The organism is Sphingobacterium sp. MYb388, from assembly GCF_037479535.1.
Classification (GTDB): domain Bacteria; phylum Bacteroidota; class Bacteroidia; order Sphingobacteriales; family Sphingobacteriaceae; genus Sphingobacterium; species Sphingobacterium anhuiense.
The window spans coordinates 346,027-403,697 of the sequence record NZ_JBBGYV010000001.1 but is presented as its reverse complement, the minus strand read 5'-3'; the positions used below and the strand labels follow the sequence as shown (position 1 = coordinate 403,697).

General features: G+C 35.0%; 49 protein-coding genes and 2 tRNA genes (2 of these 51 only partly in view). 17 read left to right on the top strand and 34 right to left on the bottom strand.

All coding sequences use genetic code 11. The annotated features are described in order from the left end of the window. The 16 genes from WH188_RS01815 to WH188_RS01745 form a co-directional block, all read right to left on the bottom strand. Window positions 1–1,555 carry the 5' portion of a HAMP domain-containing sensor histidine kinase gene (locus WH188_RS01815; RefSeq protein ID WP_339423177.1) on the bottom strand. 182 nt of this gene lie to the left of the window's left edge, so only the first 1,555 of its 1,737 coding nucleotides appear in the window; its start codon is at window positions 1,553–1,555; its stop codon lies off the left edge, out of view. Further along, window positions 1,555–2,676: a sensor protein KdpD gene (locus tag WH188_RS01810; RefSeq protein ID WP_339423176.1), complete on the bottom strand. Its 1,122-nt coding sequence runs from the start codon at window positions 2,674–2,676 to the stop codon at window positions 1,555–1,557. Before WH188_RS01810 ends, WH188_RS01815 begins: the two co-directional genes overlap by 1 nt. Window positions 2,677–2,753: 77 nt before the next feature. After that, the gene (locus tag WH188_RS01805; RefSeq protein ID WP_339423175.1) at window positions 2,754–3,842 is read right to left on the bottom strand and encodes a porin; all 1,089 of its coding nucleotides are present in this window, start codon (window positions 3,840–3,842) and stop codon (window positions 2,754–2,756) included. Window positions 3,843–4,038: 196 nt separating this feature from the next. After that, window positions 4,039–4,605 carry a K(+)-transporting ATPase subunit C gene (locus tag WH188_RS01800; protein WP_339423174.1) on the bottom strand — a complete coding sequence of 189 codons (567 nt, stop codon included), beginning with the start codon at window positions 4,603–4,605 and terminating at the stop codon, window positions 4,039–4,041. A gap of 12 nt (window positions 4,606–4,617) precedes the next feature. Continuing rightward, window positions 4,618–6,627, bottom strand: a complete 2,010-nt coding sequence (gene kdpB / locus WH188_RS01795; RefSeq protein WP_339423173.1) for a potassium-transporting ATPase subunit KdpB — start codon at window positions 6,625–6,627, stop codon at window positions 4,618–4,620. Window positions 6,628–6,704: 77 nt separating this feature from the next. Next, window positions 6,705–8,393 carry a potassium-transporting ATPase subunit KdpA gene (kdpA, locus tag WH188_RS01790; RefSeq protein ID WP_339423172.1) on the bottom strand — a complete coding sequence of 563 codons (1,689 nt, stop codon included), beginning with the start codon at window positions 8,391–8,393 and terminating at the stop codon, window positions 6,705–6,707. A gap of 39 nt (window positions 8,394–8,432) precedes the next feature. Beyond that, a complete protein-coding gene (gene kdpF / locus WH188_RS26240) occupies window positions 8,433–8,510 on the bottom strand; it encodes a K(+)-transporting ATPase subunit F (protein WP_084825336.1) in 78 nt (25 codons plus the stop codon). 14 nt (window positions 8,511–8,524) lie between these two features. Beyond that, a complete protein-coding gene (locus WH188_RS01785) occupies window positions 8,525–8,884 on the bottom strand; it encodes a DUF7674 family protein (RefSeq protein ID WP_132771819.1) in 360 nt (119 codons plus the stop codon). Window positions 8,885–9,752: 868 nt separating this feature from the next. Continuing rightward, window positions 9,753–11,093 carry a sigma-54-dependent transcriptional regulator gene (locus WH188_RS01780; RefSeq protein ID WP_132771820.1) on the bottom strand — a complete coding sequence of 447 codons (1,341 nt, stop codon included), beginning with the start codon at window positions 11,091–11,093 and terminating at the stop codon, window positions 9,753–9,755. Window positions 11,094–11,167: 74 nt separating this feature from the next. After that, on the bottom strand, window positions 11,168–12,088 hold the full coding sequence (locus WH188_RS01775) for a YARHG domain-containing protein (RefSeq protein WP_339423171.1): 921 nt from the start codon (window positions 12,086–12,088) through the stop codon (window positions 11,168–11,170). Between the two features lies 1 nt (window position 12,089). Then, window positions 12,090–12,650, bottom strand: coding sequence for a DUF2306 domain-containing protein (locus WH188_RS01770; protein WP_339423170.1), 561 nt, complete (start codon window positions 12,648–12,650; stop codon window positions 12,090–12,092). Between the two features lie 133 nt (window positions 12,651–12,783). Further along, window positions 12,784–14,055, bottom strand: a complete 1,272-nt coding sequence (locus WH188_RS01765) for a glucose-1-phosphate adenylyltransferase (protein ID WP_021188128.1) — start codon at window positions 14,053–14,055, stop codon at window positions 12,784–12,786. Window position 14,056: 1 nt separating this feature from the next. Then, entirely contained in the window at window positions 14,057–15,475 is a 1,419-nt protein-coding gene (locus WH188_RS01760; RefSeq protein WP_339423169.1) for a glycogen synthase, read from the bottom strand. Then, a complete protein-coding gene (gene glgB / locus WH188_RS01755; RefSeq protein WP_339423168.1) occupies window positions 15,475–17,385 on the bottom strand; it encodes a 1,4-alpha-glucan branching protein GlgB in 1,911 nt (636 codons plus the stop codon). Before glgB ends, WH188_RS01760 begins: the two co-directional genes overlap by 1 nt. 34 nt (window positions 17,386–17,419) lie before the next feature. Then, window positions 17,420–19,876, bottom strand: coding sequence for a glycoside hydrolase family 31 protein (locus tag WH188_RS01750; protein ID WP_168128191.1), 2,457 nt, complete (start codon window positions 19,874–19,876; stop codon window positions 17,420–17,422). Window positions 19,877–19,989: 113 nt separating this feature from the next. Beyond that, window positions 19,990–21,234, bottom strand: a complete 1,245-nt coding sequence (locus WH188_RS01745) for an ABC transporter permease (protein WP_132771824.1) — start codon at window positions 21,232–21,234, stop codon at window positions 19,990–19,992. Window positions 21,235–21,427: 193 nt separating this feature from the next. On the opposite strand from WH188_RS01745, the gene queA reads away from it, so the two are divergent. Continuing rightward, the gene (queA, locus tag WH188_RS01740; RefSeq protein WP_045752934.1) at window positions 21,428–22,477 is read left to right on the top strand and encodes a tRNA preQ1(34) S-adenosylmethionine ribosyltransferase-isomerase QueA; all 1,050 of its coding nucleotides are present in this window, start codon (window positions 21,428–21,430) and stop codon (window positions 22,475–22,477) included. 85 nt (window positions 22,478–22,562) lie between these two features. After that, a complete protein-coding gene (locus tag WH188_RS01735; protein ID WP_168128190.1) occupies window positions 22,563–23,252 on the top strand; it encodes a 2-C-methyl-D-erythritol 4-phosphate cytidylyltransferase in 690 nt (229 codons plus the stop codon). 10 nt (window positions 23,253–23,262) lie between these two features. On the opposite strand, the gene WH188_RS01730 is transcribed toward WH188_RS01735, so the two are convergent. The 8 genes from WH188_RS01730 to WH188_RS01695 form a co-directional block, all read right to left on the bottom strand. After that, a complete protein-coding gene (locus WH188_RS01730; RefSeq protein ID WP_168128189.1) occupies window positions 23,263–24,027 on the bottom strand; it encodes an MBL fold metallo-hydrolase in 765 nt (254 codons plus the stop codon). Further along, window positions 24,024–24,296, bottom strand: coding sequence for a hypothetical protein (locus WH188_RS01725; protein WP_021188135.1), 273 nt, complete (start codon window positions 24,294–24,296; stop codon window positions 24,024–24,026). Before WH188_RS01725 ends, WH188_RS01730 begins: the two co-directional genes overlap by 4 nt. A gap of 228 nt (window positions 24,297–24,524) precedes the next feature. Beyond that, window positions 24,525–25,652, bottom strand: coding sequence for a glycosyltransferase (locus WH188_RS01720; protein ID WP_168128188.1), 1,128 nt, complete (start codon window positions 25,650–25,652; stop codon window positions 24,525–24,527). A gap of 9 nt (window positions 25,653–25,661) precedes the next feature. Next, a complete protein-coding gene (locus tag WH188_RS01715; protein WP_168128203.1) occupies window positions 25,662–26,612 on the bottom strand; it encodes a glycosyltransferase family 2 protein in 951 nt (316 codons plus the stop codon). A gap of 102 nt (window positions 26,613–26,714) precedes the next feature. Continuing rightward, window positions 26,715–27,311 (bottom strand): DUF4199 domain-containing protein, encoded by a 597-nt coding sequence (locus tag WH188_RS01710; RefSeq protein ID WP_339423167.1) that lies wholly within the window; start codon window positions 27,309–27,311, stop codon window positions 26,715–26,717. After that, the gene (locus WH188_RS01705; protein WP_339423166.1) at window positions 27,311–27,985 is read right to left on the bottom strand and encodes a hypothetical protein; all 675 of its coding nucleotides are present in this window, start codon (window positions 27,983–27,985) and stop codon (window positions 27,311–27,313) included. Before WH188_RS01705 ends, WH188_RS01710 begins: the two co-directional genes overlap by 1 nt. Window positions 27,986–27,987: 2 nt before the next feature. Beyond that, window positions 27,988–29,256, bottom strand: coding sequence for a dihydroorotase (locus tag WH188_RS01700; protein WP_339423165.1), 1,269 nt, complete (start codon window positions 29,254–29,256; stop codon window positions 27,988–27,990). A 234-nt stretch (window positions 29,257–29,490) separates the two neighbouring features. After that, window positions 29,491–30,054 carry a UbiX family flavin prenyltransferase gene (locus tag WH188_RS01695; protein ID WP_132771829.1) on the bottom strand — a complete coding sequence of 188 codons (564 nt, stop codon included), beginning with the start codon at window positions 30,052–30,054 and terminating at the stop codon, window positions 29,491–29,493. Between the two features lie 358 nt (window positions 30,055–30,412). On the opposite strand from WH188_RS01695, the gene WH188_RS01690 reads away from it, so the two are divergent. Continuing rightward, the gene (locus WH188_RS01690; protein WP_021188140.1) at window positions 30,413–31,066 is read left to right on the top strand and encodes an ankyrin repeat domain-containing protein; all 654 of its coding nucleotides are present in this window, start codon (window positions 30,413–30,415) and stop codon (window positions 31,064–31,066) included. Window position 31,067: 1 nt separating this feature from the next. Here WH188_RS01690 and WH188_RS01685 read toward each other — a convergent pair whose 3' ends face one another. Next, window positions 31,068–32,348, bottom strand: a complete 1,281-nt coding sequence (locus WH188_RS01685) for a DUF2851 family protein (RefSeq protein WP_208699332.1) — start codon at window positions 32,346–32,348, stop codon at window positions 31,068–31,070. Window positions 32,349–32,377: 29 nt separating this feature from the next. Then, window positions 32,378–33,424, bottom strand: coding sequence for a bifunctional diaminohydroxyphosphoribosylaminopyrimidine deaminase/5-amino-6-(5-phosphoribosylamino)uracil reductase RibD (gene ribD, locus WH188_RS01680; RefSeq protein ID WP_339423164.1), 1,047 nt, complete (start codon window positions 33,422–33,424; stop codon window positions 32,378–32,380). 203 nt (window positions 33,425–33,627) lie between these two features. Here ribD and prmC point away from each other — a divergent pair, with 203 nt between their 5' ends. Next, window positions 33,628–34,482 carry a peptide chain release factor N(5)-glutamine methyltransferase gene (prmC, locus tag WH188_RS01675; protein WP_339423163.1) on the top strand — a complete coding sequence of 285 codons (855 nt, stop codon included), beginning with the start codon at window positions 33,628–33,630 and terminating at the stop codon, window positions 34,480–34,482. A 139-nt stretch (window positions 34,483–34,621) separates the two neighbouring features. Then, a tRNA-Lys gene (locus tag WH188_RS01670) sits at window positions 34,622–34,697 on the top strand. A gap of 210 nt (window positions 34,698–34,907) precedes the next feature. On the opposite strand, the gene WH188_RS01665 is transcribed toward WH188_RS01670, so the two are convergent. Beyond that, entirely contained in the window at window positions 34,908–35,267 is a 360-nt protein-coding gene (locus WH188_RS01665; RefSeq protein WP_183915363.1) for a winged helix-turn-helix transcriptional regulator, read from the bottom strand. 99 nt (window positions 35,268–35,366) lie between these two features. On the opposite strand from WH188_RS01665, the gene WH188_RS01660 reads away from it, so the two are divergent. Beyond that, window positions 35,367–35,897: an NAD(P)H-dependent oxidoreductase gene (locus WH188_RS01660; protein WP_183915365.1), complete on the top strand. Its 531-nt coding sequence runs from the start codon at window positions 35,367–35,369 to the stop codon at window positions 35,895–35,897. 227 nt (window positions 35,898–36,124) lie between these two features. On the opposite strand, the gene WH188_RS01655 is transcribed toward WH188_RS01660, so the two are convergent. Then, on the bottom strand, window positions 36,125–36,640 hold the full coding sequence (locus WH188_RS01655) for an immunity 22 family protein (RefSeq protein ID WP_339423162.1): 516 nt from the start codon (window positions 36,638–36,640) through the stop codon (window positions 36,125–36,127). Between the two features lie 68 nt (window positions 36,641–36,708). Here WH188_RS01655 and WH188_RS01650 point away from each other — a divergent pair, with 68 nt between their 5' ends. The 5 genes from WH188_RS01650 to WH188_RS01630 all read left to right on the top strand — a co-directional run bounded on the left by WH188_RS01650 (window position 36,709) and on the right by WH188_RS01630 (window position 42,270). Beyond that, window positions 36,709–37,785 carry an agmatinase family protein gene (locus WH188_RS01650; protein ID WP_168128181.1) on the top strand — a complete coding sequence of 359 codons (1,077 nt, stop codon included), beginning with the start codon at window positions 36,709–36,711 and terminating at the stop codon, window positions 37,783–37,785. A 228-nt stretch (window positions 37,786–38,013) separates the two neighbouring features. Then, window positions 38,014–38,709, top strand: coding sequence for an SMUG2 DNA glycosylase family protein (locus WH188_RS01645; RefSeq protein ID WP_132843173.1), 696 nt, complete (start codon window positions 38,014–38,016; stop codon window positions 38,707–38,709). 90 nt (window positions 38,710–38,799) lie between these two features. Next, window positions 38,800–38,872: transfer RNA gene (locus tag WH188_RS01640), tRNA-Lys, on the top strand. Between the two features lie 264 nt (window positions 38,873–39,136). Next, entirely contained in the window at window positions 39,137–41,464 is a 2,328-nt protein-coding gene (locus WH188_RS01635; RefSeq protein ID WP_339423161.1) for a TonB-dependent receptor, read from the top strand. Between the two features lie 17 nt (window positions 41,465–41,481). Next, a complete protein-coding gene (locus WH188_RS01630) occupies window positions 41,482–42,270 on the top strand; it encodes a DUF4249 domain-containing protein (RefSeq protein ID WP_339423160.1) in 789 nt (262 codons plus the stop codon). Between the two features lie 86 nt (window positions 42,271–42,356). Here WH188_RS01630 and WH188_RS01625 read toward each other — a convergent pair whose 3' ends face one another. Both WH188_RS01625 and WH188_RS01620 read right to left on the bottom strand, forming a co-directional pair. Continuing rightward, window positions 42,357–43,085 (bottom strand): LytR/AlgR family response regulator transcription factor, encoded by a 729-nt coding sequence (locus tag WH188_RS01625; RefSeq protein ID WP_339423159.1) that lies wholly within the window; start codon window positions 43,083–43,085, stop codon window positions 42,357–42,359. Continuing rightward, a complete protein-coding gene (locus WH188_RS01620) occupies window positions 43,060–44,172 on the bottom strand; it encodes a sensor histidine kinase (RefSeq protein WP_339423158.1) in 1,113 nt (370 codons plus the stop codon). The genes WH188_RS01625 and WH188_RS01620 overlap by 26 nt, the downstream gene beginning before the upstream one ends. 396 nt (window positions 44,173–44,568) lie before the next feature. Here WH188_RS01620 and WH188_RS01615 point away from each other — a divergent pair, with 396 nt between their 5' ends. Continuing rightward, on the top strand, window positions 44,569–45,039 hold the full coding sequence (locus WH188_RS01615) for a response regulator (protein ID WP_021189665.1): 471 nt from the start codon (window positions 44,569–44,571) through the stop codon (window positions 45,037–45,039). 19 nt (window positions 45,040–45,058) lie between these two features. On the opposite strand, the gene WH188_RS01610 is transcribed toward WH188_RS01615, so the two are convergent. From WH188_RS01610 to WH188_RS01595, 4 genes are all read right to left on the bottom strand, one after another. Further along, the gene (locus tag WH188_RS01610; protein ID WP_339423157.1) at window positions 45,059–46,153 is read right to left on the bottom strand and encodes a sensor histidine kinase; all 1,095 of its coding nucleotides are present in this window, start codon (window positions 46,151–46,153) and stop codon (window positions 45,059–45,061) included. Window positions 46,154–46,227: 74 nt separating this feature from the next. Beyond that, window positions 46,228–48,378, bottom strand: coding sequence for a sensor histidine kinase (locus WH188_RS01605; RefSeq protein ID WP_339423156.1), 2,151 nt, complete (start codon window positions 48,376–48,378; stop codon window positions 46,228–46,230). 1 nt (window position 48,379) lies between these two features. Continuing rightward, a complete protein-coding gene (locus WH188_RS01600) occupies window positions 48,380–49,150 on the bottom strand; it encodes a methyltransferase domain-containing protein (protein ID WP_339423155.1) in 771 nt (256 codons plus the stop codon). 9 nt (window positions 49,151–49,159) lie between these two features. Then, the gene (locus WH188_RS01595; RefSeq protein WP_168128172.1) at window positions 49,160–49,972 is read right to left on the bottom strand and encodes a hypothetical protein; all 813 of its coding nucleotides are present in this window, start codon (window positions 49,970–49,972) and stop codon (window positions 49,160–49,162) included. Window positions 49,973–50,645: 673 nt separating this feature from the next. Between WH188_RS01595 and WH188_RS01590 the strand changes: the two genes are divergently transcribed. The 5 genes from WH188_RS01590 to WH188_RS01570 form a co-directional block, all read left to right on the top strand. Further along, the gene (locus tag WH188_RS01590) at window positions 50,646–51,329 is read left to right on the top strand and encodes a response regulator transcription factor (protein WP_021189661.1); all 684 of its coding nucleotides are present in this window, start codon (window positions 50,646–50,648) and stop codon (window positions 51,327–51,329) included. Beyond that, entirely contained in the window at window positions 51,326–52,693 is a 1,368-nt protein-coding gene (locus WH188_RS01585) for a sensor histidine kinase (protein WP_339423154.1), read from the top strand. The genes WH188_RS01590 and WH188_RS01585 overlap by 4 nt, the downstream gene beginning before the upstream one ends. Window positions 52,694–53,047: 354 nt before the next feature. Further along, entirely contained in the window at window positions 53,048–54,181 is a 1,134-nt protein-coding gene (locus tag WH188_RS01580) for an efflux RND transporter periplasmic adaptor subunit (protein WP_339423153.1), read from the top strand. Between the two features lie 208 nt (window positions 54,182–54,389). After that, complete coding sequence (locus WH188_RS01575) at window positions 54,390–57,476, top strand: efflux RND transporter permease subunit (protein ID WP_339423152.1); 3,087 nt, start codon at window positions 54,390–54,392, stop codon at window positions 57,474–57,476. 24 nt (window positions 57,477–57,500) lie between these two features. Beyond that, window positions 57,501–57,671: the beginning of a TolC family protein gene (locus WH188_RS01570; RefSeq protein ID WP_339423151.1), read on the top strand. 1,128 nt of this gene lie beyond the right edge of the window; 171 of the gene's 1,299 nt are visible here — the first part of the coding sequence; its start codon is at window positions 57,501–57,503; its stop codon lies beyond the right edge, outside the window.

Here is a 57,671-nt window from a genome sequence, read left to right as displayed (position 1 = left end):
TATACTGATCTTCTATACCTTGTCCAGCATCTTTAATTGCAAATTTCACTTTATCCTCACTAGATCCAATAGCGATCCCAATGACAGCATTTTCATAGGAATAACGTACTGCATTTGAAAGTAAGTTGGTCAATACCCAGGCTGTTTTTTCATTATCAGCAAGCACATCTGGTAGGTTATTTTCTATTTGCAATTGCAATTCTATATGTTTTTGTTCTGCCATCGCTTTTGTTGCGCGTATAGCATATTCGATAAGTTCGCTCACATTGGTAGGTGCTACATTTAACTGAATGGTCCCACTTTCAACCTGCGTCATATTCAAAAGCTCACCTGTAATTTTCAACAACCTCCCGGTATCCTCGCGGATACTTTGAACAAGATTATTTTGATCTTCATTGAGTACGCCAATTTGTTTATTTTCTAAAAGTTGTAACCCCATCTTTATAGAGGCAATCGGTGTTTTAAGTTCATGCGATATGGTTGCAATAAAATTCGTTTTAGCGAAATCCATTTCTTTAAACTGGGTAATATTACGTAACATGATGACCTGTCCTATAAATTGAGAATCTAATTCCCCCGTCGGTACAATATTGATATCGACAATCTCCTTCTCAAAATAACTTTCTTTACCATTTGCATAAATCTTAAGAAGAGTAGCTTCTCGTTGTTTCTGATCCTGAAAAATATCTTTGATAAAATCACGTATCAGATCATTTGTCACCGCTACATCCTGTATTTGCTTTCCAATTAGATGTTCATTTTGTAAACCAGAAATTTTCAAAGCTTCTTCATTCGCGAATAATACCACCTTCTGTTCATCAATTCCAATTACAGGATCATGCATGTTATTAATAAGAGTATCTATTCGTTTTTTCCCCTTTAATATTTTATCCAATTTACTTTCGGCATATTCTTCTAGTTTTTCAGCCATTGTATTAAAAGAATTTGCAAGCTCTCCAAATTCATTACGTTTATCATAATGTATTCGTTTTTTATAGTTTTCATTTGCAATCTGCTTAATGCTTTCTGTCAATTCTTTAATAGGATTCGCAATATTTGATGGCAAGTTAACGATCAGAACAAAAGCAATCAGAAAACACAATGTTCCAGTAATGGAAATGACAGCAATGGCTTTTTCTGCAGTTACAGAAGCAATATCACTTTTACGTTCTATGGCTTCCATATTGAGACGCATCAATTCAGTAATGTCTTTTCTTATTTTGGAAAGCAACGTGACATCTGCTTTATTTGCGGTAAACTGATAGAAATGTTTTTCGACCATCTTTGTAGCCTGCACCTCTCCGATTTCAGTAACATTATGCTTTTGTTTCTCTAGATTTTCCTTAAAATCATGTAACGCTACTGGATCAACATCATATTCTTCCAATGCCAACAGCATATTGCGGGCATATTGCAAAGTATTATAATTGGCAACGAGAATATTATTGGTATCCCTTTTCAACTGATTGACATACCAGCCACTTACCACAACCAATAGTACAATCATCAGAAATAGTGACCCAACACCAAAAGTTAATTTTGTCTTTATACGCATTATGAAAGAATTATAAGATCAATTTTTTCGTTTGAAAGCTTCGTCAGAAGTTTATTAAAAGTATTTGTTGCCCAAATGATTTTGATTAATCCCAAATGTGGCTTACCTATACAAACTGTCGTTATCTGTTTTGCTTCACATTGCTCAATAATAGCTGTAGCGATCTTGCTATGATTAACCTTTATAATCTCGGCGCCCAATTCTGTTGCTAATTTAAAATTATTAATCAAATGTCGCTGTTTATCCAGCGCTATTTTAGAGACACTTTCTTTAGGCGTTTGTACATAGAGAACAAACCATTTACTATTATAATAGTTTGCTAACCTTGCAGTCTTGCGAATTACGATCGTAGCAGTCTTCTCATTTGAACTTACACAAGCTAGAAATTGCTCCTTCTTCATATATTTATGATGAATAATCTCCGTCTCAACCTTCCTTTGCACCTGTGAAGCAACTTCTTTTAAAGCCAGTTCACGTAATTGCAAAATATGATCACTATTAAAAAAATTTGCTAATGCCATTTCTATCTTAGCAGCATCATAAATTTTACCATCTTTCAATCTATTTATCAACTCTTCAGCTGTTAAATCAATATTAACGACCTCATCGGCCAATCCAAGCACACTATCGGGTACCCTTTCCTGTACATCTATACCTGTTATGTCCTTAATCTCATCATGTAAACTTTCAATATGCTGAATATTTACCGCGCTGATCACACTGATACCTGCATCCAATATATCGACAACATCCTGCCAACGCTTAGCATTGACACTTCCTTCAATGTTACTATGAGCAAGTTCATCAATTATAACAATTTCAGGATGTATGTTAATAACCGCCTGAACATCCAATTCTTCAAGCTCTTTTCCCTTATAAAAAAGTTTACGTCTGGTTATCAACGGAATACCACCCAACAATGCATGTGTTTCTTTTCTATTATGAGTTTCAATATAACCTATTTTAATATCTACCCCACTATGTAGAAGCATATGTGCCTCTTGTAGCATACGGTAAGTTTTCCCCACACCAGCGCTCATACCGATATAAAGTTTAAATTTTCCTTTCCTAGATTTTTTTATCAGCCCTAAGAAATGTTCCGCATCTTTTCTTTCTTCCATATAAGTGTAGATCATGTTATTAGTTCTCTTGTTATTTTATAAACAAGTATAAAACAACAAGAGAAATAATAATTCGATTAAAAACGTAATGCCAAAGAAGTAATTCCAATCATATTATCTTTTTCCAAAGAATCATTTCGATCAGCAAAAATAGCATCTTTACTCTGTAGTCTCTTTAACTCTGTTCGCCATACTAAATTTGAAAAAACCACATAATCTACTGAAAAGGAATAACCAAATGTTTGAAAACCATTTGTAATTCCGGTATTAATAATTATCCCTTTCTTATCTTGATAATATTCACCTCGTAAAGCTATAGCAAAATCATCATGAGGTTTATAGGAAGCGATCAAAACTGGAGTAAACCATGTGTTGTAATGACTGCTTCCTTTTTCTTTTTGTTCAGCACCAATATCAAACCCTGTTATAACCGTAAATTTATCATGCAGTTGGAACTGTCCATAAAAATTATGAAAATACCGCATCTGACGAACAGAATCGGCTTTATCATTACCAATAAACGAACTGCTGTTTAAAGTTATTTTATCCGTAGGCCTATACGTTAACTGATGCCCAAAAGCGGGGGTACTGTTTCCGTCAATCCGCTGAATTCTTTGCCAGCCATTTAAAACTAATCCACTCATCATCCATTTACCGTCATCGGTCGTATACGATATCTTAGCTCCTGTTTCAAAATAAGGAGAGTTATCCGCTCCTATACTACGTGTCAGGGTATAGCAATCCTTACTAATGGCGCTTTCAAATCCAATATGAGATGGCAAAACACCAGCATCAATCCATAAATTATGCTTTTCTGAAATCTTGATACCGACATTTGCTTCGTAGATATTTTTCAACGTTACTGGTTCAGCAGCATAATTTGCATTCATATAAGTACCAGCCGCCAATGCCAGGTTAGTCCTGATTCTATCAGATTCATAATTTAATTTAATCAATCCAAGATTTAAATTAACCTCATTATTACGATGATAACTGTATACATATCCTGGTCGGGAATTATTTTTAGGGTTAGAAAAATCGTACTGACTGTATACTTCAACATAGCCACTAATCGTTAACGGATTTTTGATCTCAACGTTTTCTTGTGCTTGCAAAATATGGATAGTTCCTAATAACAATAGGGAACTGATGATATATTTTTTCATCTTAATTTTATCATTTTGTTGATAGAGCATTCGTGTAAATCATGCTTTACATCCATAGCAGATGATTTCACAGCTTGATTTCACATTTGTTAATTGATTGTATAAGGATGATATGAAATATCCAGACTGCGTACACATCACTCTTCACATAATTACATTTATTCGAATGTGTATGACATGGATATTTGATATTAAATTATTTTGCAGATAATTGGTCTAATGCAATATTCAACTTTAATACATTTATTTTAGCAGGACCAAATAGTCCGATTAATGGTTTTTCGGTATGCTCATGAATTAATGTCAATAAGTCTGCTTCTGCAATATTTCGGATCTTAGCAATACGTTTCACCTGAACCTGAGCTGCCTGTACTGAAAAGTGAGGATCTAAGCCACTCGCACTTGCAGTAATAAGATCAGCAGGTATTTGTGCTTTTGTAATAGCGGGATTATGCACCAAAAATGTATCTATCCTACCTTTTACCTCTGCCAGATATGAAGGGTTTGAAGGGCCTTTGTTACTTCCCGCAGATCCTGCTGCATTATAGCCAGCCGCAGAAGGACGGGACCAGAAATAGTGATCATTTGTAAAGGCCTGACCAATGTTGCTGTAATAAGTCCTACCTTTAAAAGTGATGATTTCACCTTTACCTTCATTTGGAGCTACTTGAGCAATGGCCCATACAGCAAAAGGATAGATGACTGCAAAAAAAACAATTAGGATAAAAGTCAGCTTTATAGCTGGTAAAATATGCTTTTTCATGATTTCGTTTTTTTAAATAAATAAGGATACAATAAGATCAATCAATTTGATGCCTACAAATGGCACCAAAATACCCCCTACTCCAAAAATGAGCAGATTACGACGTAACAGTGCACTTGCACCTATCGGTTTATAGGCCACCCCTTTCAAAGCCAATGGAATTAAAAATGGAATAATTAGGGCATTGAATATCACGGCAGATAAGATGGCGCTCTCTGGACTATGTAATTGCATAATATTTAATCCTTGCAACGCTGGAATAGCCGTAATGAATAGAGCAGGAATAATCGCAAAATATTTCGCCACATCGTTTGCAATACTAAAAGTAGTAAGTGTGCCACGAGTCATCAATAATTGTTTACCGATCTCCACAACTTCGATCAATTTCGTCGGATCATTATCCAAATCAACCATGTTGCCTGCTTCCTTAGCAGCTTGCGTCCCACTATTCATTGCAACACCAACATCTGCCTGAGCCAGTGCTGGAGCATCATTTGTACCATCTCCCATCATGGCAACCAGACGGCCATTAGCTTGTTCCATTTTGATGTAGTTCATCTTATCCTCTGGCTTAGCCTCAGCAATAAAATCATCGACTCCGGCCTTTTCGGCAATATATTTTGCCGTCAATGGATTATCGCCGGTTACCATAACTGTTTTGATACCCATTTTCCGTAAACGTTCGAACCGCTCTTGAATCCCTGGTTTAATAACGTCCTGCAATTCAATGACGCCTAAAGCAATTTCGTTTTCACAAACAACTAAGGGTGTACCTCCATTTTGAGAAATTTTAGTAACCTGATCGGTTATATCTACTGGAAATACATTTCCGGCCTGCGTAACGATATTACGGATCGCATCAGTCGCACCTTTACGAATACGAGTCTGATCAAAATCGATCCCCGAACTTCTTGTCTCTGCCGTGAATTTGATAAAAACGGGTGCATTGATTGGATATGCCAACGGATTAACACCAGCCAACTCAATGATTGATTTTCCTTCAGGAGTTTCATCACTCATTGAACTTAATACAGCGGCTTTAATCAACCGCTCTTCGGCTATGCCTTTCGTTGGGTAAAAATGTGTTGCTTTACGGTTACCAATGGTAATGGTACCAGTTTTATCCAATAATAGGACATCAATATCTCCAGCCGTCTCTACTGCTTTTCCGCTTTTAGTAATGACATTTGCCCGCAACGCTCTATCCATTCCTGCGATACCAATTGCGGATAATAATCCGCCAATCGTAGTGGGTATTAAGCAGATAAATAGTGAAATAAAAGCTGCAATTGTGATGGGCGCATTGGCATAATCTGCAAAAGGTTTTAAAGTCACAGTAACAATAATGAATACCAAGGTAAAACCTGCTAAAAGAATGGTCAATGCAATTTCATTTGGTGTTTTTTGACGACTTGCTCCTTCTACCAAAGCGATCATTTTATCTAAAAAACTTTCACCTGGTTCGGTCGTTACTTTTACCTGTATCTTATCGGACAATACTTTTGTTCCTCCTGTTACACTACTTTTATCCCCTCCTGCTTCACGTATAACAGGAGCCGACTCTCCAGTGATCGCGCTTTCGTCTATCGTTGCCAAGCCTGCAACAATCTCTCCATCAGAAGGAATGATATCACCTGCTTCACATATAAAGATATCACCTTTCACAAGTTGTGAAGAAGAAATCATACTTCCATTTGCTAATTTTGCAGGGGTTTCCTCTCTTGTTTTACGTAAACTGTCTGCTTGTGCTTTTCCTCTAGCTTCAGCAATCGCTTCCGCAAAATTGGCAAACAACAGAGTAAGCAATAAAATCAAAAATATGGTGAAGTTATAACCAAAACTACCTTGTGATGATTCTCCTGACAATATCCATAAACTGACTATTAGCATCACAAAAGTTCCGATCTCTACCGTAAACATTACGGGATTACGAAACATCAGTTTAGGGTTCAATTTCACGAAAGACTGTTTGCAAGCTTGCAACAACATGTCACTCTGAAATAATGATTGATTCTTATTCATTTTTAAATATTTATATTGATGAAGTAAACGATCGTGTTAGCTTATCTAAACCAGTGATCGTTATCATTCAAATGAGATTAACGCATAGAAAAATATTCTGCAATAGGACCTAAAGCTAATGCTGGGAAAAATGATAATGCAGCTACAATAATGATTACTGTAAATACCAAAATCCCAAAAGTTGCTGTATCTGTCTGTAAAGTTCCCTCGCCCTCAGGAATGAATTTTTTCTTAGCCAACAAACCTGCAATTGCTACTGGTCCGATAATCGGCAAGAAGCGTGATAAGATCAAAACGATACCAGTGCTGATATTCCACCAAGGTGTATTATCACCTAAACCTTCGAATCCACTTCCATTATTTGCCGATGATGATGTATATTCATATAAGATCTCACTGAAACCATGAAAACCAGGATTGTTTAATGTTGATGCCCCTTGTCCGGGAAATGCGGTTGCTAAACCTGCACTGATTAAGATTAGAAATGGGTGAATCAATGCAATAATCATCGCAATCTTCATTTCTCTAGCTTCTATTTTTTTCCCTAAAAACTCAGGTGTGCGTCCCACCATCAGTCCACTGATAAATACAGCAAGAATAATGAAGATGAAAAAGTTAAGGATACCAACTCCTGCACCTCCATAAAAACTATTTATCATCATTGCTAATAATTCATTCATTCCGGAAAGTGGCATTGAACTATCGTGCATGGAATTAACAGATCCCGTTGAAATCACTGTTGTCACAATACTCCAGAATCCAGATGTTGCTGCACCAATTCGTATTTCTTTTCCTTCCATTGCACCTAATGACTGATCAATTCCCAAACTCGTTAAAGCAGGGTTACCATCCATTTCCATCTTGATATTGGGAATTGCCAACATCAAAAATCCTACAGTCATCACGGCAAACATCATCCAGGACAATTTTCTCCTCTTGATAAAATAACCAAAAGCAAATATCATGGCAAATGGTACGATCATCTGCGCCGCCATTTCTACCATATTGCTTAAATAGGTCGGATTTTCAAAAGGGTGAGCTGAATTGGTTCCAAAAAAACCACCACCATTTGTTCCAATATGTTTGATTGCAACAAACGCTGCGGCAGGTCCTCGCGATACTTCAACGGTATCACCTTGCAGACTTACAATCGTATCCTTACCCTCAAACGTCATGGGTGTTCCTTGAAAAGCAAGTATAATAGCTACAATAAAGGATAATGGAAGCAGAATTCGTGTACAGGATTTTATAAAATATTCATAAAAATTACCTAAATCTGTAGCTGTTTTATCTCTAAAAGCTCTAAAAAGAGTTACTACCGCAGCCATACCAGTACCTGCACTGACAAACTGTAAAAACATCAACCAATATTGTCCCAAATAACTCACCCCAGTTTCACCAGAGTAATGTTGTAAATTACAGTTAACAACAAAAGAGATTACCGTGTTGAATGCTAAATCTGCTGTCATGCTTGGATTTTGATCTGGATTTAAAGGTAATCTTCCTTGCGTCATCAGTACCAGCATTCCCACCAGAAACCAAATCATATTGATGGTGAGCATCGCAACCATATGCTGCTTCCAACTCATTTCAACTTTTGGGTTTATACCTGTTAGTTTATAAAATAATCTTTCAATCGGATTGAAAACGGGATCAAAGATTGTCTTATTTCCAGCAAATACTTTCGCAATATATTTCCCTAAAGGAATTGCTAAAGCGATCGTACCAAGAAACATGACGATTATGGCTATTATTTCTGTATTCATAATTAAATTTTAAATATTATTTCATTCACAGTTTGATTGTTAAAACTGCTCGGGCTTTAGTAATACATACACGATGTATGCAAACACGCCTACTGCTACTATGAGTAATGCTATCATCGTTTGCTATAATTTTAATTTTCCATTATCGTTTTGAGGTATTCCTTCCTCAATTCTTTTGGCAATATGGCCAGATGCTTTTTTAAACTTGCTGGACTTTCTTCTATGGACAGCTTAGTCAGAAATTCATTTTCGATCGCATTACGTGTATATTGGTTTCCTCCCTGATATATCAAATTCACCACTTTTGCAATTTCTTCGGCGTCTGCATACTCATATTCATTACCTGAGTTCATCTTTTTTAAGCATTGTTCGGCTAATTTCCCTAATACGATATAATCAGCTACGGTATGATCGCCTAATTCTTTATCTGAAATCCAATTACTGGACTCTGGTATCCATTCTTCCAGGGTACTTATCATTTTTGTTTTCATTCTATTATTTTTTCATTTGTTGATGACTGCTCGAGTAGTACATAATAGCTGCTATATTTCAAGATTATCTACTTCTTGGCTTCACCTTAAATCTGATCAAAAAAGTCAATTGATTTAAAAAACAGTGCAAAACAAATTACACCGACAAGTGTCAATATTATGGCTATCATCTTTATTAATTTATGTGCTGAGAATATCTACAAATTTTACAAGCGCAAAAGTCACAATTGCAACAAAGGCAATTTTCAATAGTCCGGACGTTATGCCGGATTTCCAGTACCTGTCGTACTGCCTGATTTTTTTCCATTTTGAATTTAACATGAGTATTCATTTTGGAAGTGCTGGATGCCAATTTTATTCCAAGTCTAATAACAGGAAAATAAAATACAGAATAATAGCAACTTAAGACAATAACGCAAATAATTAAAAACAGAAAAACCTATCAAAATGATAGGCTCATTATCATAATAGAAGGAATTTTAAGAGGTATGATGCAGAGTGATATAAGGTTAAAAGGAATTTTTACAGAGAATTATTACACTGCTCGAAAGTTGTAAGGAACAACATGTCTGAAAGAGCCAAGAATAGTGGCATTATAATGAAAGTAATATAAAAATGGCCGTATAATGAATATAAGGCCGATATACAGATAAATTGGTATTAACGAGATCCAATTGACATCCCTATAACAACAATTGGATTTTTTTATCTTAAACTATAAACTTCTAAGTTCTCTAAGGAATAGTCTATTCCTTCCAGAATCAGTTCAATACAAGTTTGAAATATACTTAACAAAGTAATTATTAAACAATCATCCGAGAGGAAGATAACAATATGTAAGGCCTCCGTAAGACCAGAGACCTCTAGCTCATGATATTAATTTATACTCTTCAATCTTACGATAGAGTGTTGCAATACCAATTTCCAAAAGACGAGCAGCCTCTGCTTTGTTTCCCTGAGTATGGTGTAGTACTTTTTGAATATGCACTTTTTCTACACTTGCCATGGAGAAGGCAGATAACATTTTTACACCTGAATCAACAGCTATACTAGCAAAAGGAAGCGTGTCAACACACAATACATCATTATCTGATAAAATCACACTACGTTCTATGCAATTTTTAAGTTCACGAATATTTCCTTTCCATTGATGGTTTTCCAATGCAGTAATATATTCAGGCGAGATTTGTAATTCTTTTCTCTTAGCACGCAAAGAAAAGATTTGTGTAAAATGATTTGCCAATAAATGAATATCTTGCTTACGTTCACGCAGTGCTGGCAAATAAATACTGAATACCGAAAGACGATAAAATAAGTCACTTCTGAAATGTTCATTTGCTATTTCTTCTTCCAAATTACGATTCGTAGCTGCGATAATACGAACATCTACACGTGTTACTTTTGTTTCTCCAATTTTTAAAAATTCGCCAGTTTCTAATACCCTTAAAATTTTGGCTTGCAATTCCACTGGCATTTCGCCGATTTCATCAAGAAAAATAGTGCCTTTATTTGCCTCTTCAAAAAGTCCTCTTTGATCTTTCATTGCACCGGTAAAAGAACCGGCCTTATGCCCAAATAATTCACCTTCCAATAGTTCTTTACTAAAAGCAGCACAATTAATGGCGACAAAATTAAACTTACTACGGTTACTTGCCTGATGTATCGCTTGTGCAAACACTTCTTTTCCAGTTCCTGTATCACCTGTTAATAACACTGTTGTATCAGTAACAGCAACTCTTTTTGCTAAATCAATTGCATTTAAGATTGGTTTCGATTTTCCGACAATCTTGTCAAAGGAATAGCGGTCTCCTAGCTGTTTTTCGAGTTTTTGAACTCTTTTTGCCAATGCTACCTTTTCGCTTGCATTATTTACTAATGGAATAATCTTATTGTTATCGTCTCCTTTGGTAATGTAATCAAAAGCTCCATTTTTAATTGCCTGTACGCCATCCGGAATATTTCCATATGCTGTCAACAAGATAATTTCAATTAACGGATACTTCTCTTTTATTACTTTTGTGCTATCTACACCACTTCCGTCGGGTAATTTAACATCACAGATTACAACATCAATATCTTGCTCTTCCAAGCGTTTCAATCCTTTCTTTAAATCTGAAGCTTGAAATACCTCAAAGCCTTCTAGGGTAATAATTCTAGCAAGTAGTGTACGAATCTTTTCTTCGTCGTCGATGATTAGGATAGTGCTCAATGATTAAATTTTAGATATCAAACTTAAGTAAATTTTAGGCGAAACTTAGTATGTATATCAGATACAACTTGTACCTAACGACCAAAATGATCATAGTTATCAGTTGCAAACTTTTCAAAACGTGTTAATAGGGCGATATTATCACGTTCCAATTGCGTTAGCTCTTTTGTTACATCATTGGAAACCGGCACATACCAATCCACCGGATCAAAGAATTGACGCACATTAATTTTAGTAAAAGCATATCCATGACGTGCAAAAATAGTATTTCGAATAATCTCTAAATCCAACTTCTTCAAATTTTTTAAATCGGCTTCTGTGAGCTTTGTTTTGGACGCATTTAGCGTATATACAACAGGCGATGCTGCACGATATAAATCATTAATAAAGGTGTAAGTTGAATCTCCGTCTGCCATCGTCTTTGTTTCCTTTTTTGACGCATACCAATCAATTAATGGTTCGCTATTTTCATCATTAGGTAACATGAGATTAGCATTATAAACGAACTGTTTTTTTATTAATTTGAAATTCCGTTTTTTCACATTTACACTTTGATCAAATGCTGTCCAAGATCCCTCTAAAGTATCTTTATTCAATTTGAACTCAAATCTTCCGTCAGATTTTTTATCTCCGGGCTCATCCAAGATAAAGGTGATCAAATTTCCATTTTCTTCTATTTTCCCTACCAAAGGTCTTAAATTTCCTTTAACCACATTTTGCGCAATGACTGTATCAGCTGTGATTCTTTTAATTGTCAAATTAATTTTAGGACTATAATCGAATTCCGCAGGAAATTCGCCTTGCTTTTCAAGAATTTCTTCCGAAACTTTTTCATCTACAGTAAAATCGCCTACCCAATTTCCATATAATTCTGGATGAATCTCATTTTCGACCATAGCTCCCGCAACTGATTGGTCTGAAGATTTTTTATCTGTTTTACTATTACAAGAGGTTAGCATGACGAATGCCAGTGCCATATAGAAAAGTCTTTTCATATTATTTATTACAGTTAATTATCCATTCTGCAATTAGTAGATTTGGAATCCAGCCTAACCAGGCCACCAATTGGTATAGGTCCATGGGATAGGGATGAAAGAAATAAACTAATACAAGTTTCCAATAGCGCAAAGTTAATGCCGAACATGTCAATGCAAAACTTCTGATCATAAAATTTTTATGCGCTTTAAAATCTCCCGTTTTTGCTTTTAGAACAGCTTGAAGTGTAAAGAAAAACCAAAATATTGCAAGTAAGGTAAAGGCAATTTGAGCAACTGGTCCACCGTTAGCTTGCATTGCGATTAAAAAACCAGAGGGTGCTGCAACAATTAAAATAGCACCAACATATAAATAACCAAATGCGCTATGTAAACGTGGGTATGTTCTTAAAATGGTGCTATTAAATTGAGTAAATCCAGCTGGAAGCGCTAAAATTGCAAAAGTAACATGGGCATAAAACACATATCTGTACCAGAAGATCTCCGTTATTTCAGTCTGTTTAATCTGTAAAAAAGAAGTATCTAATTCAAAATTTCGATATTGCCAAATAATTTCTGCCATTAGGATACAGCTATACCCAAACAGTAATAATAGTACTAAATTACCAATGATTTTTTTCCAACCCAAAGTCATCTCTTCCGATTTGATTTAATTAAGGTAATTTAAAAAATTACCTTAATTTTCAAAATTTCACTTAACAACCAATGGTAATGCCGTTCACAATAACCGCTTCTTTCTTTACGACCACGATACCATCACAAACAGCATAAGTCTCATAATCTCCATCTTTAAGATGCTTCCCTCCTTTTATACGAACATTATTACCAATACGACAGTTTTTATCTAGGATTGCATTTTCAATATAACATCGTTCACCGACGCCTACTGGCGGAGGTGCCTGCGTACTTCCTAATTCCAAAACTTCCTCCAGTTGTTCATAATAATCACTACCCATCATATAGGTGTTTTTAATCACTGTACCATGTCCTATACGGGAGCGAATACCAATGATTGAACGCTGAATTTTATCGCCATTAAGAATACATCCATCTGCAACAATTGTATTGTTTAATGTAGTTCCTGATATTTTAGAAGGAGGCAACATCCGTGCTCTTGTATAAACTGTTTCATTAAACAAATTAAAATCAGGGATATCATCGGTTAAACCAATATTTGCTTCAAAAAAAGAACTAATTGTACCAATGTCAGTCCAGTACCCATCAAATTGATAACTCAGTACATTTTTGGAATCTATACTTTCAGGAATGATTTCTTTCCCAAAATCCATACCTGGATTTTCTTTGAGTAAGGAGGCCAATACTCCTTTTGAAAAAACATAAATCCCCATAGAAGCTAAATAATGTCTACCGCGCTTATCCATCTCTTCTGATACTTCGGACCCCCAGTTTAACAGTTCTTCTTTATTAGGCTTTTCTATAAAGGAGGTAATAACATTATTTTCATCCGATTTTAAAATTCCAAATCCTGTTGCATCTTTACCAGTGACAGGAATAGTTGCAATGGTGACATCTCCTTTGTTTTTAACATGAAAGTCGACTAATGCAGCATAATCCATTTGATACAATTGATCACCTGAAAGAATAAGTACATAGTCATAATCGACATTCAGCAGATTTTTCTGTGTTCTCCTCACAGCATCAGCTGTTCCTTCGAACCACCGATCGCCTTCATTATTTTGATCTGCAGCTAATATATCTACAAATCCTTTACTAAAAATACTGAAATTATAAGCGTTTTTAATGTGCTTATTTAAAGATGCCGAATTATACTGTGTCAGAACAAAGATTTTATTATATCCGGAATTTAAGCAATTCGAAATCGGAATATCCACCAAACGGTATTTACCAGCAATTGGTACAGCTGGTTTTGAGCGCTGTTCGGTCAAGGGATACAAACGAGTACCTCGTCCACCCCCCAAAACAATAGAGACTACTTTGTGTGACATATTATTTCAATAATTTAGTGTACAAATCCAAATATTTTTGAGCTGACTTATTCCATGAAAAATCCAAATGCATTTCCCTTTTTCTAATTTCTGACAACAAATCGGCCTGGTTAACTATTTCTAAAGTCCTTATCACACCCTGTACTGCATCTTCAACATGTGCTTCGGGAAATACGATACCGTATCCACCTGTATCTTTCACATCAATAACTGTATCTTTGAGCCCGCCAATACCTCTTACGACTGGAATTGTCCCATACTGTAGGGCATATAATTGGTTTAATCCACAAGGCTCCACTCTTGAGGGCATCAATAACAGATCTGTTGCTGCATATACTTGATGTGCAAGTGATTCATTATACCCAAAATAAACTGCAAGCTGTTTTGGGTATTTTTCTAAAACCTGTTGCAAAGCATCCTGAATATCTTGATCTCCTGAGCCTAAAATAAATATACTCATTTTGGATTTAATATTTCCCAAAAGTTGATCAATTATTTCAGCTAATAAATCTGCTCCTTTTTCTATAGCAAATCGGCCTATAAATGACATTAATGGTAAAGAAGGATCTAATTTATACTGTTCACATAAGCTTTTTTTATTTTGTGATTTACCTTTTTCAACTGTATTAAGATTATAATTCGAATCAATTAAAGTATCTAACTGCGGATTCCAATAATCTGTATCGATCCCGTTAACAATGCCGATTCCTTTTTGCGATTCGGATGCAAACAAAGATTGTAGACCATTTGCTTCGATAAATAATTCTTTTAGATATCCTTCTGAAACCGTAGAAAATGCATCGCAACATTTAACCGCTGCTGCCATGGGATTAATTACACCATCCCAATCAAGCAATCCCCATTGCCAAGTATCGAAACTTGGCAATAAAATACCTTTACTCCAATTCATCCAGCCTTGATACTGTCCATTGTGAACTGTAAAAAGTGTTTTAACATGCGAAAACTGTTGAAATTCATTACTGTATTTCAATAAAAAAGGAACCAATCCGACATGATGATCATGACAATTGATCAAATCGGGTTGTATGCCATCTGCTTTTAACCAATGTAAAAAAGCATGTTGAAATGACAGCCATTGCTCAGATTCATCAGGGTAACAGTATACTTCCTCACGATCTAATTTACCGGGTATGCGAATGAGATATAATGGAAATCCGAGCAGATCATTTGCTTCCTTCAAAATTTCATAATGCAATAATTCCGATCCTTGATAGAAAGCTCCGGAGGCAATATGATCAAACTTATTTTCTTGTGTAAATTTTCGATTGTACCAAGGCATAACAACGGATGCGTCAACACCAAGTTTACGCTGATATTTAGGTAAAGCTCCCAATACGTCTGCCAGTCCGCCTACCTTTGCTACCGGAAAACATTCAACACTTAAATGTATTACTTTCATTATGCTTTTCGTTTTAATATTATACCTCCTAAAGGTGGTAAAGTTATCGTTATCGATTGCTCAAAACCCATCCAGTGAATATGTGTTGAATTGTAAGCTTCGCCGATCAGTCCACTCCCATTAAATTCTAATTGATCTGAATTCAAAATTTCTTCCCATACGCCATTTTTTGGTATACCTATCCTAAATTCTTTTCTAACAACTGGGGTTAGATTTAATATGACTAATAAGTTGTCTTTTTCTTCATATCCCTTGCGTAAATACGCGTACACGCTATTGGTATAATCTCCTTGTTCTACCCATTGAAACCCATCGCCTACAAAAGCTTTCTGATAAAGTGCAGGTTGACTTTTGTACACACGATTTAAGGCGGTAACAAATCTAAGCATACCTTTATGTGGCGAATAATCCAGTAAGTGCCAATCCAAAGATTTGTTTTCATTCCACTCTGCTGTTTGTGCAAATTCATCACCCATAAATAACAGTTTCGTCCCGGTTAATGTAAACATATACAAATAAAGTGCTCTTAAATTTGCGAATTTTTGCCATTCATCACCCGGCATCTTATACAAAAGAGATTTTTTTCCATGCACAACTTCGTCATGAGATAAGGGCAACATAAAATTTTCATGATATGCATACACAGTTGCAAAAGTCAATTTGTGATGATGATATCGGCGATTAATAGGATCTTCTTTGAAATAATCTAACGTATCATGCATCCAACCCATCATCCATTTCATGCCAAAACCTAATCCTCCTACAGATGTTGGATTACTTACACCTGGCCAAGATGTTGATTCCTCTGCGATGGTATGAACATCTGGGAAATGATGATAAACAGCTTCGTTAAATTCTTTTAAAAACTCTACAGCTTCCAAATTTTCTCTTCCTCCAAATTTATTGGGTTCCCACTCGCCTTCATGACGCGAATAATCAAGATAAAGCATGGAAGCAACGGCATCCACACGCAAACCATCCACATGATACCGGTCCAACCAAAAGAGCGCATTACTAATGAGGAATGATCGCACTTCGTTTCGACCATAATTAAAGATATATGATTTCCAATCTGGATGAAAGCCCTTTCTTATATCTTCGTGCTCGTAAAGGAAACTACCATCGAAACGATATAATCCATGAGCGTCACCAGGATAATGTGAAGGTACCCAATCTAAAATTACACCGATATTATGCTTATGTAAAGATTCGATCAAATACATTAAATCTTGTGGTCCCCCATAGCGTGAAGATGCAGCAAAATAACCCGCAATCTGATAACCCCAAGATGGATAAAAGGGGTGTTCCATAACAGGAAGAAACTCGACATGTGTAAATCCTGTTTCTATTATATAGGGAACTAATCGATCTGCAATTTCGCGATAGGAAAGCAAACGATCGGGATCTGAAGGATCACGTTGCCAGGACCCCAAGTGCATTTCATACACCGACATAGGTTTATCCAAACTATTAAACTGAGCTCTTTGTGACATCCAGTTTTTGTCCTCCCACTCATACCAAGTTGTACCGACAATTGACGCAGTTTGTGGTGGTAACTCACTAATCAACGCAAAAGGATCAGCTTTTTCCAATTGCTCTCCTGCCATCGAATTAATATGATATTTATATACTTCTCCTATTCCAATATTTGGAATAAATCCCTCCCAGATACCACTTCCGTCCCAACGCACATGCAAAAGGTGTGTATAAGGATTCCAGCCATTGAAATTTCCAATGACGGAAACTTGACTTCCATAAGGTGCCCACACGGCAAAATAAACTCCTGATTGACCGCTATACTCAACAACATGAGATCCAAATTTCTCATATAATTTGTAATGTCTTCCAGCTCTAAATAATGATATGTCGAATGCTGTAAGTAACGAAAATACTTCTACTGGTTGACCCATGATCAGATTAGGTGTTAGGTTTAATAATCGTAAATTATGTTATAATTAAGTTTCTGAAATCTTTTTCTACTTGGATGTAATCATTGCCTGATTCATCTTTTAACAAGTTGAGTTCAACACCATCTGCCTTAACTGTTCTTACTTCAAATGGAATGCCGATCAGATAAATTTTGTAATCATCAAATCTTTCATTGTAAAGTCCTTCCACTTGTTGCAGTATCACTAAGCTATTATCTGTCCCTTCTAAAAGGAAGTGTTTTTCAGCATAGACACTTTGTTCATAAGCAAAGGTATCGCCATGATCAGCATAGGTATAAGAGTCAAACTTACCTCTACTGAAATAAACATTCAATTTCAATGCATCAATTTTTTGCTGAAATGTATATTGCATCACGGGATATTCAGGAATTATACTTCCTCCTTTTACAAAAATCGGCATTTCATCTAGGGGAGTATCAATAGTATGTTCCTGTAAACCTACATATTTCTGTAAATTGAAATAATAATACCATTCTCCTTCTGGAAGATAAACCACTTTATTCTTTTGTCCAGGATTAAGAACAGGTGAGACTAAAATTTTATCTCCGAAACAAAACTCTTCCTCTCGTATTAAATTTTTAGGGATATGTTGTTCCACCAAGGAAATCGGTCTTAAAATAGGTTCTCCATAACGATGTTGTTGCCAAAAAATGGTATAGATATAAGGTAGTAATTTATACCTCATTTCAATAAATTTCTTACATATTGCTTCCCATTCAGGGCCAAAACTCCATGGTTCACGGTCGCGGGTATCACCTGCGGAATGTACACGCATGAATGGAGAAAAGACGCCAAATTGCATCCAACGTGTAAACAATTCTCCATCCGGTTCTCCTGTAAATCCTCCAATATCGGTTCCGCAAAAAGAAAGTCCCGAAACGGATAATCTCTGCAACTGCAAAAGACCAATACGAAGATGTTCCCATGTTGCAATATTATCTCCGGTCCATACCGAAGAAAAACGCTGTGTACCCGAATACGCTGCTCTCGTGATAGTAAAAGGTCTTTTATTTTTATATAGCTTTTTTAAACCATCATATGTAGCACGTACCATCTGCATGCCATATATATTGTGCGCTTTCCTGTGGGAACCTCGATAGCCATCATAGTTATGTCTTACGTCATCCGGAAATGTACCTCTTCCAAAAACAGCAGGTTCATTCATATCGTTCCAAAATCCAGCAACTCCGTCATCAACCAAGCCTTTGTATAAAGTACCCCACCATTCCCTTACAGTTGGATTTGTAAAATCGGGAAACTGACATCTTCCAGGCCATACAAAACCTTCCATAAAATAATCATCACCTCGACGACAGAAATATCTATTTTGCTGTCCTTCCTTGAACACCCAATAATTTTCATCAACCTTAATACCAGGATCTATCATAACCACTGTTTTAAAGCCGTTGGCGGCCAAATCTGATATCATTTTTTTAGGATCCGGAAAATATTTTTTGTCCCAGGTGAAACAGCGATAGCCATCCATATAATCGATATCGAGGTAAATAGCATCGCAAGGAATTTCTCTTTTTCTAAATTCTGCTGTTATATCTCTTACATTCTGCTCAGGATAATAACTCCATCGACATTGATGGTAACCAATCCCCCATAATGGAGGCATATAATGGGTTCCAGTGATACTATGATAACGTTTTACCACATCGATCATATTTGGGCCATGAATATAATAATATTGCATCTCACCGCCTTCGGACCAGAAGCTTGTACGTTGTTTATTTTCTGAAGCAAAATCGAAGAATGTTCTGAATGTATTATCAAAGAAAATACCGTAGGCTTCTCCACCAGTCACTCCGATATAAAAAGGAATTGTTTTATAAAGGGGATCTTGATTAAAAGCATAGCCGTAGGTATCCGAATTCCAGTTTTTAAATCGTTTACCTCGAAGATTTAAATTGGTGGCTTTGTCTCCCAGGCCGAAGAAAGCTTCATCTTCATGTGCCTTTTTACTGCAATATACATAATAACCGCCAAAGTCTGGATTTTCCTCCCAATGCATTGGTTTATCATCGGTATTGAATACTTTACCTAAAAAATCTTGAAATGAAACCAAAAAATCTGCTTTACGGATAGCGCAGATCACTTTATTTGTTTTGACGTAATAACTTGTTTCATCTTCATCTACAGAAAACGATACTGCGTGCTGATCTGTATCGATAACAGCATAAGAAAAGTCATCTAAAAAAGATCCTTGAGGAGCCAAACGAACGCGAATAATTTCATCAGAAACTATTCGAATTTCCACTTTAGCAATACCATCTGTAAAATAAAATGTATTCCGATCCTTAGAGCATGCTCTTACTCTAGCCAGGTATTTTTTCTCTATAGTAGGAAGGTCTAATACAGGATTATTAACATGATGTACATTATCTTCAGACGAGTTTGCATCTAACAGATCATTTGCAATTTCCTCTTTTTTTATCGAGTCTCCCATAGTATTTATCTTTAAATAATTTAATCAGTTTAAGCTGAACTTAAATTACGATAAATAATACAAAAACTCGCTACATCATGTGGTAAAGAATAAACTTAATTTTATTTTATAGCTTATTTGCTACGGATTGCTTCCACTGGATCTAATCTAGAAGCCATCAAAGCCGGAACAATACCTGATATCAAACCAATTAACGTCGAAATAAAGACTGTCAAGAGTACCATCTTTATACTCACGACAATTGCTAACCCAGTACCAATTTTAACCAATAATGTGATCAGAAACACGATAGATAAGCCAATAGCACCGCCTAATAGACAGAGCACGATTGATTCGATCAAAAATTGAGACAATATAAAAAAGTTTTTAGCTCCTAAAGCCTTTTGAATACCAATAATATGTGTACGTTCTTTGACACTCACAAACATAATATTGGCTATACCGAATCCGCCTACCAATATGGAGAAAATTCCAATACAGAAACCGGCTAGATTTACAATGCCAAACATTTTATCCAGTTGGGAAGTTATCATGGTTGTTTGATTAATTGAAAAATCGTCCTCTCGTTGTGGAGAAATGCGGTGAATTGAACGCATTAAAACTTTAATTTCACTTTCAGCTTCTGCTAAAGAATACTTTGACATCACTCGAACAGCAATACTGGGTGAAAAATTATCGTAATTAACTAGATTTCGAGCAAGCTCAAAGGGAATAAATGCACTATTATCAGGAGAAGTATTGATCAGCACTCCTTCCCCTTCCTTCTTTAATACACCAATTACCTGTACCTTCCGTCCCAGCATGTTGACATATTTTCCCAGAGGATCACTATTTGGGAAAAGTCCCTCTGCGATGACAGCACCTAAAACAGTCACTAATGACCCTGCACGGGTTTCGCTTTCGACAAAATATCTACCTTTTTCAACATTCAAATTCTGAATACTGTACTGATCCTGTGTACCTGCTGAAATAGACACTCCTGAGGCGTTATTATTTTTATATTTAATCGTAGAATTACCGATATCAATCATATAGGCAATTTTATCTGCTGTCGTTATACGTTCTTTCAGCATTAAATAATCCTCATATTTAGGTTCTGGTCTATTGAGATATTTCCACCAAGGGAAATCGGGTCCTCCAGTCCAAGGCCATTTCTGAACATATAATGTATTTGATCCTATCTTCTTAACAGAATCTTCTATATTATTTCGTAATGTATCAACAGCTGAAAAGACACCAATAATCGTTAAAATACCTATTGTTACCCCTAATAAGGACAATAAAGTACGCGTACGGTTATCTTTTAGAGCCGATAGTGCGAATTTTGCACTTTCCTTAATGAGACCTATTGCTAGCATATTCAGGTTCTAAATTACAATTAAGTTTTGATTTTATGTCAAAATCAATTCATTAATCAATTTAATCCAGAAAGAAACTCCCTTTTAACTAAAAAATTGACTACCTTTGTATGCTTATTTATGTTCCAATAAGTCTGTTATAGGGAACTTAAATACATATAAAAGGCAATCATTTAAAATATCAATATTAAAGATGAAGTTATCTCAATTTAAATTCAACTTACCAGAGTCTCTTTTGGCGTCTGAACCAACTGAAAATCGTGACGAATCACGCTTAATGGTTTTACACCGTGATACTGGTAAAATTGAGCATAAAATTTTTAAAGATGTATTAGATTATTTTGATGACAAAGATGTCATGATTTTAAATAATACAAAAGTTTTTCCGGCGCGTCTATATGGCAATAAAGAAAAAACTGGTGCTACAATCGAAGTTTTCTTGTTACGTGAATTAAACAAAGAACTTCGTTTATGGGATGTATTGGTTGATCCAGCTCGAAAAATCCGTGTAGGAAATAAACTTTACTTTGGAGATGATGATTTATTAGTTGCTGAAGTTGTTGACAACACAACTTCACGTGGACGTACAATCCGTTTCTTATTTGATGGAACTGATGAAGAATTTCGTCGTAATATTGAGATTTTGGGTGAAACTCCACTTCCAAAATATATTACTCGTAAAGCAACACCTGAGGATAAATTTCGTTATCAAACAATTTATGCTAAAAATGAGGGAGCTGTTGCAGCACCAACTGCAGGTCTTCACTTCTCTCGCGAGTTGATGAAACGTTTGGAACTAAAAGGTGTTGATTTTGCTGAAGTAACTTTACATGTTGGATTGGGAACTTTCAGAACGGTTGAAGTTGAAGATTTAACAAAACACAAAATGGATTCTGAGCAGTTTATCATCACTGAAGAAGCTGCTAAAACAGTAAATAAAGCTATTGACTTAAAAAGAAGAGTTTGTGCCGTAGGAACGACTTCAATGCGCGCAATCGAATCAGCTGTTTCTGCTGATCGTCACTTAAAACCAGCGAACGATTGGACGAGTAAATTTATTTATCCGCCATACGATTTCAGTATTGCAAACTCAATGATTACGAATTTCCATACTCCAGAATCTACTTTATTAGTAATGATTGCTGCTTTTGGTGGTTACGAACACGTTATGAATGCTTATGAACAAGCGGTTAAAGAAAAATACAGATTTTACAGCTATGGCGATGCCATGTTGATTATCTAATCGACAATTAAAAAATACAGACGTGGATAAATAGTATATTTATCCACGTTTTTTGTTTTCAATCCTTTTATATTCATCATAACTCATGATCGATCAAAGCTTTGTTTTAATAGTTGCGGCTGGCAAAGGTAGTCGTATGCAGTCAGATTTACCGAAACAATATCTATTGATGAACGGGAAACCAGTCTTGATGCATACGATAGAGAAGTTCTATACAAGTACCAAACAACCCCATATCATCATAGCGATTGATCCAGCAATGGAGTATTTTTGGAAATCTCTTTGTCAAGAATACAAGTTCACTATTCCTCATGATATTACTTATGGAGGAGAAACCAGATTTCAGACGGTCAAAAATGGAATTGCATTTATCAAAAAAAAGCAACTAAATTTACAGGAAATTGCTATCGCTGTACATGACGCGGCGAGACCTTTAATAGCCACCAATACAATTGATCTGGCCTATGAACAAGTGAAGGTTTCTAAAGCGGTAATCGTTGCTCGTTCGTGTACTGATTCTGTTCGTATGACGACAGCAGATACCAACTATGCAATTGATCGTAATCATATTTGGCTTGTACAGACACCTCAGATTTTTGAAGGAGGTTTATTAGAAACAGCTTATGAACAGGATGAAGAGGCGACTTTTACAGATGATGCTTCCGTTGTGGAAAGATTAGGTATACCTATTCATATTGTGATTGGTGATTATAAAAACATTAAGATAACTTATCCTGAGGATCTGGAAATTGCACAGATCTACTCAAAAGTATAGAAGTGTATAATTACAACCTGATCTCAAGTTGATCGTAAGCTAAAGTGATATTTGCAGGAAGTTCCTTCACAACATCTTTATGCAGCCCCATTCGATGACCAATATGTGTTAGATAAGTTTGTTCAGCTCCTATTTCTTGAGCAAAAGCTACAGCTTCATCCAAAGTCATATGCGAAACATGGCTTTCTTTTTGTAAAGCATTTATAACTAAAACTTTCAATCCCTGAAGTTTTTCTTTTGTTAAATGGGATACGGTCTTTGCATCTGTAATATATGCAAAATCGTCTATTCTGAAACCTAAGACAGGCATTTGATAATGCATCACTTCCAAAGGAAGAATTTCCTTTCCAAACAATTGAAATGGTTTTAATGCTTCAATTTCCACTAATTCTAAACGCGGTATCCCAGGGTATTTTACTCCAGAAAAAGCATAATAAAATTCTCTTCTTAACGCATCATGAAGAACATCTGTACCATAAATATCAATGGAAGACTGTTGCTTAAAATTAAATGCTCTAACATCATCAAGACCTGCGATATGATCTTTATGTGAATGTGTCATTAATACCGCATCCATATGCATCACATGCTCGCGTAGCATTTGATATCTAAAATCTGGCCCCGTATCTACGACAATGTTTCTATCGTCATAACTAATCAAAATAGAGGAACGAAGACGTTTATCAAAATGACTATTTGATAAACAAACAGCACATTGACAAGCGATAACAGGTACACCCTGCGAAGTTCCAGTTCCTAAAAATTTGACTATCAACGTTTTGATTTTAGTTTAGTAATTTGTGTATAAATAGTAAGGTGCTTTTCATTAACGCGTGATTGATCGATGTCGATTTCCGTTAAAATAGCCATCAAAGACTGAATTTTCATCTCTAAATTAGAAAACTTATTCACGACAACTACAAGTGAACTCTGTAACACACACGCTCCTGTCTTAAAAGTCCCTTTCTCGTACCTCACCCTATATCCCTGATCCTTAAAAAGTTCTTCGATCTTATCTAAACTTCCTTGTGTATATGCTACCAATTTTTCCCTTATTTATGCTTGTGCCTATATTCAAACTTAGATAAATTTGCTCAGATTTGCAATACAATTACCTCCAATTGAGCAGGAATTGTACAGGTTGCAATGCACTTTTATCATTATTGATTGCCTATAGAATTCTGATTTTTCTGCTAAACCTGGCTGGAAATGATTAGCAATCAGTCCCTAAATAATTGTATATGAAAAGCTTTATACATTAAATTTTAAAGATTACTTCGCCAATCGAATTATTTCTTCACCAAAGATATCCCAGCTATATTTTTTCTTTTCCTCTTTCATATTTTCACGAAAGACACTTCCTTTATTTTGATCATAAAAAGATGCTATTCCTTTTGCAATTTCTGCTACATTAGGTTCGACAACGGTACCAACGAGTCCATCGTGCACCAGTTCTGGCAGTCCGCCTACTCGAGTAACGATCATAGGAAGATCAAAGTGATAGGCTACTTGGGTAATACCGCTTTGTGTGGCAGTTCTATAGGGTAATACGACAACATCGGCCGCACAGAAATATTTGCCAACTTCATCACTCGGAATAAAGGAAGTATGGAGATAAACACGGTCTTGCAAACCGTACTTTTGAATTAGTGACTGGTAAAGATCGTCATCTCCATAAAACTCTCCAGCTAGCAATAATTTTACATTCAATTCCTTAAGTTCTACTTTTCCTAACGCTTCCAAAAGCATATCCAATCCTTTATACTGGCGTATAAAACCAAAAAACAAGACAACTTTGTCTTCCACTGGTATCTTAAGCGCTGCTCTAGCTTGTTCTAGACTAATGCTAGGACCATAGTTATCGTATAAAGGATGTGGTGTATAAGTTGCAGGTATCTTAGAATTGATCTCTTTTAAATCGTCCAAAACACTTCTACTCATCGTAACACAACCATCAACAGCATTTAAGAAGTATTTCGCTAATATTTGGTCTCCAATCCGATGTTCATGTGGAATGATATTATCAGCAATACATACTACTTTTGTGTGTTTGTTTTGACGTACAATTCTTTGAATCGTTCCAAGGCAGGGCCCAAAGAAAGGCATCCAGAAGCGCACGATTAAGAGATCATAATTTGCTTTCTTTAATTCCAGTCCTATTTTAATCCAGTTAAAAGGATTGACAGAGTTCACCTTTGAAAAAATTCGTAATCCATTTGGTGCGGACTCATCTGAAAATTGCGATTTACCAGGAAATAAAAAATTTGGGTACTGGAGTGAAAAAGAATAAATATCCACCTCATGTCCCATTTGCTGATAATGCTCGGCCAATCGTTCATTAAATGAAGCTATTCCCCCTCCTCTTAATGGATATGCAGATCCTAAGATAACAATGCGCATTTCTATTAATTATATTACTTTCTCGATCTGATAATTATTACGATCTGTACTATTTCTCGAAACCAATTCTGCCAAAAAACCGGTTAGAAACAATTGTGAACCAATGATAATCGCTGTCAGTGATAAAAAAAACATCGGCTGATCTGTGACATCTCTAAATGGTGTTCCAGCTGCGATACTCATCAATTTATGACAGATCAAGTATAAAGTAATAATAAGACCTACTAAAAAACTCACTACACCCATTACACCAAAGAAGTGCATAGGACGTTTAGCAAATTTTCCAACAAAAAATATGGATAATAAATCAAGAAAACCCTTTACAAAACGACCTGCACCAAATTTGGTTGTACCGTATTTCCTTGGATAATGTTGTACAACCTGTTCTTGAATATTGGTAAAACCTGCCCATTTCGCTATAACAGGAATGTAACGATGCATTTCTCCATACACTTCAATGTTTTTAACAACATCTTTACGGTATGCTTTCAATCCACAATTAAAATCATGCAAATTATTAATTCCCGACATACCTCTTGTCACAGCATTGAACAGTTTAGTAGGTAATGTCTTTGTAAGTGGATCATAGCGTTTCTGTTTCCATCCAGAAACTAGATCTGCCCCTTTATTCATTATACGATCATACAATTCCGGAATTTCGTCAGGACTATCCTGTAAATCGGCATCCATTGTAATTACCACATCACCTTGAGCTGCTGCAAAGCCAACATTTAAAGCAGCAGATTTACCGTAATTACGTCTAAATTTGATTGCTGAAATATTGTTATTGCTCTTTTTTAATTCTTCAATTATAGCCCATGATTTATCCCTGCTTCCGTCATCAACTAAAATAATTTCATAAGAAAACTGGTGTTTAGCCATCACACGGTCTATCCATGAGGTTAGCTCTGGTAAAGATTCTTCTTCATTAAGAAGGGGAACAACAACTGAAATATCCATATGTACGTTGATCATTGTCAATATATTTGCTTTATAAACAAGTTAAGGTATCGTCATTCTGACAACACCTTAACGTAATGATTTTTTTTTAAATTTATCCTTTTAAACAGCAGGATTACTGCTAGCTTTTTGACCATTTTTTGTCAAAGCAGCTAACATTAGGGCAAACAAAAAATAAGGAAGTAAGGTGATAATAAAACCTTTTGCACGAGCGCCCAAAGTCATGTTTGCAACCGATTCATTATCTTTCTCCATTTGTTCAATGCTTACATCGATTGTTTTTTGCTTTTCTTCTTCACTGGCAAAACCTGTACTTCTTTCCATACTTTCAATCCTAGCATTCATCATTACATGAAAATTTTCTTCCTGAAGAGTTGGTTCTACATATTTTAAATAGGTAAAGGTACTTACTGAAGCGACTAAATGATTAATTACAAGCATGATGTAAATACATTTCAACGCCTTACTAAAGTCCCAGATACCTCCCATTTTTTTTCGTAGCGCAAAGGTTATTAAAACCGTCACACCTAAAAATAAAATAAAATTAAAAAATGGATTGCTGTATTGCAATAAGGCTGATCCTTCTAATGGCTTTACTACATAAATGGAACATAATCCTAAGATAAATGAAATCACCCCTAAGCCAACACCATATAGGATACTTGTAATCTTACTATTTTTGTCAACACCAACTTCCATTACCCCTTGTAAAAATTAGTAATAATTTGATAAAGAGCGGCATCGAAAGCTTTGTTTTCACTGTGAGATTCATACTCTTCAAACTGCGCATCTTTAGGGTTAATCTCACTGAAGAAACTTATGATTGCATAAAATAGTTCATAAACCTCACTTGATGGATTGATTGTTTTTGCAGTTTTTGCAATTTCTGCATATGTACTTTCTACTAAAATTTGATTCGCAATGATATCTTCATAAATCTCATGCTCATCTTGAAACTCATCTTCATTAACCAATAAAAACTCCTTCAAGTAATCATCTAAATCAGGATCAATCTCATCATCTTTACATTCACGTAAGTATAAAAATATATTCAATAGTTCTGTACCGCGATCTATTGTTTCATCTTCGATTTTCTCCCATTCTTCAGACTCCAAATAATCTTCTTCTAATTTTTGAATATCAATAGAAAAAAAGTTCATCAATAACAGATCGACATATACTTCTCTTAACTCATCAAATAGTGGATAGTCATCAAAAGCTTCATCCAATAAAGCCAATTTATCGATATATTTTCCACCGGTATCAAAAACATGCTCAACTTTTGTTAAAAATTCTGATTTTGTTTCGATGTTATCTACTCTACCGTAGGTATTGATCCCTGCAGCAACAGCCGCTTTAATATTCGCTTCCATTATTAAGCATTTTTTATGATTTGACCATTATTGATCACTAATTTAACTTTTCCTTTTAACTCTTTTCCGAACAAAGGACTATTTCTAGATTTGGATCTGTTTGATTCTTGATCAAAAATCCAATTTTCATTCATACTGAATAGCACCAAATTGGCCACTTCACCCTCTTTTATTTCAGGTAAAGTTAATCCAACTACCTGTCGTGAATTTACAGCTAATTTTTCAACTATCTGTTGTTCGTTTAATCCTGCTTTGATTAAAAGAGGTAAAACAGTCTGTAAACCAATTATACCATTTTTTGCGATATGAAATTCAACATTTTTAAATTCAATTTCATGCGGAGTATGTTGTGAAACAACAGCATCAATAACACCATCCTTCAATCCTTTTATTAACGCTTTTGCATCGGATTTGGTACGCAACGGGGGACTTACTTTATAATTACTATCAAAATCAACAATTTCATCATCAGTAAAAACCAATTGATGTGCGGCAACATCACAGGTAACCTGAATTCCTTTTGCTTTTGCCTTTTTTATCAAATCTACCGCTTCGGCTGTACTTATCGTAGTAAAGTGAATAGGTGACTCGGCATATTCAGCTAGATAAAGGTCACGAGAAACCATCAAAGACTCTGCAAGATTAGGAATACCTTTCATACCTAAATAAGTACTCATCACCCCTTCGTTCATTTTATTACCTCCCGCCATTGAAGCATCTTCTGGATGAGCAATGATTAAGCCTCCAAATCCGCGCACATATAATAATGCACGGCTCATTAAACCAGCATGCTGCATACTTTTATTACCATCACTAAAAGCAATGGCACCAGTCTGTTTCATATCATACAACTCAGCCATTTCATGACCTTCGCGATTTTTACTCACTGCTCCGATCGGTAAAATATCTACCAAATTACCTTTTGCAATATTGACAATTAAAGCGACTTCAGCCCTGCTTTGGATTGCCGGTTGCGTATTGGGCATCACAGCAACAGCAGTGTACCCTCCAGCGGCGGCAGCAGCAGATCCAGAAGCAATATCTTCTTTGGTTTCCAAACCTGGCTCACCAAAATTAGCATTTAGGTCAAAGAAACCTATAGAAAGGATATTTCCTGAACCATCGAATATTTCTATATTTTTATCAGCGACTTCAATGGAATTTGCAATTTTGGAAATCTTTCCTTTTTCAATGAATACATCAACCACCTGTTGATCAAATTCATTTCCCGGCAAAACCACTTTGACAGAAGTAATTAATACGCTTTTCATATGCTTAAGAAGTTGAAATTTATTAGATTTGAATAGTAAGTACGCGCAATTTTAAAGCACACTAATACTCTTTCCTTAGTAGAATTCAATAAAAATAGCGAGTTTTCTCTTTGAAAATTAGAGGAAGGATTATTTTTAATACGTGTAGCTTTAGACTGCTTCATTTCAAAAAACAAAGTTACAAAATACTATCGATTCTCCATTGAATTTTAGAAAATATTCACGTAGCTATCGCTATTCTGTTCCCCACTGATAATGATTAAAATTAAAACCAGCCAGACTCAACACCCGATCCACGACTGTACCTGCCAATTCATCAAAAGTTTTCGGTAAACTATAAAACGACGGTGATGCCGGGCAAATAATACCACCTGCATCAGTCACAACTTTCATATTTTGAATATGAATATGACTTAAAGGCGTTTCTCTAGTTACTAAAATTAATTTTCTACGTTCTTTCAATATGACATCAGCTGCCCTTGTTGTTAAATCAGAAGAGATACCATGCGCGATACGTGCTAAAGTCCCCATTGAACAAGGACAGATAATCATCGTGTCAAATCGTGCAGATCCCGAAGCAAATGGCGCAAAAAAATCATTTTTACTGTAAAACTGGAAAGGGAATTGTTCATAATCTTTATTTTGCAACTCCTCCTGCCACACAACTTTGGCATTGTCTGACATTACTACTCCCACTTCACTGATCTGATCTTTTAATTCCATCAGTCGATTTAGCAGAACCTTAGCATAGATGGAACCACTTGCTCCTGTTATTGCTACTACAATTTTTCTAGACATAATTTCCTTTTAATAAAACAAAGCTATAAAAAAGGGTCGAATAAGGAATATTCGACCCTACATCTACCTATGAAAAACAAACCCTTGGGAGGGGCGTATACAAATATACCATAAGTGTGAATATTTTAAAGGATTTTTTAAAAAAAAGAATAATTGTTACAACTATATTCCTAAAAATAGTTAAAAACACCTTATTTATTACCTAAAAGCCTGATAAATTAAAACTTAACAAGGTTATCTACATGCACAACCAATGATTATTAATAAAAAATAATCTGTACATTTCTTTTATAAATCCAGATTTTCATCACTTTTTTTTTCTATTTTAGTTACCGTTAAGATCGTATAATACTAGAAAATGAGTTTAAGTATATTAGAACAATACATCGAATCTGGAAATAGTAGAGATTTAGATTTGCTTTTAACAAGTAACCCAGCCTTAATCTTAGAAGAAACAAGTCACGGCATTTCGCCTTTATTACTAGCTTGCTATTTTCATAAACCTCAAATCATCCGCGTTCTTCTTCAGCACAATCAAGGCTTAAATATTCATGAAGCAGTGGCTGCCGGCTTGGATAATTATATAGAAGCGATGATTAAACAGTTACCTTCAGTTGTTAATGAGGTCTCCACACATGGTTATTCTGCCCTCGCTTTAGCGACCCATTTTAATAAAGAAGATGTTGTTCGTCTATTACTTGCACATAAAGCCAATCCTGATATCCCTACCCAAAATGAGGAACATCTCTACCCGCTTCACATTGCTCTTCTAAATAAAAACACGGCAATTACAAAGCTACTTATTGAAGCTGGAGCAAATGTTAACAACAGACAGCAAACAGGTCTTACCCCATTGCATTTAGCAGCACAACAAGGAAATATTGAAATTATCGTTTTACTCCTTGAACATGGAGCTATTATTGAATTAAAGAACTCCAATAACAAAACAGCATCAGATCTCGCTGCCTCAAAAGGCTACAGTGATATTGCAACAATACTTAAGGATATGTAAACTAACGCCGGAGCAATTCTAAGCCAATCCCACAACGTAAGCATTGTTTTGAATCGCAATACTTCCTTTTTATATGCAACAAACCTTGTGAATGTGCCGCATGCCAAGCATTAACCCCTATATCTTCAAATTTTTGAATAATATTATTTCTTTCAGTTGGTAATTCTTCTAGCCATCGCATTGCCTTTTCTTTCAAATCTTCCAGCTTAAAGTAAGCCCCATAAGAAAATGTTAATGCAATAAATGCATTAATAATCAAGCTATTTTGACTCATTTCACTTAAACTATGATCACTAGTCGCTAAGGATTGCTTCGCAAAACTAAAATGAGTCTTCCAGTAATGAGTAACCCTTATATTATTAAGTAGCGATCTAAATTCACTTAAATTTTCAATCGCTAAGATTCCTTGTAGACGAACACTTTCATTTTGTAACAAACTGGCTAATTGAGCTATTCGAATAGTGGGAAAATTGTGAGGTCGCATCCGTGAAAAAAGCAGTGGAAAATGAGTTTCTTTTAAGGAATAGGCTTTTTTAAGATAAAGATATTCCTTTTGTAATTGTAGAGGATATGCTTCGTCAAAAGTAGAATTTAAAAAACCCGCCTGACCAAAAATCATAGCTTCCAATTTACTGATATCTGTCCTATATTTCAGCAATAATAAATTTGACAATTGCTCGCCTAAAGCCTGAAAAGCGTCTGCATTTACTTTAAATCCGAAACTTCGAAACAGCCATATAAAAAATATTTTCTCCCAATCTCCATCAAATTTTTGTAGTAATTCAAGTATCAATCTTGACTTATCTTCCATTCTTTCTACTGCCATACGCTCTACCCAGCTCTCCACTTTAAAACTATCTAAATGAAGTATCTGACTTTCACATGGAATCCAACGTTGCCCATCCATTAAACGCTGATATTGCTTCAGTAATTCTTCAGAAACATAATCCGACAGTCTGAGTGTTGGCACAAGGGAGCCATCTTCATGAATCACTTCTTGATCATGATCCCACACAACATGTAAAATTACATTTGCATATTTTGCATCTTTTTGATGTCCATGTAGAAACCAATCAGATGATCTGACATGAATCTCCACATTACCTGTCCACAACTCACTTCCGATACGGATTTTTGAAAACAAGAAATCTGGTCCTGCATTGTCATTATGTTCACCTACATGTAAAACTTGGATGGATTCGCCATTTACGGTTTTTAATTGATCTGTGTGATACAGACGCAACCTCCATATGAATTGCAAAAGATCTTCAGGAATAGCCATAACCTAAAGATAATCAAATAATTTAAAGTTTATATATTTACGATAATTTCCAATTGATCATCCGAAATTTTCATAATTTCTTTCAATTCACCTTTTACCTGCGGGGCTTTTATCCCGCCATCCAAAGTACGTTTACTTTTAAAAACCCTAGCCTCATCCCACAGATTAGCTTCAATAAATAGGGACAATGTCTTTGCTCCACCCTCAATAATAATAGATTGCACATCCATTAAATACAATTGATACAAAATATTTTGAGGAAGATACCAATCATAATTTTCCAATTCGATATACTTATTATGACCAGACCATTCCGTCTTCAAAGCATTAAAAATAATGGTTTCAGCTTCATCGTTAAAAATCGCAGCTTCAGCGGGAACGGAAAGTAATTTATCTATCAATATACGTTTCGGATTTTTTCCATTCCACTCGCGTACGGTCAAGCTAGGATTATCAACCAATGCAGTCTTAGCACCCACTAAAATTGCATCTTCCTCAGCTCGCCATTTATGAACCAACTGCTTACTCGCCACATTACTAATCCACACTTGCTCCCCTTCTTTTCCAAGATACCCGTCTGCACTTTCTGCCCATTTGAGAATAACATAAGGGCGATTTTTTTGAACACGTGTCAAAAATCTGCGATTTAACCACAAAGCCTCCTGTTCTAATAGTCCGATCTCAATAGCTATTCCTGCATTTTTTAAAATCTCTGCACCCTTACCGTTCACTTTGGCGAATGGATCTAAACATGCTATATATACTTTTTTAGGCTTGTATCTTGCAATAAGATTTGCACAAGGTGGTGTCTTACCATAATGTGCACAAGGTTCAAGACTAACATAAAAAATTGACTGTCTTAATTTAGCTGCGGCCTCATCCCCATAATGGTCCAATACCTGCTGAATAGCATTTACTTCGGCATGAGCTCCACCGTAAGGTGATGTAAAACCCTCTCCTATAATTTGGTCATCACAGACAATAACAGCACCCACCATTGGGTTAGGGCTTGTAGTACCTGCTCCCAGAACGGCCAGTTCCAGGCATCTCCGCATGTAGCTTTCTTGCATATTCATATACAAAAGTATCAAAACAATACTGTAACAGAAAATACTAGAAATATTGTAAATTTTGATTCTTCAGTAATTCTAAATATAACATGAGGATTGATTATTTTTTAACAACATGAGTTCCAATAAAAATGACTTCAACAAATAAATTGTTTAATATCTGAGGCAATAATAATTGTAAATAAAACAAATTTATCTAAGTTTGACCAATGGAAAAATTACAAACCTACGACAGCTTATTCCAAAAAGATCTAGCTAAATTTTATGACGCAGAAGAAATCAAAAACATCTTCTATATAGTTATTGAAGATGTTTTAGGACTTTCCAAGATGCAGTACAGTCTGAACAAAGAACTGCCATTATCAGAAGAACAAAGCAGTCGGATTTCAAATATTTTAAAAGATCTGCTGAAACAGAAACCTATACAACACATCTTAAAAAAAGCTGATTTTTTTGGAGAAGTTTTTGAAGTCAATCCTTTTGTTCTAATTCCGCGGTCAGAGACAGAGGAATTAGTTGATCTGATCATCCGCAATCATCGGGATCAGCTACCGTTACGTATTATCGATATTGGAACCGGATCCGGCTGCATACCGATTTCACTTAAAAAGCATTTGCCGGAAGCCCATATTTCTGCATTGGATATTTCTAAAGAAGCTATTGCCACAGCCAAACGTAACGCACTCCGTTTAGATGCACCAATAAATTTTGTGAATGCAGACATCCTAGAATGGGAATATATCTTTCAATCCCAGCAATATGATATTATCGTCAGTAATCCTCCTTATATTACACCAAAAGAAAAAGAGGAAATGCATCCAAATGTATTAGAATTCGAGCCGCATTTAGCTCTTTTTGTGGAAGAAACTGCTCCTTTATTATTTTATGAGACGATAGCTTCTTTTGCCCTGAAGCATTTAACAGCTGAAGGTGACTTATATTTTGAAATTAATCAGTATTATGGGGATGAAACAGTCGATATGTTACGAAAAAAGGGGTTTAAAACAGTGATATTACATCATGATATGCAACAAAATCCAAGAATGATACATGCTAAAAAATAAGGTGATAAAAATTTAATCATTTCATTACCAAATAGTAATAAAATAATTTAAGAATATTCAACTTAAAAGTTGGCACATATCACCTTTTTTTCTACCTTTGCATCACTTTCAAAAACGAAATTTATTTCAAAAAAGGAAGGATTCCGTAGCTCAGCTGGTAGAGCAATACACTTTTAATGTATGGGTCCTGGGTTCGAATCCCAGCGGGATCACCAAAAGCTTCACAGAAATGTGAAGCTTTTTTGCTATTACTGGATTTCAATAGAACCATTCGGATCGTTGCCATCCACTGGAAGCTAAAGATATTATACGGTAATTGTAAAACTGCACCAATTGCATTTCTACCATCGAGAATGTACAACAAATGACCAACAGCTTTTCCCTAGATAAAACTCCATGTTGTACTGTGCCTAAAATATTCCGCACTATATTGCTCCAGTTTTATGTTTTTCACCCCACTTTCCAAGTTCATCAATAATAAGTTTCAATTCATTTCCGATTGGAGTTAATTCATATTCAACGCGCGGAGGGACTTCAGCGTATACCGTTCGTTTCACAATTTTATTTTCCTCCAACTTACGTAGTTGTAAGGTAAGCATACGCTCGGTAATGTTTGGTAAACATTTTTTCAATTCTCCAAATCGGAGTTTTCCGTTAATTAGATAGCAGCAGATCGCCAGTGACCACTGACCGCCAATTATGTTAGAAGCATAAACCTCCAAACATTCATTTGCTAAAGCCTGCTTATTTGCAAAGTTCGTTGAAGTTGCTTTTATTTTTGTCATTACTTACATTTTTTATAGTACCATACAATGAGCATCTAACATACAAAATTAATGCTTCATCCATTACTTTTGTATGAGAATTTTAAAATTAGAAGACATATGAAAACATTAGTAATTGTTATTCATCCCGATGCAGAAAATTCCATAATCAATAAAAGATGGATGGAAGAATTGAAAAAGTATCCTGATCAATATCACATCCATCAATTACACGAAGTTTATCCTACTGAGAAGATCGATGTGCCTGCAGAACAGAAACTGATAGAGCAGTATGATAAAATTGTATTTCAATTTCCGTTTTATTGGTTCAATTGTCCTCCTTTATTTAAGAAGTGGCTGGATGAAGTTCTTATTTATGGGTGGGCATATGGAAGTAAGAGTGGTTACAAAGTATCAGGGAAGAAGATCGCTCTGGCATTATCTATCGGTATAAATGAGGAAGAGTACACTACTAAGGGAAAGTATAAATATACTTTAAAGGAACTGACCCGGCCTTTTGAATTGACTTTTGAATATATAAAAGCCGATTATCAGCCATTCTTTGCTTATTATGGACTTGAACAAAATAGTTCAGAGGAGTGGATTGAAAAGAGTGTTACCCAATATATAAATTTCCTGAATAACCTATAAAAAAATGATTGTGCTGTTTAGTGACATAGCAAAAATGGTTGCATGCATATATAGGCACTGTCTTTCAATTGGTTTAACCCACTAGATCTTTTCAAAAAGAATTTAAGTTCATTCCCGGCCGATTCAACAGAAGAAGCTAATCTTAAAATTAGTTTCTTCTGTTTAATCGATATGAGAATTAGAAGGAAACACGAACTCAATTACACACTGATCTGGTTTAGTATATGCTAGGCAGGGATATTAAAGCTTCCAATATAGATCATGTCGTTGTAATTTCCGAGCGGTTTGTCTATAATCAACTCTGCGTCGGCATAGCATAATATGGCATTCACAGTTGAAATTCCTTTATCAACACATGCCTGATAGATTGCTACTTCTGTTTGATCATTCCATATAGGCAGTTCTTCTATAGCAGCTTGAATACTCATTTTTTTGCGACTAAAGTAAACAGTGATCCAATCTACATCATAATCATACTGTTTGTCAATTGCTTTGCTAAACTGTGAACGAAGATTAAAGTCAGGTGCATTTCTCGCGTAGGTTTCATCAGTTTTAAATCGATTATAATCCTTAATAAATTTACTTTGGTCAAAATATTTATAAAATTGTTCTTCCGTTTTATTTGATGTCCCTGCCCAAATATGGATACGTTGCTCTGCCATTTTATTTCTTATACTTTTAGTAGACTGTAAAGATAGCCTAAATTCCTGAACCTTTATTTGTTCATTTACCCTCTCTAACATGGATCAAGATATCCTTTTTAACGCAGGTAAGTTTTTTTATATTTGCAGTTCAACTAGTGATTCATAACATGTCGACAAAGCAAACAAAAATTGAAAATTTCGATCCATCACAACCTGGCTTACCAGATTCAAGCATATACGGGCTTCCCTTTACAGCTGAAGAAAGTGATATTATTGTTGTACCCGCACCTTGGGAAGTAACTGTAAGTTATGGAAGCGGTGCTAGTAATGGCCCTGATGCTATTTTAAACGCCTCGTTTCAGGTTGATTTACTGCATCAGGAATTTCCTGATTTATGGAAATTAGGAATTTTCATGGATGAAACTCCTGCGCACTGGTCGGAAAACAGTGAAAAATATAAAAGTTTAGCGCAACCGATTATAGAGGCGTTAGAAAATGGTGAAGATATTGAAAATGACGTTACACTAAGAGGGTATTTAGAAGAAATAAATAAAGCTTCCAAACAATTCAATGACGAAGTAAAAGAACGCTCATTGTATTGGATGAATAAAGGTAAGAAAGTAATTCTTTTAGGCGGAGACCATTCTACACCTTTAGGATATTATGAAGCTTTAGCTGAAAACCATGATTCATTTGGAATTTTACATTTCGATGCACACATGGATTTACGTAATGCTTATGAAGGTTTTACCTACTCTCACGCATCAATTATGTTCAACGCGATCAAACTTCCACAATTGGAAAAAATCGTTCAGGTTGGTATTCGCGATTTTAGTGAAGGAGAATTGGAAGCAGTTCAAACTTCAAATAAAGTAAAAGTATTTACTGACACAGATCTAAAAGCAAATAGCTTTGAAGGAAAAATTTGGAAAGATCAATGTGATGAAATTCTAGCACAATTACCGGAAAATGTAGCGGTCAGTTTTGATATTGATGCTTTACAGCGTTGGTACTGTCCAAACACCGGAACACCGGTACCTGGGGGACTGTCTTATGAACAAGCAACTTACTTGTTAAGTCGATTGGCTAATAGCGATAAAAACATTATTGGTATTGATTTAGTTGAAGTTGCTCCCGGAGAAGACGACTGGGATGGTAACGTAGGTGCTAGACTTCTATTTCATTTATGTGGCGTATTTGCAAAAAACAACAAACTTGCTGTAGGATCGAAAATCAATTTTTAATGCAAACTGCATGTACTAACGATATTTAAATAGATCATATCTACTTAAATAATGTTCAAATATTATTAGAGCAGTAGACATTTTACATAATTGCATTTACCAGAAAACACAAAAGCCAATCTTTCGATTGGCTTTTGTTGTTATTAAATAGTGATGGGTCAGTATTTGTATACGTCATATCTCAGAAAATAATTAATTTGTAAATAAATAGAATATTAAAATCAAGGTATGGACAACGCCAAGACTATAGCAACACAAATAATTGAGTTTAATAAACAATTACATTACTCAGGAAATCTTCCAGATGACTTTCGGGTATTAAATCCTTACTTTGAAAACCCGGAGACCTTAATCGTTATGGAAAAGTTTTACAACAAGTATTACGACGACACTGCTCCTAGAAAATTCATTATAGGAATCAATCCTAGCCGTCACGGCGCAGGGGTCACAGGCGTACCATTTACAGACACCAAAAGGTTAGAACACATCTGTGGCATCCCCATGAAATCTGCACATACCCATGAAATATCTTCCGTTTTTCTTTATGACATGATTAAGGAATTTGGTGGTACACAAACTTTTTATCGACAATTTTACATCAATTCACCGTTCCCATTAGCCATTGTCCGCAGAACAAAGGAAAACAAATGGATCAATGCAAACTATTATGATGATAGAAACTTGTTTGCAATGGTTAAGCCATTTATGATCGAATCTCTAAAAAAACACATAAGCTTAGGCCTGGAAACAACTAACGTATTTGTATTGGGAAAAAAGAATGCAACATTTATTGAAAAAATAAATAAAGAGGAACATTTGTTCGAGAATTTAACGATTCTAGATCACCCACGCTACATCCAACAATATAAATCACGAGAAAAAGAGCATTATATAAATAAATATATCGGTGTACTAGGGACTTAGAAGTAAAGTATAAATTTTATTTGGAGTATAGCACTAGAAACTCTATCTTTGCATCACTTTCAAAAAGGGATACACTTCCAATTAAGAAAGGATTCCGTAGCTCAGCTGGTAGAGCAATACACTTTTAATGTATGGGTCCTGGGTTCGAATCCCAGCGGGATCACAAAAAAGCTTCACAAATGTGAGGCTTTTTTTGTTTTTCCTGGATCCGAATAGAAGCATTGGGATGGTTGCTGCTTTTCATTGCGTACATGCGCTAGATGATTATCCGATGTATTAATCCCAGCAGGATCAAGACACCGATCATATCAATACTATATTCTAAAAAAGCACTCAAAATCGCATGTTCCTATAATATCTACCAGCGTTCCTATAATAGTAAATATTTCATTGTCCCAAACCTCTACTTTCGTAGAAAATTTGAAATATGTTAAAACCACTATCTTTTCTATTATTTTTAGTATTAATCACCCATATAGGTATTGCTCAAAAGCGATACAACATATCAGGAACTATAACAGATATATCAACCGGCGAAACACTAATTGGTGCTTCGGTTAAACTTCAGGAATTACCGCAGTCCGGCAGTTTAAGTAATTCATATGGTTTTTACTCAATTGGTGCGACGGAAGGACGTTATGTACTGATAAGTTCTTACATTGGCTATAAGACCTACACAGATACCATCACCGTGGATAAAAATTTTGCTATAAATATCGCATTGCAATCACAAGCAATGCTTGAAGAGGTAGTCATATCTACAAGCAGAAAAAACAACAAAAATATTTCTTCTCCGCAAATGGGTATTGAAAAGCTCAATATGAAGCAAATTAATCAACTACCTGTCGTTCTAGGTGAACAAGATGTGTTAAAAAGCATCACACTCATGCCGGGAATAAAAAGTTCCGGAGAAGGAAATACTGGTTTTTATGTACGGGGTGGAGGTTCGGATCAAAATTTAATTCTATTAGATGAAGCTACTGTTTACAACGCTTCTCATCTATTAGGTTTCTTTTCAACATTCAATTCAGATGCGATCAAAGATGTGAGTATCTACAAAGGTGGTATGCCTGCTGAATATGGCGGAAGATTATCGTCTGTCTTAGACATAAAAATGAATGAAGGGAATAATAAAAAAATAACTTTTCAAGGCGGTATAGGGATGATTGCCTCCCGCATTAAAGTTGAAGGACCTATCGTGAAGGATAAAGGTTCGTTTATGATTTCTGCCCGTCGTACTTATGCGGACCTGTTCCTGAAAGCTTCATCAGATACCACAATAAATAAAAGTACTTTATTTTTTTATGACGTTAACGCAAAAGCAAACTACAGATTCAATGATAATAACGCAATTTACCTTTCAGGCTATTTTGGCAAGGATGTATTGGGTCTTCAGGACATTTTTGGCACTAATTGGGGAAATGCAACAGGTACAGTAAGATTTAATCACGTTTTCAATAGTAAATTATTTTCAAACACTTCATTCATCTACAGCAAATACAACTATGTCATTGAAGGACTCGATCGAGCTGATGGCTTTAAAGCGACTTCAAAAATTACCGACTTAAATTTTAAACAAGATTTCAATTATTATGCAAGTGACAATCATACGTTAAGATTTGGAATCCAAGCAACAAGACACGATATCTCGCCTGGAGATATTACTACCACAGCGAGTTCAAGTTTTAATGACAAGCATGTTGAACATCGGTATGGTTATGAAATGGCAGCGTACTTAAGCGATGAGTGGAAGGTTAACGACAAATTAAGCATGATATACGGTCTACGTCTAAGTTCAATGCTACTTGTCGGTCCTGGAACATTCAGCAAATATGATATGTTAGGCAATACGTTAATGTCAGAAAAGTATAAGACAGGCGAAATTGTTCAAAATTATTTAAATTTAGAACCTCGATTTAGCGTAAGCTATATGTTAGACGATCAGCAATCAATCAAGGCTTCTTATAATAGAAATACACAAAACATTCACCTTTTAACAAACTCAACGAGCGCTAGTCCTACAGATTTATATGTCATGAGCAGCAAAAATATCAAACCAGAAATCGCAGATCAGATTTCTACTGGATATTTTAGAAATTTCAAAGACAATACATACGAATTATCAGTTGAGCTATATTATAAAAATTTACAAAATCAGATCGATTACAAAGATGCAGCACAATTACTAGTCAATCAGGATGTTGAATCACAACTCCTTTACGGTATTGGCAGGGCCTATGGTACTGAGTTATTCCTCAAGAAAAGATATGGAAAATTTAACGGATGGCTTGGCTATACCCTATCTAAAACGGAACGTAAATTTGAAGGAATAAATGACGGAAAATATTATCCAGCAACACACGACCGGACACACGATTTATCTCTAGTTGCTATTTACAAATACAACGAAAAATGGACATTTTCGAGCAATTTCGTTTATGGAACAGGTAAAGCTGTAACCTATCCTACTGGCAAATATAATATTGGAGGTAACACAACTTTCTCTTATTCACAAAGAAACGCTTATCGCCAGCCAGCCACCCATCGTTTAGATTTAGCAGCGACTTTCGAGGGAGAACCTGGTAAATATTTTCAGTCCAGCTGGACCTTTGGTATTTATAATGTGTACGCTAATAAAGATCCATATCGAATAGCGTTTAGAGATAGTAAAAAAATTCTTAATGCAACTGAAGCAGTTCAAACCAGCATATTTGGAGTACCGATTCCTTCCATTACCTGGAATTTTAAATTTTAATCTGAAAATCACAAAACATGAAAAAAACTATATTTTACATCCTGTTGCTAGTGCTATTTATCTTAGCACAGTCATGCGAAAAAGTAATTGATATTCAAGTAAATGACGAAATAGGAAAGCTTGTTATTGAAGCAAGTATTAACAATACAAGTTCACAGCAAGAAATAAAGCTGAGTCGAAACGTATCTTTTTCCGCAGGCAATGATTACCCTTCAGTAACAGGCGCTAAAGTAATCGTCTATGATGATGAAGAAAAAGAATATGTATTTCAAGAAACTATACTGGGAACTTATGTAGCAAAAGATTTTACTGGACAATCCGGAAGAAACTATAGCATGTATATTCAAATAAATGAGAGTAAATTTACTGCAAAATCTAAAATGCCTCAAGTGGTTCTGCTAGATTCTATTATAGCTGAAAAGCCAAAGCTTGGAGACAAAGATACCCGGAATATAAAAGTATTTTACCGCGATCCTAAAGATGACGCTAACCAATATCGTTTTATTCTATTTGTTAACAATAAACAGATTAAAGATGTATATGCCCTAAATGATGATTTTAACAACGGTAATCCGGTTAGTATCACATTAAGACCAAGTGATGATGAGGAGATATATCCAGGAGATCAAATTCGTGTTGAAATGCTTTGCATTGATAAATCGATCTATAATTACTGGTATAGTCTCATGCAACAGTCTTCAGGAGGTGGCATTGCCCCCAGTAACCCGCCAACTAATATAAGTCCAAGTGTATTTGGCTACTTCAGCGCCCAAACTATATCAAGCAAAAGTATAGTTGTTAATTAATGTCAACTCCATCATTACAAAGGAACCATATCGTTGAAAACATATGGTTCCTTTGCATTATTTCATCCTGTTAATAACCTTATCCATCACCTATTAATTGTCTGCTTGTCAATACGCGTTAATAGGTTCTCTTTAAAACTAGCACCCAAAGGCATTTCGAACCCAGCAACAGTTACCCAATGATTATCGACACTTTCAATCTTTTTAAGATTGACCACAAATGATTTATTCACACGTACAAAATCCATACTTGGCAACTTATTTAAGATTGTTTTTATATTCATAGCAACCATTAATTTTTTGTCTTTACTATGTATCATAACATAATCTTTCATTGCCTCGATGTACTGGATCTCGTCTAGTGCAAGACGAAATAATTTTCGGTCAGACTTAACAAAAATATGATCCGTTGGTTGTAAAGCCTGTTTATCATAAGCTTTATATTGAAAATAGCTGATAGCCTTATCCAAAGCTTTTTTTAACCGATCTTCAGCTATAGGTTTTAATAAATAATCTAAGGCATTCAGATCATAGCTTTCTAAAGCATAATTAGGATAGGCTGTTGTAAATATGACTTGAATTGACGGTGGAATTTGCTTTGCAAACTCCAATCCACTCTCCTCTGCTAAATGAATATCTAAAAAAATCAAATCAAGATCTTGCGTTTCCATAATCATGCGGGCATCGTCAGTATTACTATACATACCCATACAATCTAAGAAGTTATATTTTTTTAGTAATTGCACCAATCCCCTTCTTGCAAAAGGCTCATCCTCAATAACAATATACTTAATGCTTAACTGTTCTATATTCATTCGATCCATCTATTGGAATACTTAAAAATACTTTAAAAATATCTTCCCTATCATCTATTGCCAAATTATAACTATTCGGATATAAAATATCTAACCTCTTTCGAATATTACTCAATCCTAAACCTCCGTATTCTTTGACAGATACTTTCTTTTTTTTCGCATTTACACATGTAAAACAAATCTGCTCATTGGCTACAGTAAAATTAATTTTGACATGCAAATCTCCGTCCATAGCCTGATGCGCACCGTGCTTCACAACATTTTCAATAAATGGAATAAATAGAAATGGCGGAATATTAATCGCCTCCATACCTACATCTACGTCAAAATTTACACTAAATTTATCTCTTCGAATTTCCTCTAAAAAGATAATATTTTGAAGTACCTCAATTTCTTTTCCCAGTTCTATTGTATCCCCTTTTGATAAATAAAGCTGATTTCTAAGAATATCACTAAGCTTCAATAATACTTTTGATGCCAATTTAGGATTTTCATAAATGAGAAAATTGATATTATTGAGTGTGTTAAATAAATAATGGGGATTAATCTGACTTTTCAATTGTTCCAATTGACTCAGTAAGGTATTATTTTCAAATTCCTTAAATCGTATTAAATTGATAATCCATATTTTAAACAGCTTAACACTACTTACAGCTGCAATAAAAATTGTAAAAAGTATGATTAATATCACAAAATCTTTTCCATCTAATAAAGATTGATCTGGCTTCTTAATAAACCGCAATTCTTGACTTTCTAAGATCAACATACTTAAGAAAATGATGGTATAAAATGCGAACAAAGTACCTCCATAAGCTAAAAACTTACTTCTCAACATAAACACAGGTATCAAAACATAGTGATTAATATAAAATAAAGCCAAGAGAATAATAATTGAAATACATTTTACCAGTAGATTCCACACCTTCATTTTTTCATCAACTTCTGCAGGCGCATTATTTGGTAAAAAATGAATTCCTATGATTGCTGCTATTAACAAAACATGCCGTATCCAGCGGTATTTACTGTCAATTACGAAATCTATAAAATGGCTATTTTCATAACCGATAATTATTTGTCCATTTCTCATTTAAAAGATTTGCAGATAAGCATTTAATTTATTGCAAAGGTACATTACTCCGAAAGTGATTTTGCGACCTTTTATCATTTATTTTTTTCAAAAGATACGTCTTCATTTAATTGCTATCTATTTGTAATTGTATGTTCTATATGATTCTTCTTTGTATTGAAATTAGATTCAAATAATTCTTAACTTTGTACGTAATGAAAACCCCCTATTTGAATTCTAGGGTAAGTCATGTTTGTTTCGATAGAAAATCTACCTTTTTAATGTATAAGTTGTTAATTTATATATTAAAACATTTGAACACAAACCAATTGATGCAAATGTTGTTACTAAGAAAAACAACATCCATTCGTTGCGCGACACTTTTACTAGGTTTTCTAACTTTTTACAACAAATAACATGGAAAATAAAAAAAACAAAATTACTGTATTATATGTTGACGACGAGGAAAACAATCTCGTTTCTTTCAAAGCAACTTTCCGTTTCAAGTATAAAGTACTTACTGCCATTAGTGGTTCTGAAGCTATCGAAATTGTAAAAAAGAATCACGTCGACATTATAGTTACAGATCAACGGATGCCAGGCATGACGGGTGTACAATTTTTAGAAGAAATCATCAAGATTAATCCAGAACCTATGCGCATTTTACTGACCGGTTATACCGATATGGCCGCAGTTATAGATGCTGTAAACAAAGGGAAAATTTTCCATTATCTAAATAAACCTTGGAGTGAGGAAGAATTAGACGAAACAATAAATCGGGCCTATGATATCTATTCTGAACGAAAAAATCTATTAGAAACATATTCGAAATTGGAAGTATCAAATGAACAATTAGAATTTTTACTTCGTCAAAAATTGCTTTCATAGGTTATACAAAAACCTAAATTCAATAAGTTTTTTTGCTTGGAACAACAATTTTAAAAGTTGTTCCAACTCCAACTTCAGATTCAACATCAACTGTACCCTGTAATTTAAGTAGCGCACTTTTCACGTTATAAAGACCAAATCCCATACCCTCAGCTTGGTCACTTGCTCTAAAAAACAATTTGAAAATATCATTGATATAGTCTGAAGAGATTCCGATCCCGCAATCACTTACTTTAAGCGTTGCATTTCCATCAAAAACATCAACAGATAATTTGACAAATTTATTTTCACAATCCTTTCTTTGATATTTAAAAGAATTAGAAAGAAGATTATGTAAAATTAATTCCAAAACAGTTTTATCGCAAATAAATTCTTCTTTTTGATCAACACTGATTATAAATTCTACATCATTATTCCGAACAGACATATTATAGAATGCTTGAATATCATTAAAAAGTTCTCTGAAATTAATTGTAGATAGCATTAATTCGCCACGCCTCAATAAATAATAATCACGTAAGCTATCGATATATAAATCCAGTCTTGTCAACGAACCATCCATTAATCCCAATAACTCATGAATTTGATCGACCTGATCAAATTTTAACCCAAGTTTAACAGCTGATAGAACTCCAGTAAGTGGATCGCGAAGATCATGACTTACACTGTAAGCAAATTTATCCAGCTCATGATAAGCTTTTTCTAGTTCCTCATTTTTTATATCGAGCATAGAATTGGCTGTATAAAATTTATCAGCCTCTTCGATACAGGAAATCATTTCCTCCTCTATCCATGGTTTACGGACAAAACGGAATATATTTCCTTTATTAACAGCATCAATTACAGTCTCCATATCTGCATAAGCAGTTAATAAGATACGGATAGGTCTTGGAAAATCCCTCTTTATACGATCAAAGAAATCAATTCCTAACTCATTTGGCATGCGCTGATCACAGAATATGATTCTGATTTTAGGATTTTTAATCAATATTTCTTGAGCTTCAACTGTTGAAGAAGCGGTATGTATAACATAGCTATATCTAAAATTGGCTTTAAAACCAAATAAGTTATTTAATTCATCATCAATATATAGTATTTCTATATCTTTTATCATAATCTAATCATATAGCAGTAAATGCCGCACCTACAAAAATAAGAATATCCCTTACTTTAAAGATAAGGTTCCATTTAAATAATTTGTCGAATCGGAATAATTAATTTAAAAACGGTCCCTTCTCCGACTATAGAATCAACCACAATCTTTCCATTATGCTTGGCTATAGTATTATAAGCAATTGACATACCTAAACCTGTGCCCTCACCAACATCTTTAGTGGTAAAGAATGGTTCAAAAATTTTCTCTCTAATTTCTGAAGGAATCCCAATGCCATTATCAGCAATACTAACATACATAAATGACTCATCTTCAGTCAATCCTGTTTTTAACTTTAAAATTCCACCCGGATTATTTTGAAATTTCTTATTGATCGCATAAATCGCATTAGTCAATATATTTAAAAAAACTTGATTAAGTTTTCCTGCATAACATTCTATCGCTGGTAATTCAACGTAATTTTTATCAACTTCAATCCCCTGTTGTATTAAACTGTTTAGAATAACCATCGTAGATTCCAAACCCTCATTAATATCAGCAAATTTAAGTGTGTCCTCATCGACACGTGAAAAGATTCGAAGACTTTTAACGATCTCAGCGGTTCGATTGGCTCCCTCACTCATCCCTTTCAATAAGAAATCTACTTCAGTTTTGAGGTATTCCAGATCAATTTCTTCTTTATATGCTATAATACGAGATTGTTTTTCACTTAAGGTCAGTTCATCATCAAGTGCAACACTTTCCACTTCATCTAAAGTTTCCCAAATCATATTAATATCCCGCTTCAAAGGCGCAACACTTGAGGTGACGAAATTAATCGGATTATTAATTTCATGTGCTACACCAGCAGTCAATTGCCCTAAAGAAGCCATTTTCTCGGCCTCTACCAGTTGTGATTGCGCTTCTTTTAAATGTTTCAAAGTCGCTTGCAGCGACTCATTCGACTCTGTCAATTCGCTCGTTCGCTCTACAACTTTCTGTTCTAAAACTACATTCTGCTCACGAATAAGACGTTCATTTTCAAGTGAGGTGGCTAACTCATTAGCTTGGGATATTTCCTTCTCCCTTTTCAAGATATTAATTCTTGAAGCTAGTGCAAAAGAAAGTAATGCCATTTCAACAATTGATGCTAATCTAAAGGAATTACTTGTAAACAGATTATAGGGTAATATTCCATAGTCTTTTAAAAGAAATATCAAAGCTCCTGTTAGCAATATAAACCATGCTATAAAAAAATATCTAGCCGGTTGATACTGCTTTTTCAGTACATATAAAGAAGCTATAAATAAGATTATTGTTTCTAATGATGTTGCAGTCTGCATTAATTCAAATGCGAACTGGTGATATCCAAAAATTAATAAAAGAAAGCTTGCTAAAAATAAAACAAGAAGTGCCAAGAGCATCTTGCGGATAGTCGGTGCATTTTTCTTAAGATTTAGAAATTGATTCGAAAAGAATAAAACGGCTATACTACTAGAGCATGCAAAAATAACGATGCTGACAGATTCCCATCCAGGCATAGTTGGCCATAAAAATTGAAAATTAAATCCGACTATTCCTAGCTGTGTAAGCCCTAAAAATGAGATATAAAGCACATAATACAAATATGCCAAATCTCTTACAGAAAGAAATAGGAAAAAATTGTAAATTGCCATTATCAACACCACTCCTAAAAACAGTCCTAATAAAATATTCTCTTTCCATAAATTTTCCCAAACTACATCAGGCTTCCCCACAGCTATCGGGAGTATAATTTGTTCGGAGCTTTTCACTCTTAAAAAATACTGTTTGCTTTCTGTTGGTTTTAAATTGAGATCAAAAATATAGTTTGGGCTTTGATAAGTTCTTTCTTTAAAATTTTTAAAACTCCCAAAATGTGCCAATGATCTAAAATTGCCTTCCTTATCCAAATCATACAGTTCCACTTCATCTAAAAGTGGATATGCAATATCCAAAAGGTAATGTGTACGTTGACTGAGATTTTCAATTTTAAATGCAACCCACACACTGAATTTACTAAGCCCTAGATTAGGGTTAGGGCTTTCACCTGGTTTAAATTTCTTTAATAATGTAGGGACCTCCTGCGGAGTCACCTCTCTATCTAATTTTAAAATGTGTAAATCAGAACCAGGCTCAAAAAATTCAAAATTATCAGTTAATTGAATTTGACTAAATAAAGGGATAGGTATTACTATAAAAAATAATATCAGTCGAAATAAATTCATACTATTTTACAGCCGAAGCAATTACAATATTCATGGAACAAGAAAAATAACCTTTTTGATCAGCATGTTTTTGAGATTCAATAAAACGATCTCTTTCAGTTGCTTCAATAATATTTAATGAAAACATTTCATCAATCATTTTATCAATCCATAGATATTTACATGCATCATCATAATTTCTTAGTACAAAGGGAAAAACTTCAATTGTTATCTGCGAAAAGCCCATTTTATTTAGATAAGTGGTCAAGGATTGTGCAGCTCTACCGTTATTTACTTTTTGTTGGGTTAAATAACAATTTAATTTATCAGCAATCGCACTATCGCCATTATAAAATGATAGACTATTCCAATCAGATTCCACCACAACAACAATACCTTTATCCTTTAATATACGGTGTGTTTCTTTGAAAAGATTTAATGGTTCTCCAATATGTTGGACTAAACGTTCCATCCGAACACCATGAACAGACGTTTCCGCTAAAGGTACTTCAAGTACATTTGATACTAAAAATTTAACATTTGATTCATCTTGTATAGCAGCTTGGCCCGCAGTGATCATTTCCGGATCGTGATCTATACCAATAAATTCAAATTTATTAGTATTAAACATACTGCTCATATTAAGGACATCCTGTCCAGAACCGCAGCCTAAATCAACAATCGTTCCTCCTTCAGGGATATCATTAAAATAGGTATAAGATTTTTGTTTAACTCCACTCAATATTTTCAGTGTCTCAGTTAAATAGTCTAGATTATAATGCTTTTCGTACATTTTATATTATCAAAGTATATTGAGATTATTCTCATCAAAAAAATCATTGTTTGTTTTCTGTTTGCTCATCTGCTTGATGACTTCACTCAAGTTCCATCGGTCCATGTTATCCAGTTGCAACATATAATGTATCTCAATCTCCTTGGAGCGCAATTCCTCAATTCTAACAACATTTCCACGGTTACGTAATTCTAAAATAGCCTTTCTATCTTCTTCAGAAGCTAATTCAAGATTATTAACGTCATCTAAAATCATCGTTGTTGCAAGAAGATCCAGCTTAGGATAATAAAATGTGCCGTTATTTCCAACTCCACTTTCCAAACGATAGCCCACACATTTTGTTAAATTAATCGTGTATGGAGCACATAAAGCAAATAATGATTTTATACCTATTTGTGGTGCAATTGCAATTGCAGCTCTAGTTAAAAAAATACTTCCAATACCATAGCCCGCAATTTCCCTTGAATTCCATAGTCCACAGCCCTCGCCTGTACCTTCTTGCGCATAGTCCCATACCAAATCAAAGATTTTAGCGTCCATGTTTCCTGTCGCCTCCTCGATAGGAAGAGGTTGGGATCCTCCTGAAACATGTATCCTTGCACCTCCGTATACATTTTCTCCATCCAGAGATTCTACAATCAAAACGAAAGCAGCAGGGTTATACATCCAATCATTTTTGGATGATGTAACTTTTTTCACACCTATAGCCGTTAAAACATGTGCATGTCCCTCTATAAAACGTTCGCAAGTTTTAGGATCATCGATTGCACGAAACGCTCTTAACCTGACCACAGGACGTCCCTCTTTAAATATTAGTGCCATGGACAGTTAATTATTCGATTAAGATTCAAAAATAATCAATATAATCAAAAGCTGTTCACTATATATAAAAATATTAAAAATGCACTATTTTATTGAATTCTAAATCATTAAAAAACTAAAATTGTATAGCGTAATTAGAATATAAATTAGATAGGCCCATAAATATTATTTTTTGAAATAAACTCAATTTCATTGTTTTTTTGTATCTTCTTCAAATTCAAATTTCATTAGATTATATCAATAATGCATTTTGCGATAATGGAGTTTCGAAGTCATAATTTTATTCATTCGACATTTTAAAATTACTTTGTTGCAACAAAACAAAGTTACTGAAATCATATATAAAATTTCCATAAAGATCATCAAAAACACCTTAAAAGTTAATTCAAGATAACTATGTGTTACATAACACTTTCTTATGAATAATAATTTTATTAAAATCAAGTCCAAAACAACTTTTCAATTCAACACGCATTTAGAATATACATGAACTACTATAATCTCCATATAGATAAGATAACAAGGTTACCTACTCATGGTATTTTACGATAATAACATCTTAAATGGTAAGTTTGTATTTATTAAATCATCATGTGTTTATCGCGCCATAGTAAAAAACAGTTTATGAATTAAATATCGATGATGGTTTCAACTGATAAACAACGTATGCTCCATGAAAATATTAATTATAGAAGATGATCAGCGCGTAGCAGAACTCATAAAAAGAGGACTGGATGAACAGGATTTTGAAACCGTATTAGCTTATGATGGATTATCAGGTAAAAAGCTGTTTTCTCAAGATCATTTTGACTTAATCATTACGGATATCATCTTACCCAAGCTGGATGGTTTAGACCTTTGTAAGCAAATCAGACAAATAAATCCAGATCTTCCAATCATTATGCTGACAGCACTAGGAACTACAGATGATAAAATAGAAGGGTTCGATGCCGGAGCTGACGATTATTTAGTAAAGCCATTTGAAATGCGCGAACTTTTAGTCCGTATTAGAGCATTATTAAAACGTCGTCAAAAAACAACTGGTAATCTCAATTTTGTTTTACACTTTGAAGATCTCGAAATGAATCTACATACCAAAATTGTAAAACGTAGTCAGCAAGAGATTAATTTAACACCTAAAGAGTTTAAACTGCTGGAATACCTAATGCAAAATCCCAACAGAGTATTGTCTCGGGTAGAAATTGCAGATAAAGTTTGGGAAACTCATTTTGATACCGGCACGAACTTCATCGATGTATACATCAACTACCTCAGAAAAAAAATAGACCGTAATTTTGACAAGAAACTGATTCATACAAAATCGGGAATGGGTTTCATTTTGAAAAAAGAACTATGAAAATAAGAACACGTCTAGTTTTTCTATTTACCCTCATTACAGCAATTATTCTTAGTTTGTTTGCTACTGTAATCTATCTATCTGCAAAGGAAAACAGACAGATAGAATTTTACAATCTACTCCAAAAAGAAGCGATCACCAAAGCCAATCTTTTTCTAAATGCTCATGTAGACAAAAAGATTTTGCAAGATATTTACCATAATAATAGAAAAATATTGAATGAGGTTGAGGTTGCTATTTATGATACCAAATTTGATTTAATCTATCATGACGCTGTAGATATAGATTTTGTCAAGGAAACAAAACCTATGTTTGATGAGATTTACCAAAAAGGTGAAATCAAATTTTATCAGCAGGACTGGCAAGTAATAGGTCTTCAGTATATTTATCAAGGTAAAAGATATATTGTTACTGCGGCCGCTTATGACCAATATGGTTATAGTAAACTCCATAATTTATTAAATAATAGCATTATTGTTTTTATTATTTCAATTTTGTTTATTCTCGTAGCAGGTATTTTTTTCTCTAAGAAAGCATTTGAACCTGTTCGTGCCATGAGTGAAAAAGCACGAAATATTTCTGCTACCAATCTTGATCTACGTTTATCAAATAATGACAATAAAGATGAACTATCTGAGCTTGCCGATACCTTTAACGATATGTTGGATCGCTTAGAAAACTCATTTGACGCACAGAAACATTTTGTATCGAACATCTCTCATGAATTACGCACACCACTTGCGGCTATTATTACTGAACTGGAATTATCAATGAGTAAAGATCGAGGGATAGACGATTATAAGAACGCAATTAATCATGCATTAAATGACTCAAACAAATTGGCCCGTTTGTGCAATAGCCTCCTTGATCTAGCAAAAGCTAGTTACGACCCTGCCGAAATTGCATTTAAGCCCATACGAGTGGACGAGCTTTTGTTAGATGCCAGACAACAGGTTCAAAAAACCAATCCCGAATATAAAATTGACATACACTTTGATGACGATTTTGAAAACGACAATCAAATCTCCATAAATGGTAATGAATACTTGTTAAAAGTGGCCTGTAGCAATCTTTTCGAAAATGGTTGTAAATTCTCTATCCCACCTCGTTGTACTGTTTCTGTTCTATTTGACAGCCAAAATATAGTGCTAAAATTTGTTGATTTAGGAATTGGAATTGCAACAGAAGATCTACCACAGATTTTTAGTCCATTTTATCGTGGTAAAAACAAAGACTATACTTATGGACACGGCATTGGACTTGCGTTGACACAAAAAATTATTGCACTGCATAATGGCAACATCTCGGTCATTTCAAAAGAGAACGAAGGAACAACTTTCATCTTAACCTTACCACATTGCTGATACTATAATTTTGTAATCTATAATCAAAAGATATCAACTACTCGCTTTACTTAAATCTTAGATAAAATAACACCGCAATATAACCGGACAAAAAAGTCTGACACTACGGTGAAGTTTCTGCTGCTTGGTAAAGATCAAATTTGATCTTAAAGCAAAATATTCATAATTTCATCCTCTTTATTGACCCTCCAGAAAATCATTCTAATAATTTTCTAATAATTTTCTATTCGTCTTCTAACTGCTATACTCCTACAACCTAAGCACCTTTGCAATGTTCAAAAACAGCGATAAAGATGCTCCTCATGGAGAAATATCACTTAGGCACAAATAAATGTTAATTTAAAATTCTTGGCGATGAAAACCACAATTACAAAAAAACATAGTCACTTAATACAGATTCTCATCATTTCTGTACTTTCTCTTAATCTAATGGGATGTCATACAAAAGTTGATGAAGAAATCACTGAAAATTTCACACAAAACGGTGATACCATTCAAGTCCAAGGAAAGATAAAATCACAATTAAAGACATGTACTGTTCTCAAACAAGCTCATCAACTGGAGCTCATTACAGCCGGGACAGTGAAAGCTATTCCAAATCTCTATGCTGAAATCGGTTCTCCATTTTCAGGACGTGTTTCAGCAGTACATCTCAAATTAGGAATGAAAACAAAACCTGGAACTCCTCTTTATGAACTGATATCTCCGGAATTTATTGAAACTCAAAAGCTATACTTTCAGGCAAAAACAGCTTATCAAAATGCTAGATTGATTCTAAAGCGACAACAAGATCTTAAACAACATGGTGTAGGAACTGATAAAGATGTCGAAGAGGCCAGGGCCCAGTACGAAATTACAGAGAAAGAATATCAAAATACGTCTGCTTCGCTTAGATTCTTCAATGTAGATACTGAAAAACTAGTTTTAGGACAGCCACTTATTATCCGATCGCCTATTAGTGGTGAAGTTATCAGCAATGACATTGTTCTGGGACAATACATTAAATCGGATGATTTACCCCTTGCTAAAGTAGCCGAACTGAACACTGTCTGGGTAGTTGGAATGGTTAAAGAACAAAATCTAAACCTTATAAATAAATTAGATTTAGCCGAAATTGCTACAATAGCCTTTCCTGATGATAAGATAAAGGGAACCATTTATCACATCGATGAAATTGTAAATGAAGATACCCGAAGTGTCCAAATACTTATTGAATGTCACAATCCCGATCGTGTATTAAAACCAGGCATGTATGTGAATGTCAACTTTACTAAAAAAGCTTCTGATGCTGCGTTCATTCCTGCAAAATCATTACTACAATATAATGATCAAAGCTATGTGTTCTTAGCAATTGGGAAAGATAAATATCTCAGACGCTACGTCGAAACAGGTATCACAGATAAAGATCAGGTACAGATTTTATCAGGTCTGCAAGCAGGAGACAATATTATCAGTGAGGGTGCATTTTATCTATTAAATGCAAAATAAATAGTATTTCGAAGAAAGTTTATTCACATAAAATCATAAAAACTGCTGGTACATTCTCAAGTATATCATTCCAATGAAATCAATTACGTTGTGAATTGCATTTGGAGATCTATTGAAATAAGTATAGCTATGAAAATATCGCTGAAAAGCTAAGATAAATTAATGACTTTCTGATTGGTGCATCGCAACTTTAATCAACTCTATTCTAATGAAAAATATATTTAACAATACTATAGCCAAACGTTGGTTGGTCTTGGCTCTTTTTATTCTATTAACCTTTTTTGGATATTATTCTTGGACACAGCTTTCCATTGAAGCGTATCCTGATATAGGCGATGTAAGTTCTCAGATTGTGACACAAGTACCTGGACTTGCTGCAGAAGAAGTAGAGCAGCAAATTACTATTCCGATAGAAAGAGCTATCAATGGTTTACCAGGTATGCACGTGATGCGGAGTAAAAGTACTTTTGGACTGTCTATGGTTACAATTGTTTTTCAAGATGGAACAGATGATTATTTCGCACGCACCCGTATTCAAGAACGGTTGACGGATCTGGAACTGCCTTATAACGCAACAGCAAATCTTGACCCTTTAACTTCTCCAACAGGAGAAATATTTCGTTACATCATCGAAAGTAAATCACATGATCTACGCGAACTCACCGATCTGCAGACATTTGTCATTATACCCCGTATCAAACAAGTGTCTGGAGTAGTTGATGTTACAAATTTTGGAGGTATTACGACACAATTTCAAGTTGAGATTGATCCCATTAAACTGGAACAATATGGTCTAGCCCTAAGCGAGGTAGTGAACAAAATTGAAACAAACAACACCAATGCAGGTGGAAGTGTTATGAATAGAGGAGACCAATCTTACGTCATTAGAGGAATCGGACTTCTCAGGACATTGGAAGACATCGGAAATATAGTTGTTAAATCCCAGCAAGGAACAGCTATTTTCATGAAAGATATCGGTCAGATCAGATACGGAAATCTTGAAAGAAAAGGTGCTTTAGGCTATTCTGATAAACGTGGAGCAAACTATTCCGACAATATTGAGGGAATTGTGCTATTACTTAAAGGCCAAAACCCTTCTGTCGTTTTAGAGGGCGTCAATCAAGCTATTGATGAATTAAACAATACCATATTACCTGCGGGAGTACAGATTCATCCGTTCATGGATCGTACTCAACTTGTAGAAACAACCTTAACTACCGTTTCCCACACCTTATTAGAGGGAATGGGTTTGGTTATTATTGTACTCATCATATTCCTTGGTAGCTGGCGTGGAGCGCTGTTAGTTGCTATTACCATACCTATCGCTCTGTTGACAGCTTTTATCCTGATGCACTTTACGCATGTTCCGGCTAACTTGTTATCATTGGGTGCCATCGATTTTGGTATTATAGTCGATGGGGCCATTGTCATGATGGAATCTATCTTGAAAAAAAGAGAAGAGAATGAAGATGAACAACTCACAGAATTAGGTATTGCTTGTATTGTAAAGCAAATGGCTAAACCCATATTCTTTGCAACAATCATTATAATCACGGCTTATATTCCTCTATTTGCATTTGAACGTGTAGAAAAAAAGTTATTTACTCCTATGGCTTTTACAGTAGGTTATGCATTGTTGGGTGCGTTATTAGTTGCTCTATTCCTAATACCTGGACTCGCTTATGTTGTTTATCGTAAGCCTCAAAAAGTATATCACAACAAATGGTTAGAAAAATTAACTGTAGGATATCACAGACAAATCCAGCATTTTTTAAAGCGTCCAAAGAGAGTATTCACACCTTTAATCATCATTTTTGCAGGTGCAATCGTATTAACATGTACTGTTGGTAAAGATTTTCTGCCGCCCTTAGATGAAGGATCCATCTGGTTGCAAGTATCACTACCTCCTGGAATCACAGTTGAAAAATCAAAGGAAATGAGTGATTCACTACGTGCGCGAACACTTCAATATGATGAGGTTACATATGTGATGGTCCAAGCAGGTCGTAATGATGATGGTACAGATGCATGGACTCCCTCTCATTTTGAATGCAGTATTGGCTTACTTCCTTACAAACAGTGGAAAAATGGGAAAACCAAAGCTGATCTAATTGAGGAATTGGCTGCTGAATACAAACAGATGCCCGGATATGACGTTGCATTTTCACAACCAATGATTGATGGAGTGATGGATAAAATTGCGGGGGCGCATAGTGAGCTCGTCGTTAAGATATATGGAGAAGACTTTAAGGAAATCCGAAGAATAGCAGATGAGGTCTTGATTACGTTGCGAAAAGTAAAAGGTGCTGTAGATTTAGCGATCGATCAAGAACCTCCATTGCCGCAACTACAGATAAAAGCAGACCGTTATAAAATAGCACAATATGGTTTAAATGTCGCCGATGTCTCTGACCTTATTGAAACAGCTATCGGCGGAAAAGCGGTTTCCCAAATATTTCAAGAGGGAAAGGTATACGATATTATCTGCCGTTATCATGAAGCAAGTCGCAATACACCTGAAAAAATAGGAAATTTAATGTTGACAAATGAATCCGGAGCCAAAATTCCGCTATCACAAGTAGCTACAATAAAACTCAATACCGGAGAAAGTACGATCGCTCGTGAGATGAATAAAAGACATTTGACTGTGCGGTTAAATCTACGCGGAAATGATCTTACTTCCTTTCTCAAAGAAGCACAAGCTAAAATTGAAAAAGATATCAAATATGACCACAACGACATAAAAATAAAATGGGGCGGTCAATTTGAAAATCAAAATCGCGCATATCAGCATTTGGCTATTATTGTTCCTATGGCACTAGCATTAATGTTTATATTGCTATATGGCGCTTTTGGAAGCTTCTCACAAGCCGGATTGTTGATGAGTGTTGTACCGCTTGCCATATTTGGAGGTATGCTTGCATTAAATATTCGCGCTATGACCCTCAATGTATCTTCAGTAGTCGGATTTATAGCACTCTTTGGTGTTGCAATTCAAAATGGTGTACTGATGATCACACAGTTCAATGCATTAAGAAAAAAAGGGTATGCTTTAAAAGAAGCCGTAATAGAAGGCGCCCAACATCGTTTCAGACCAGTAATCATGACTGCCACTGTAGCCATCTTGGGGCTTCTTCCAGCTTCATTGGCAACAGGTATTGGTTCCGATGTTCAAAGACCATTAGCAACTGTCATTGTTTACGGATTATTCTTCGCTACCGTGATAACCCTCTATGCATTGCCATCATTATACTATCTATTAGAGAAAATAAATGCCGACAAAAAACATAATTAGTTTTCATCTCAAAAATACCATCACATGTTACGTCTTAAAAACATCCGTAAAAAACACTTTCTACTATTATATTTTACTTTAGTCTTAAGTGTAATTACTCAAGCTCAGATTGACGCAGATATTCAAAAAGAGATTACTTATCCCGATTTTATAAAAGCTGTTGTTCAAAATAACATAGCTTATGCGGCAGAAAAG

Bases quoted from the DNA above. Each gene is read 5' to 3' on its own strand.
- WH188_RS01810 (WP_339423176.1), bottom strand. From the start codon at position 2,676: ATGGAAGAAAGAAAAGATGCGGAACATTTCTTAGGGCTGATAAAAAAA.
- WH188_RS01805 (WP_339423175.1), bottom strand. From the start codon at position 3,842: ATGAAAAAATATATCATCAGTTCCCTATTGTTATTAGGAACTATCCAT.
- WH188_RS01800 (WP_339423174.1), bottom strand. From the start codon at position 4,605: ATGAAAAAGCATATTTTACCAGCTATAAAGCTGACTTTTATCCTAATT.
- kdpB (WP_339423173.1), bottom strand. From the start codon at position 6,627: ATGAATAAGAATCAATCATTATTTCAGAGTGACATGTTGTTGCAAGCT.
- kdpA (WP_339423172.1), bottom strand. From the start codon at position 8,393: ATGAATACAGAAATAATAGCCATAATCGTCATGTTTCTTGGTACGATC.
- kdpF (WP_084825336.1), bottom strand. From the start codon at position 8,510: ATGATAGCATTACTCATAGTAGCAGTAGGCGTGTTTGCATACATCGTG.
- WH188_RS01785 (WP_132771819.1), bottom strand. From the start codon at position 8,884: ATGAAAACAAAAATGATAAGTACCCTGGAAGAATGGATACCAGAGTCC.
- WH188_RS01775 (WP_339423171.1), bottom strand. From the start codon at position 12,088: ATGAAAAGACTTTTCTATATGGCACTGGCATTCGTCATGCTAACCTCT.
- WH188_RS01770 (WP_339423170.1), bottom strand. From the start codon at position 12,650: ATGGCAGAAATTATTTGGCAATATCGAAATTTTGAATTAGATACTTCT.
- WH188_RS01765 (WP_021188128.1), bottom strand. From the start codon at position 14,055: ATGTCACACAAAGTAGTCTCTATTGTTTTGGGGGGTGGACGAGGTACT.
- WH188_RS01760 (WP_339423169.1), bottom strand. From the start codon at position 15,475: ATGAAAGTAATACATTTAAGTGTTGAATGTTTTCCGGTAGCAAAGGTA.
- glgB (WP_339423168.1), bottom strand. From the start codon at position 17,385: ATGGGTCAACCAGTAGAAGTATTTTCGTTACTTACAGCATTCGACATA.
- WH188_RS01750 (WP_168128191.1), bottom strand. From the start codon at position 19,876: ATGGGAGACTCGATAAAAAAAGAGGAAATTGCAAATGATCTGTTAGAT.
- WH188_RS01745 (WP_132771824.1), bottom strand. From the start codon at position 21,234: ATGCTAGCAATAGGTCTCATTAAGGAAAGTGCAAAATTCGCACTATCG.
- queA (WP_045752934.1), top strand. From the start codon at position 21,428: ATGAAGTTATCTCAATTTAAATTCAACTTACCAGAGTCTCTTTTGGCG.
- WH188_RS01735 (WP_168128190.1), top strand. From the start codon at position 22,563: ATGATCGATCAAAGCTTTGTTTTAATAGTTGCGGCTGGCAAAGGTAGT.
- WH188_RS01720 (WP_168128188.1), bottom strand. From the start codon at position 25,652: ATGCGCATTGTTATCTTAGGATCTGCATATCCATTAAGAGGAGGGGGA.
- WH188_RS01715 (WP_168128203.1), bottom strand. From the start codon at position 26,612: ATGGATATTTCAGTTGTTGTTCCCCTTCTTAATGAAGAAGAATCTTTA.
- WH188_RS01710 (WP_339423167.1), bottom strand. From the start codon at position 27,311: ATGGAAGTTGGTGTTGACAAAAATAGTAAGATTACAAGTATCCTATAT.
- WH188_RS01705 (WP_339423166.1), bottom strand. From the start codon at position 27,985: ATGGAAGCGAATATTAAAGCGGCTGTTGCTGCAGGGATCAATACCTAC.
- WH188_RS01700 (WP_339423165.1), bottom strand. From the start codon at position 29,256: ATGAAAAGCGTATTAATTACTTCTGTCAAAGTGGTTTTGCCGGGAAAT.
- WH188_RS01695 (WP_132771829.1), bottom strand. From the start codon at position 30,054: ATGTCTAGAAAAATTGTAGTAGCAATAACAGGAGCAAGTGGTTCCATC.
- WH188_RS01690 (WP_021188140.1), top strand. From the start codon at position 30,413: ATGAGTTTAAGTATATTAGAACAATACATCGAATCTGGAAATAGTAGA.
- WH188_RS01685 (WP_208699332.1), bottom strand. From the start codon at position 32,348: ATGGCTATTCCTGAAGATCTTTTGCAATTCATATGGAGGTTGCGTCTG.
- ribD (WP_339423164.1), bottom strand. From the start codon at position 33,424: ATGAATATGCAAGAAAGCTACATGCGGAGATGCCTGGAACTGGCCGTT.
- prmC (WP_339423163.1), top strand. From the start codon at position 33,628: ATGGAAAAATTACAAACCTACGACAGCTTATTCCAAAAAGATCTAGCT.
- WH188_RS01665 (WP_183915363.1), bottom strand. From the start codon at position 35,267: ATGACAAAAATAAAAGCAACTTCAACGAACTTTGCAAATAAGCAGGCT.
- WH188_RS01660 (WP_183915365.1), top strand. From the start codon at position 35,367: ATGAAAACATTAGTAATTGTTATTCATCCCGATGCAGAAAATTCCATA.
- WH188_RS01655 (WP_339423162.1), bottom strand. From the start codon at position 36,640: ATGTTAGAGAGGGTAAATGAACAAATAAAGGTTCAGGAATTTAGGCTA.
- WH188_RS01650 (WP_168128181.1), top strand. From the start codon at position 36,709: ATGTCGACAAAGCAAACAAAAATTGAAAATTTCGATCCATCACAACCT.
- WH188_RS01645 (WP_132843173.1), top strand. From the start codon at position 38,014: ATGGACAACGCCAAGACTATAGCAACACAAATAATTGAGTTTAATAAA.
- WH188_RS01635 (WP_339423161.1), top strand. From the start codon at position 39,137: ATGTTAAAACCACTATCTTTTCTATTATTTTTAGTATTAATCACCCAT.
- WH188_RS01630 (WP_339423160.1), top strand. From the start codon at position 41,482: ATGAAAAAAACTATATTTTACATCCTGTTGCTAGTGCTATTTATCTTA.
- WH188_RS01625 (WP_339423159.1), bottom strand. From the start codon at position 43,085: ATGAATATAGAACAGTTAAGCATTAAGTATATTGTTATTGAGGATGAG.
- WH188_RS01620 (WP_339423158.1), bottom strand. From the start codon at position 44,172: ATGAGAAATGGACAAATAATTATCGGTTATGAAAATAGCCATTTTATA.
- WH188_RS01615 (WP_021189665.1), top strand. From the start codon at position 44,569: ATGGAAAATAAAAAAAACAAAATTACTGTATTATATGTTGACGACGAG.
- WH188_RS01610 (WP_339423157.1), bottom strand. From the start codon at position 46,153: ATGATAAAAGATATAGAAATACTATATATTGATGATGAATTAAATAAC.
- WH188_RS01605 (WP_339423156.1), bottom strand. From the start codon at position 48,378: ATGAATTTATTTCGACTGATATTATTTTTTATAGTAATACCTATCCCT.
- WH188_RS01600 (WP_339423155.1), bottom strand. From the start codon at position 49,150: ATGTACGAAAAGCATTATAATCTAGACTATTTAACTGAGACACTGAAA.
- WH188_RS01595 (WP_168128172.1), bottom strand. From the start codon at position 49,972: ATGGCACTAATATTTAAAGAGGGACGTCCTGTGGTCAGGTTAAGAGCG.
- WH188_RS01590 (WP_021189661.1), top strand. From the start codon at position 50,646: ATGAAAATATTAATTATAGAAGATGATCAGCGCGTAGCAGAACTCATA.
- WH188_RS01585 (WP_339423154.1), top strand. From the start codon at position 51,326: ATGAAAATAAGAACACGTCTAGTTTTTCTATTTACCCTCATTACAGCA.
- WH188_RS01580 (WP_339423153.1), top strand. From the start codon at position 53,048: ATGAAAACCACAATTACAAAAAAACATAGTCACTTAATACAGATTCTC.
- WH188_RS01575 (WP_339423152.1), top strand. From the start codon at position 54,390: ATGAAAAATATATTTAACAATACTATAGCCAAACGTTGGTTGGTCTTG.